Source organism: Nocardia sp. NBC_00881 (assembly GCF_045207455.1).
In the GTDB taxonomy this organism is placed as follows: Bacteria; Actinomycetota; Actinomycetes; order Mycobacteriales; family Mycobacteriaceae; genus Nocardia.
The window spans coordinates 1,384,117-1,441,110 of record NZ_CP108798.1 but is presented as its reverse complement, the minus strand read 5'-3'; the positions used below and the strand labels follow the sequence as shown (position 1 = coordinate 1,441,110).

Sequence of the window (56,994 nt, the reverse complement as noted above, 5' to 3'; positions counted from 1 at the left end):
CATCACCCACCGGCGCCACGCCGTCATCGAGACGGTGTTCGCCGACCTCATCGACGGGCCGCTGGCTCATATCCCGTCCGGGAAATTCGGTGCCAACTCCGCTTGGGTCCTCTGCGCTGGGATCGCCCACAACCTACTGCGCGCCGCCGGTGTCCTCGCCGGCGGCAACCACGGCCGAGCCCGCGCGGCCACCCTGCGCCGCAAAGTCGTCAACGTTGCGGCCCGGCTCGCGCGCCCGCAACGCCGGCCGGTCCTGCACCTGCCCAGCCACTGGCCCTGGGCTGATGCATGGCTCACGTTGTGGCGCAACACGATCGGCTATACGCCGCCACAACCTGTCGCCATCTGACCACCCCGGCCCGACACGGCCCGCACCAGGAAAAACAGTGGAAAAGCTGGGCAGACCAGCGGCTACCCCACACCCGGAACACACTGGTCAGCGCACCTGCGGCGCGCAGACCAGCCTGAAACCCGGGTCGGTGGATCCAGGCTTAGGGTTGTGATCGGCGGGCGGAGCCCCGTCATCGGGTTGTCGGGCATTGAAGATGGCTCGCAGGGCCGTCTCGTCGCCTTCGATGTCGATGAGCCCACGGATTTCGTCGAGGTCGAGCATGCCTGCCGCCAGGCCGAGAACAATCGCGGCGTCCGCGCGCACGAGGGCATCGAGATCTTGACCATCGTGCGGGCCGACCTCTAGACCAGAGCGGGTTGCCCGCAACAGAAACTGCTGCCCGTCGACCGTAACCCCGACCGTGGATGATCGCTCAGTAGCCACCTTGCTGCCGAGCAGGGCCGGGAGGGCCACTGCGAGCCACTCGGGCCGGAAACGGTCCCCGGCGGGGCCCTGCACCATCAGGGGCGTGGACCATCGGATGAGGCCCTCGATCGGCTCCCGCAACTCGGCACCCCACGGCGTGAGTGCGTACGTCACGGCGTTGCCCTCTTCGGCCAACCGCCGCTCGACGACACCGACGTTCTCGAGATCCCGGAGCCGGTCGGCGAGCAGATTGGTGGCCACACCCGGGAGCCCATCGAGCAGCTCCCGGTAGCGGGCGGGCGCCACGAGGAGCTGGCGGACGATGAGCAGATTCCACCGGTCGCCCACGACATCGAGCGCCCGGGCGAGACCGCAGTACTGACCGTAGCTTCGACTCATTTCCACCTACTTGATTTTCTCAAGTGCACTTGACAACATCTAGTCTATCGCTGAAAGGGAGGTGTAGTCATGGCTGACATGGAAAGGCCTGCTTGGGTCGACGACGAGCTATTTCCGTTCGAGAGCCGTTTCGTCGCCATTGACGGGCACACGATCCACTACGTCGACGAAGGGTCGGGGCCGACGCTGTTGTTCCTGCACGGCAATCCGACATGGTCGTTCGTGTATCGCGAGGTGATCGGTGCCCTGCGAGACGAGTTCCGCTGCATCGCACTCGATTACCCCGGCTTCGGGCTGTCCTCGGCCCGCCCGGGCTACCGGTATCTGCCCGAGGAACACATCCAGGTCGTCACCGCCTTCATCGATGCCCTGGCTTTGAACGGCGCCACCCTCGTGGCGCACGACTGGGGCGGCCCCATCGGCCTCGCCACCGTCGAACAGCGGCCCGACGCATTCGAGCGTTTGGTGCTGGCCAACACCTGGGGCTGGCCGATGAACGGTGATCCCAAGGCACACATCGCCTCTCATGTGATGGGCGGCCTCGTTGGGCGCCTGCTGATCAGGCGGCTCAATCTGTTTGTCAATGCGATGATCCCCGCCGGGCACCGACTGCGGAAGCCGACCGCCGAGGAGATGGGCCACTATCGGAAGGCGCTCGCCACCTCCGATCGGCGCCAAGCGACAGCCGTACTGCCGCGAAGCATCACCGCCAGCCGCGCCCTTCTCACCGATGTCGAGGCGAACCTTCCCAACCTGGCATCACTCCCGACGCTCATCATCTGGGGCGACGCCGACGTCGCTTTCGGGGACAAGGACCGACGGCGATGGGAGCAGCTCTTCACCGACCACCAGACTGTGATCGTCGAAGGCGGCGGCCACTTCGTGCAGTCCGACGCACCCCACCGGTTCGCGGCAGCGATCCGAGACTGGCGATGAAGGACTCCTCATGAGTCGCAAGGCAGGAGTCCTGATCGCGGTCTACGTCGCGGTGCTCGCCATCAACCTCGACATCACGATCGTCAATGTCGCGCTGCCCAGCATCGCGACCGAACTCGGCGCAGAGACGCGCGGCCTGCAGTGGGTCGTCGACGGCTACAACCTCGCGTTCGCCACGCTGGTACTGGCCGCCGGGAGCCTGTCCGACCGCTACGGACGACGGCCGGCCCTGTTGATCGGATTGCTCGGATTCGCGTTGATCAGTGCGGCGGGGGCCGTGGCCGAGGGCACCGGCACGCTGATCGCGGCACGCTTCGGCATGGGAGCGTTCGCCGCGCTGATTTTCCCCACGACCCTGTCGATCATCACCAACACCTTCCGCGACCGCCGCCAACGTGCGGCGGCAATCGGCGGGTGGGGCGCGATGGTCGGGGTCGGCGTCGCATCTGGGCCGGGCTGCGGCGGGCTGCTGCTCGAACATTTCTACTGGGGCAGCGTGTTCTGGGCACTGGTGCCGCTCGCGCTGGCGGCCGCGGTTCTCGGGTTCCTTCTGGTGCCCGAGTCACGCGACCTATCCGTGCCCGCGCTCGACATGCGCGGCCTGGCAAGCTCGATCGCGTTCCTCGGAACGCTTGTCTACACGGTGATCGAGGCACCCGAGCGCGGCTGGAACAGCAACGGGACTCTGATCGGATTCGCGATCGCTGTGGGGCTGGCTGTCGCATTCATCGCGGTGGAACGCGCAGCCGAGCACCCGATGCTCGACATCCGGCTGTTCACGGATCGACGGTTCAGCGCCGCCAGTGCAGCGGTCACGGTCACCTTCTTCGCGCTGTCGGGGTTCATCTTCCTGATCACCCAGTACTTCCAGGTCGTGCGCGAGTTCGGTCCGCTGTCGACCGGCGCCCGCATCCTCCCGGTCGCTCTGACGATCGCGATCGGCTCGGTAGTCGGCGGGCTGCTCGCTCCTCGCCTTGGCACGCGTACAGTCGTGGTCACCGGGCTCATCTCGTTCGGCACCGCGATGGCGTGGATCGCCGGCAGCGTCGAGATCGACACCCCCTACTGGACGACGATCGTCCCGCAAATGCTGCTGATGGGCCTGGGGATGGGGCTGATCGCGACCCCGGCAACGGAGTCGATCATGCTGGTACTTGCGCCGTCGCGGGCCGGTGTCGGCTCGGCGGTGAACGACGCCACTCGCGAGTTGGGCTCCACGCTAGGTGTCGCGGTGGTCGGCTCGGTGTTCTCGTCGATTTTCGGTTCTCGTCTCCTCGAGAGTGCCTTCGCCGCGACCGGAAAGGCCACCGAAGCCGCCGACTCCGTGCCGGTCGCGTTCGGGATCGCAGCCGGCCATCGGGGTCTGCTCTCGGCCGCGCAGGACTCGTTCATGTCCGGGCTCACGGTGGCCTGTGTCGTGGTCGCCGCACTGTGCTACGCCACGGCCGGTGCAGGCCTGGTCGCGCTGCCCGGCCGACGGTTCCAGCCGGTCGTTGCCGTCGTGGCGGACGAATCCGACTCGGTGACCGCGGCCTGAGCCGTCGTCGCCCGCAGCGGAGTTGTGCCGAAGTCCATGTCACGCGTTCCTGACCGCGGCGGCCTTGCCCAGGTCGAGGACGTGAACGGACTTCTCCCGCATCTCGACCTTGCGGACCTTGCCGGTGACGGTCATCGGGAACTCGTCGACGACCAGGACGTAGCGCGGGATCTTGTAGTGCGCGAGTTTCCCGGTGGCGAAGGCCCGGAGACTCTCAGTCGTCACCTCGCCGGCTCCGTCGCGCAGCTTGACCCACGCGCAGAGCTCCTCGCCGTACTTGACATCCGGCACCCCGATGACCTGGGCGTCGACGATGTCGGGGTGGGTGTAGAGGAACTCCTCGATCTCGCGGGGATAGATGTTCTCCCCGCCCCGGATGACCATGTCTTTGATCCGGCCGGTGATGTTGACGTACCCGTCGGCGTCCATGACCGCGAGGTCGCCGGTGTGCATCCACCGCGTGGCGTCGATCACCTCGGCGGTCTTCTCGGCGTCGTTCCAGTACCCCAGCATCACCGAGTACCCGCGGGTGCACATTTCGCCCACCTCCCCCCGTGGCACGGTCAGGCCGGTCATCGGGTCGACCAGTTTGATCTCCAAGTGCGGGTGTACCCGCCCGACGGTCGAAACGCGCAGTTCGAGGCAGTCGTCCACGCGTGTCTGGGTCGAAACGGGACTGGTCTCGGTCATGCCGTAGCAGATCGTGACCTGCTCCATACCCATCCGGGTCACGACCTGCCTCATCACCTCGACCGGGCACGGCGACCCGGCCATGATCCCGGTGCGCAGGCTCGACAGGTCGTAGGCCGCGAAGTCCCGGTGGTTGAGCTCGGCGATGAACATCGTCGGCACTCCGTACAGCGAGGTGCACCGCTCCCGCTGCACCGCCTCGAGGGTCGCCGCGGGGTCGAAGCCCTGCGCCGGGATGACCATCGTGCAGCCGTGAGAGGTGCAGGCCAGGTTGCCCATCACCATGCCGAAGCAGTGGTAGAACGGCACCGGTATGCACACCCGGTCCTCCGGGGTGTAGCCGCAGGTGGCACCGACGAAGTAGCCGTTGTTGAGGATGTTGTGGTGCGACAGGGTCGCCCCCTTGGGGAAGCCTGTCGTCCCCGAGGTGTACTGGATGTTGATCGGGTCGTCCGGTGACAGCGCGGCCTGCGCCTTCGCCAGCCGGGCGGCGTCCCCGCGTCGACCAGCTTCCAGCAATCCGTCCCACTCGGCCGTCCCGATCAGCACCACCGAGCGCAGTTGAGAACAGTTCCCGCGGACCTCTTCGATCATCCCGGCATAGTTCGACGTCTTGAACTCCCGCGCCGACACCAGTACCGAGATCCCGGCCTGCTTCAGCACGTATTCGAGCTCATGCGTTCGGTAGCTCGGATTGATGTTGACCAGGATGGCGCCGATCTTCGCCGTCGCGTATTGCAGCAGCGTCCACTCGGCCATGTTCGGAGCCCATATACCGACCCGGTCGCCCTTGGCGACGCCGGTTTCCAACAGTCCCAGAGCGAGGATGTGGACGTCCTCACGCAGCTGTGCGTAGGTCCACCGCCGGCCGGTCGGGACCTCCACCAGGGCCTCCCGGTCCGGGTGCGCGGCGACCGTGCGGTCGAAGTTGTCGCCGATGGTGTCTCCGAGCAACGGCACATCAGAGGTGCCGGAGGTGTAGGACGACCTCACCGGCGCTGCAGGGGTCTGGTGGTTGCCATTCACGCTTGCTAACCCTTCGTGGGAGCCGGGATCACGGGGAGCACGATGCGGGAGGGCTTGGTCGCGTCGTGGCGATTTCCTGCCGGGCCGGGCGCGAGCGCGTTCCTTGCTCGATGGGCTCGCCCGTGTTCAGGTTCCGGTCCCAGCACGGGAAGTTGCTGGATGTGACGTGCACCCGGATGCGGTGACCGGCGCGGAACACGTAACTGGTCGACCACAGGTCGATGACCTGTTCGGTGAACTCGCCCGGCGTCGCCACCGCGCGCACGATGCCGTCGACGATGTTGCGTGAGAGGCCTTCTGTGTCGACGTCGCAGAGGCGGACAACCCAGTCGGTCGTCGGTCGCCGCGGTGAGGTAGGCCTGGATGCGGCCGGTGATCTCGAGGTCCTTGGCGAGTGGGTCGCTGGTGTAGACGAGGACGTCGGGCCGTGCTTCGACCCGGGCTTGGTCCAAGGGGCCGGGCGGGAACTCGTTCGACATCAGCAAGGCGCCGCCGGTGGTCGGCACCGGGTCGGTGGGGTCGTAGGTGAAGGCGCCGGTTCTTTCCCCGGCTCCTGGGGCGTCGAAGGCGAGCCGGTCATCCGCGCGGAGGAACAGGTCGGTGTCGATGGCGCGGGCGAAGAGCCCGTCGTCCGGTTCCGACCAGGTGATCCTCGGCGAGATCGCATTCAGCTCCGGCGGCTTGGCGAGCGCGGCCATCCACTGAGTATTGCCCAAATAGCTGCCCCCGAACATCCCGACCGACCCGTTCGAACCCGGAAGCGCGGCGGCCCAGCGGACCGTGTCGTAGCCGTCCTCCATCTCGAACGTCCACGGCTCCCACTCGCCGTCCGAGGCGAAGCGGCCCCGCGTGTCCTGGACGACGACGAGGAAACCGCGCCGCGCGATCCCGACCGAACCCAGCATGGCGGCGAACATCGGCGTGTTCTTGCCGTAGGGCAGCCTGGTCAGCAGCACGGGCCACGGCCCGCCGGTGGTGGGCCGGTAGACGTCGGCCCGCAGCACGACACCGTCGCGCATGGTGGCCGACACGTCGTGTTCGATCGTCACGTCAAGCACTGGGAGCCTCCTCGTTCCTCGCGCCGATGCGAGTGACCGGATCCTGACAGACCGGCTACACCCCGCAGTACACCCGAACGGGTGTACCGGCGCGAACGCCGGTGCGGTGTCGTGAGCTGGAACGACGAGGAGGTAACGGTGAACGACGTGGATCGCCCCCGCTCGCGTCCGGTCCGGGGCGAGTTCACGTGCGCCTGCGTGGTCCTGGCCGGCACAAGTGCGACCGAGGAGGAGCTCATCTCCTTCGCTGGCCGTTCACTGGCCGCTCACAAGCGACCGCGGCTGGTGCGGTTCGCCGACGACCTCCCGAAGAAGCCCTCCGGCAAGATCATGCGCCATGAGCTGATCAAGCAGTTCCCGTCGTGACAAATGCCGGTGAGGGCGTGTTTGATGAGGGAGTGCGGGCGCACCCCCTCATCGATCTCGGGAAGCAGTACGCGGACCTGCTCGCGGCGCTGGACCGTGGCGAGGCGCTGCGGCGAGCCCTGGTCCTGCTCGCCGTCGGCTCGGAGGTTCATCGCGAACGCCCGCGGGCAAGGCCTGCTCTGACCGGCCGGCGGCGACGTTTCGCTGCGGGCTTTGATCAGCCGAGCTCGAGTTCCTTGGCCCACGACGGCACGAGGTCCCAGATCAGGATGCGCAGCTGCCGCACCGGTTCGGCGTCGGGGTCGCTGCGTTCGAGCACATTTCGGGCTTGCTGGCTCGGGGCGATGTTCCGGGATGGCGGGAGTTCGTCGCGGTCGGTCGCGCCTTCGCCGAACGCCGGGAGCTCACGCTCGACAGCATCGACCTGTCCGGCCCGGTCCGCCTCGACGAGGAAGGCGGGTGACCTGGTGATCTCGCCGTTGACGGCGGAGGACATCCCGTCCGAAGCGACGGCGCTCGAGGCCGAGCTGACCGAGATGCTGCCGTTCGCGCCGAACGTGTCACTGCTGATCGAGCTGAACAAACGCACCGGCAGCGAGAACATCAACTTCTTCGGCGCGATCGAGGTCGACCTTAGCGGACGACACGCCAAGTGATAGATCATTCTCGCTGGTGAGACAGTCGAGAACGTGTCCGCGACATCGGTTCGCTCGGCGTGTCACTGGCAGAAGAGCTGGGTGACGTTGCGTTCGCGTTCGCGTTTGACGTTGGCGCGGGAGGCGTCGAGTGATCGGCGGAGGGTGCGGTTCTCGCTCGTTGTCTTGGTCAGGTTCGCGTTGAGTGTGGTGAGAAGGGTTCGCAGTTTGGCGTTTTCGTCAGTCAGGTGGTTTCCGTCAGGGTCGTAGAGCTGTCCGGTCAGGTCGCTGATGCGGGCGTCGCGGTCCTTGAGCGCGGTGCGCAGTGAGCGGATGATCGCTTCGGCGTTCAGGGCGCGTTCGCGCCAGGATGCGGTCTCGGCATCGACGGCCTGTTCAGCGCGTTTGGCGGTGGCAGCTTGGGAGGCGTCACGGGCTGTCAGGACGGCTTTGGTGAGTTCGGGGCGGCGTTTGTCGTAGATGAATGTCCGGCCGACGCCGGCGAGGTCGCAGACGTTCTCGATGGTGAACGGCGCGCCGGTCTTGGTGAGTTTGGTCAGGGCCCGGCGAACACGCTTCTCACAGTCAGCGCTGGTGCGGGAGCGTTGCGCGATTGCCTCGGCCGGGCGACGACGTTTATTGGCTGTCAACGGGTTTGGCCTCCTGGATGCCGTCGTTGCCGGGTTGGCTGCTCGTATTCAGTTGGTTCACTTGCCATCCGGTGGAGAACAGCGGGTCGAAGTAGTCGTGGACCGGGGTGCGGAGGTCGAGATTTTCGGCGGTTTCGAGTAGGCCGAGTTCGTCCAATGCGTCGCGCAGGCCGGTCAGCACGGGTTCCCAAGGCTCCCATTGGCGGAGGATGTAGTCTCGCGCTTCGTCGGTGGGTGCGCCCTCGGCGAAGTGGATTGCGGCGTCGCGTTTGCGTTCCCAGTAGGCCAGGTCGGCGCCGGTGAGCACGAAATGCTCGCAGGCACCTTTCGGGCCATCGCTGCAGTTCTTGCCGTAGGGGCAGGTCGCGCCGCCGACGACCGGACCGTAACGGCACAGACCATGCTCGACTGGCACCACCGCCAGGTCGATCCGTGCCGCTGCGGCGGCGGGGTTGTCGGCCTTGAGGTCGGTGGGGCGCAGCAGGATGGTGCCGGGCTTGTTCATTCCGGGGCCTGCAGTCCAGACCTGCTGGAGATGCCGGGTCATCGTGTTGTTGCTGTAGTTCGCGTAATGGGCCAGCGCTTCTTCGGAGAAGTGCCCGAGCAGTTGGCGGACAAGGGCGGGTGGTGCGCCGTTGTTCAGGAGCGAGGTGGCCAGCGTCGCCCGGGTCTGGTGTGTGGTGATCGAGCTGAGCCCCAGGCTTTCGAACCAGCTTGTCCAGACCTCGCGGAATCGGGACTGGGAAACTTCCAGTGTCAGGTCGGGATTCAGGGTGACCCGTGGGAACAACGGCATCGCCCGGTCCCAGGATGCTTCCAGCCGGGCTTGGCCGCGGTCGTCGAGCCGATCGAGTTCATCGCGGTAGCGGATCCGAAGCTTGGCTCGGGTGATCTCCTGGCGGCGGAGCAGGCGCTCGTAAACCGGTAGGTAGCATGGCATTCCGTAGTCGACGACGCCGGCTTTGGTGATGTCGCGCCAGATGTAGGGCTGGGCGGCGCCGACGAGTCCGATGCAGCCGAGCCGGAGCTTGAGTGTCTCGCTGATCCTGCCGCCCTGAAACGCCTGTGCGAGCCAGACGTCGGAGAGGCCGAGGTGGTCGTCGTCGATGGCGTCGAGCGCGCGTAGGTTGTCCGGGTCGACCAGTTGCTGGAAGTCGCCGTAACTAAGCGGCCGCGGCCGCGGTTTCTTCGAGGGATTCGGGTATTCCGGCAAGCTGAGGATGAACGGGTCCAGCTCGGCGGCAGTCCGGCCCTGTGCACGGCCGTGCCGCAGGACTTGCCGGATGGCGATCATGAACATCGTCCGAGTCGTTTCCGTCAGCGTGCGGGGCTCGTTGTGGGAGGACACGACCGGGAGCGGGGTCTTCTCCTGATACCACAGATCCCAGGTGTGTTTGAGCGCGTCGGCGTCGGCCTTGCCGATCGCCTCGGGGACGTTCCCGTGGTCGCCGCGGTTCTGATGCAGGATCCGCGACAACAGTGCTATGCCGGCGATCCGCGGGCTAATCGTCGACGACGAGGGACGTTTCCCTTGCGGTTTCAGTGCCTCGTCGTGCAGATGGTCCCAGAGGAGGTCGCGGAGCCATCGTTGCGTCACGGCGGTGAGATCCCAAGGCTTGCGGCGGTGTTCGTGTCCCTGTGTTCCGGGGAAAGGCGCGGCGCCGACGATCATAGGGTCGAACCACCCGGCGTCTTTGGCGGCGTCGGCCGAGACCATGAGGCTGCGAGCGGCGATGGGAAGATGCATCCAAATTCGCCGCTCCCATGGTTGCCTGCTGCGCTGGGCGGCCAAATCGGCGACTGCCGGATCGTTGAGTGACTGCACCCCCGCTTCTGCCAGCCCGTCAACGACGGCTTGAAGCCCGAAGGGGCGCAACTGCGACCGCCGGGCGGTATTCGCGTACCGGTGCAACGCATAACGGATCTCCTGTTGCAGACCTGCCGGCAGGTTGGCCAGCGACAGCCGACCACGGCAGCTCGGCAACAAGACCGACGCGAGGAGCTGCGGGGCTTCGCACAGATCCTTCCAGGAGGTGCTACCCGATTGTGCACCAAATGATTTCAGCCACCGGTTGATGCGCTGTGCGTGCCCGCGGCAAACCTGGCGACACTCCCGGTCGAGAGTTACCGAGAGTCGTCCGTCGTGGACGCAACGATCAACCGAGCACGTTTCGAACGGCGGACGCGGTTCCTGCCGCGGCAGCCAATCCTGCTCGTTGATGCCCTGGGCCTTCGCTCGAGACAGACTTGAGTTGTGTGCGGAGCAGTAACTTCTGCGCTCGATCTCCCGGGGGCAGCGGTCGACTTTGCAGAGCGGTCCGCGGACCAATGCCCAGCCGAACATCGGAGCCTGGATGGGTTTCGTGGTGGCAATGTAGTCCTCGAGCTGTGTGGTCTTCCTGACCTGGAGATAGCCTCGTGCATGTGTGGCGCACAACGGAATCGTGTCGGTTGCGCGCAACGTGCCCTCGCACTCGCTGACCCGGCAGACCCAGCCGAAGGTGGAATGAAAAGGCGGAAATTCGATCGGTTCTGCCAGCAGCCAAGCCGGGAAACATTGACTAGCGAGCTGGTAACGCTCTTCAGGGCCCAGCTTCAGATAGTCGCTCGACGTGACAGGAACCGGCACCGGCCGCACTTCGCTGGCCGTCACAGCCGTCGTCATTCCTCCGCTCCGCTTGTCACGCCCGGTGTCAGGTAATGCTCGGCCGGTGGGCGGGCGGTTGCCTCCCATGCCTGCTGCAGGAACTTCATCGCGTGCCGGTTGGCGGACTTGCCGTAGACGTCAGTCACCATGGCTGGGCTGGACCATCCGAACTCTTGGGCCACCAGCTCGGCGTTGAAATCGGACTCGGCATAGAGACCGGCGGCAGCCTTGTGACGGAATGAATGTGGGAGAACCCGGACGTCCAAGCCAGCGCGGTCGCAGGCTCTGCCCAGCACCTTGCGGACGCCGCCGGTGTGCAGCGCCGCGCCGGCGGTGGCGCCGCCCAGATGGACCAGGATCTGCTCGTGGTCGACCAGGTGCTGGATCGGATGGAACTCGTCCAGGAGATAGGCGTAGAAAGTGCTGATCATGTCGTCGCTGACCGCGCGGATGACGCCGTCGACGGTGTAGCCGTCCCTGGTCGGGCTGGCCGAGACGTAGGACTTGGCCCGCGCCCCGTTGGGGTTGTCGTCGCGGCCGACCACGTGAACGTGCGGGTCGGCGCGCTGCCCACAGGGATGGTGCCGAGTCAGGTGCAGGTCGCAGAACCGCAGACCGCAGAGGCCGCCGACGCGCAGGCCACCGTCGTGCAGCCAGGTGACGATCATGACGTCCCGGGCGGTCGTGAGGACCCCGGGCTCGAACAGTGCCTCCACGATCTCGTCCGGCAGGAACCGCGGCCGTCGCGAACCTTTGCGCGGCGCAAGCGGATTCGACTCGATCGACCGCTTCGACCGCCCGTGCTGGGTGAAGCTGCGACCGGATGTCAGAGCCTCCACCAGATCCGGCCGGACCTCGCCGGTCACCTGCAGCGACAGGTAGAACGCCTTCACCACCGTCGCGACGTTGCCCGCGGCCGACGTGCCGAGCGGCTTCTGGTCCGGCCGTCGCCAGGCCAGGCCATAGACGCCGTCGGCCTGGCCGGTGACGCCGCTCATGTAGCGGCGCAGGTCATCGAAGGTGACCGAGTCAGGGCCGCGGTTGTTCACGTGCAGCCAGTTGAGGTGATCGACCAGGCTGTAGGCGTAGGTCTCCTGCGTCGCAGTCCCGTACCGGGTCAGTACTGCCAGCGCAGGCCGGTGCACCTCCCCGGCCGGGGTGAAGATCCAGTGCGACAGCCGCCCGTCGCGATGGCGAACCTTCCGGACAACGAATCGGTCATCATCCACGCCCGGCCGCCGCCGGTGTGGCCATGTGAGTGGCGAACGTAAACATCAATACCTGTTCGCCACAGGATGATTCACGGATGGGTACGAATATTGCGGACACCGATTACGTGGGCACTAAGGTCGACCTCGACGCCGAACTCGCACACCTCGGGCCGACCGGGTACCGGCCGCTCCGCGTCCGCGACACCCTCTTCTGACCTCGACCTCGACCTCGACCTCGAGTAGGCGTATAAGAGCGTTCGAGACGGCCACAGCAGACGCCGGAAATCAACTGTCCGTGGTCATCTCGACAGGGCGTCCGCTCATCCCCTTTGAGTCGATAGGCGGTTGAGAGTGATGAGCAGCCGGCAGAGGGGAATCAGGCGTCGGGGAGGACAAGCTCGGCGTTCACGCCGTCGCCGAGCAGGAAGTACCCGAGGAAGGTGACGCCGTCCTCCTGTGCATCGAAGCGTGCGATGCGTATGCCCTCGGGTTCGTAGAACACGTCGCGGGGTTTGAGCGCGGTTTCCGGTTGTCCTTCGATCTGATAGATGACCGACCCCGTCTCGATATTGCCGAAGACCGGCCCGTTGTGGATGTGCAGCCCTGCGGCGTATCCGGGTGCGATGGTGATCCGCCGGATCTCGACACGCTGGGTGGCCAGCGGCTGCGGCAGTTGCTGGTCCATCACGATCACACGGCTCAGCGGCGGGGCTGGGCCAGCCCGGTCTCCGTCCACAGCGTGGTATTCGGCGTCCGTCACAGCCTGCGCGAACTCCGCCGTACTCCTGTCCACCGGAAGTTCCTCGATGGCCAGATGCGTCATCGAGTTGCCGGGAGTCGCTCCGTGCCAATGCCATTCGTCGGCCTCGATCCGCACGGTGTCGCCGGTGCGGATGGTCTCGACCGATCCCCCGCGGCGTTGCACGAGCCCCGCGCTGTCGGTCACCACGAGCACCTGCCCGACCGGGTGACGGTGCCAGCGCGTGCGGGCACCAGGGGCGAACCGGACGCTGTCGACCTGCGTCCGTGACGGGCCGTCGGGGACGGCGAGTTCTGCGACGCACGCGTCACCGGTGATGAACGCGGATGAAGCGGATACGGCAGTGTGAGGAGGGTGGGATATGCGCATGCTTGTCGTATTTCCTTGATGTCGTGCGGTTCTCGAAACTCAGTGGATGGTGTGGGCGGTGAGCAACGCGAGGATTCCCTCGACCGCCTGCTCGAAAGGCGTTGCGCTGTCGGCGGCCCGGGCCAGGACGTACCCGCCCTGTAACGCGGCGACGATCGCCGCCGCCGTGGCCGCCCGCTCGTGCCTGGTGAAGCCCAAGAGCGCGCGCCCGCGCACCCGCCGCCGGTCACGCCGAACATGTTCTGGAAACCGTGTACTGGGACGCCGGTAGATTGCACTGCCAGTGAAGAACCATCGACGCAGCCGCGGCCAAATCGGCCGCGGCGAGGCTACTCCCGTGGAGTGGCCTGGCGCGGAGGAGCGGTGAAACCCCTGCCCGCGCCGAGTCCGCGACGGATCTAGCGCGGAGCATCACCACAAATCTCCTACGTGCCGTAGTAGCAAGGTGTCTACGTGGGTACGGTGAAATCTGTTGTACCGCAATACTGAGAGACGACTGTTACGGGAAGGTAGAGATGTTTGCCGGTCGCCGCGATTTCCTGATGGGTGCTACCGCGGCTTTGGCCGGGGTGCCGTGGCTGCGTGGGCAGACCGAACCGCCGGGCGATACCTCAGCACACATCCAGTCGGTCGACGAACCTCTGCTCGACGGAAATGAGCAGATTGCGATGCTGCTTTACCCTCAATGCACGGCACTGGACTTCATCGGTCCCCAGTATGCGTTCGCATGCCTGTCAGGCGCCACCCTGCACCAGGTCGCGGTCACCATGGACCCGATAGTCACCGACACAGGAGTGACCCTGACGCCGACTGCAACCCTCGATCAATGCCCTCGTGATGTCGATGTGCTGTTCGTGCCCGGTGGAACGAACGGAACGCTGGCCGCCATGCGCGACGACAGCGTGGTTCAGTTCGTTGCGGATCGCGGCGGAACAGCGAGATGGGTCACCAGTGTCTGCACCGGTTCGCTGCTGCTGAGCGCGGCGGGACTGTTGCACGGTTACCGGGCCACATCACACTGGGCCGCACGCGATCTACTCGCCGAAGCAGGCGCGATACCGACCGATTCGCGGGTCGTCGTTGACCGCAATCGGGTCACGGGCGCCGGCGTGAGCGCTGGATTGGACCTCGGTTACGTCATCCTCTCGCTGCTGCGCAACCAGCGCTACGCGGAAACGGTGCAACTGATGGCCGAATACGCACCGCAGCCACCGTTCGACGCAGGCTCTCCCAACACTGCCCGGCAAGCGACGAAAACCATGGTGGAGGAAATGTTCACAGACTTCCGCACCGGGGTGAAGGACACATTGCGCGCCACGCGTTGAGGAATCCACTTCTTCCGGTTCGAGGGCGCCGCGAGCTGTATTACACCGCCGCTGCGCTGTCGAGCGCATCGTTCGACTTGGGCAACTTCGCGGCGGCTGAAACCCACGCCGCACTGTCTTCATGGCTGCGGAACTGGCTGGTCACAACGGGATACGGCGGGAGGATCCGCGGCACACAGGCCCTGATCGCCTACTGGGATGACCGGCCCGCGCCCGCCTGCGCCCAAGGCGCCGACGATGCTCTGCTACGCGCCGCACAAACCCGTCTGGCAATCATCGCCCCGACGATCCGGGTGGCATGATGGCCTTCCCGATGGCCAAACAACAGCTCTACGGTGGCTCCGCCCGTTTGTGGCTCGGTGGGCAACCCAACCTTGCCGCGGCCGAACGACTCTCTGCCGACGAGCACTGATGCGCGGGCGGCGGGCAGGCAGGTCCTGGGCGCGATCTGCGCACCGCTGCGAGGGGTGCCGAGCAGTCGGATTCGTTCCTCGGTGGGTGATCCCGGTTCGGCGGTGAGCCCGTACAGTGCCCAGCAGCAGGCATCCGGGAATTCCAGTACCTGGTAGACGAATTCGAGGTTACCGACGTCGGGGTGGTGTATGCGTTTGGTGCCGATGCGGTGGAAGCGCACGAGGGTCGCAACGGCACATGGCTCGGCGGCCAGCTGCTCAGCGCCCGAGCCGGGTCTTTCCACAAACACGTCAAGGTGGTGCCCTACCTGGAGGACGACATCGTGGGACGCGTCGAGCGGCTTGGCGCCACGGATTCGCCGGAAATGGGATCGGACTGGCTGAACGCCGAAGGGCGGGAGGGGAAGCGATCTTCTTCGGCGGCCGGCTCGCGGGGCCACCACATCTGGCGTCGCCCGCGGTGCTCGACTCTTGCTCCCGGTGGTCCGCGATAAGCGCTACGGTGAAAGTTGTTCGTACACCACGGGCACGAATCCCGAACGGACGCTTGCGCGGTCAATGACTGACGCTATGAAATCGAGTGAGGAAGTACCCATGATCCTGAATATGCACCATGACCACGGACGAACCCGCCGTGTTCTGATACGCGGCGCCGTTTCGGCCGCGCTCGCACTAACGCCGACTACAGTCCTGGTAGCGCCCGCGCTCGCTGCTCCGGTGGTGCTCGAGCCCGCCGACCAAATTGAGACATCTACCGATCAGACCGAAACAGTCGACAGCTACGGCGATCCCATTCACCGCGGCGGCCGGGGCAACGGTTGGGGCCGTGGGTGGCGCAGCGGATCCGCCGGAGGTTCGTTCTGAGCCGGCGCGGTGCGACTACGGCCACCAATTAGACAGAGGTGGCCGTAAGGTCCCGCCGCAATGCTTATTGCGGCGGGGCCAGAACGCGCACGGGCACGCTGACGCTCCTGTCGCTCCAGATTCCGAACGGAAAGCGCGCTCGGATCGAGGACGTAGTCGTAGACCGGCACCGACAGCGCCGGCCAACAGCCCGCCGAGCAGTACCGCGCGAGTCGCGGCCGGTCGACAACAGGCCGCGTCTCTACGGCCGCCGCAACCACTGCCGTGCACATGCAGCTCACCCCCCGGGCTTGGCCTTCAGCTCACTGATGGCCGCCGCGAGGTCACCGCGGAGCACTGTCGTGTTCTCCCAACGCGGCGCGGTGAGCGTGGTCGAGGCAATGTACTTGGGGGCCTTCAAGGAACAGTGCTCCGGAGGTATAGCCGATTCGGGCACGTCGACCTCGGGGAGACCCCTACCGCCAGCGCGGTCCGGGAGATCGCCGAGGAGCTGGGCGTCCGGCTCGACCCGGCCGCGCTGGGGCCAGGCCGTCGCTGACTCGCAAACTGCCCGACCGGCCCGCCGCAGTGCCGATCTACCAGCGCGGCCGAACCCGCCTGCTGGCCCTGGACTTCGACAGCGCCGGCCACGGCCACGCCACCGTCGAGCGGGCCCTACAACGCTGTCTGGGCAGGCTGCGGGACGCCGGAGGATGCGCGATCACTGACCGATCGACAAACGGCGGCCGCCACATCTTGGTCCCGCTCCCGATCGGCATCACCCTCGACCTCGCACAGGCCGACCTTCTCATGCGGCTACTTGCCGCCCGCGGAAAGGGCGGCACCGCGTTCACGTTGTTGCACGGTCGCGGAGCGGGATCTCCAAGTGGACCGTCTGAAATCCGGGCCCGCTGTGCCGCGCGTCGTGGACGATATGGCCGTGGGTAAGCCAGAATTCGAGGGCTCCTGGCGTCCTGGCGTCGGTGTGCAGGTAAAGGCGGTCGAAATCCGGGGATTCGGTGACGAATTCGATCGCCGCGAGGACAAGTCGGCTGGCGAGTCCACGCCGGTGGTGCTCGGGCCGTACATAGACGCGGAACAACTGAGCTGTGCGTGGGTCGGGGTATCGCTCGGCGAGCCACCGCGGGTGCGGCGGGTGGCGCGGGCCCTGGGCGCGGATCGCTGTGGTGGCGACGATCCGGCCCTCGTGTTCGACGACCCAGAGCCGGTTGCGGGGGTGGCGCAGGTACGTGGACTCCGGGTCGATCACATCGGCGTGGTGTTCGGGCCGGTAGCCTATGCCGAACACCTGGTAGAAGGTGTCGAGCATGACGCTGCGGGCGCCGTCGACATCGCTCGCGTCGGCCAGGCGAAGTCTGTAATCGGTGGTGGTGGGTACGGTCATCGCAGTGCTCCCAGTTCATGGTCGAGGACTTCGACCCCCTCCACGGCGACCGGTCCCGGGCCGGTGTACCCGAACGGAAGGCCGATCATGCGGTTGTCTCGGATGGCTCGCAGCACCGCCAGTTGGGGCCGGTCACGTAACGCCTGCCGGACGGATTCGGGCGTCTGCTCACCCTGGGTGAGCAGGATGAGGATGTTCGGATCCCGGTCGATGAGGGCCTCGGTATTGATTTCCGAGTAGCGGAGGTCACTGTCGCCGAAAACGTTGTCCAGGCCGAGTATTCGCATCTGGGCCGCCACGGTGCTGGTGCGGCCATAGGCACTGATCTTGGCTCCGTCGCGGGAGATGATCAGCGCGGCGGCGCGCACAGGGGCGCGAGCCTTGTTGCGGTCGCCCACCGCGGCGACGCGCTGACGCAGTGATGTGACCTCGGCGTTCGCCGCCGCGCTGGTCCCGAAGAGCTGGCCGTAGAGTTCGATATCGGAGAATATGTCGTCGAAACCGCCTGCTGCGTCGCGGCAGTAACCCCGGGTGACCAGCAGGGGGATGTTTACCTGGGCGAGGTCGTCGGCGGTAACCGCCGCACCTTCGAAGCTGACGACGAGGTCAGGGGCGCGGTTGATGATCTCCTCGCGCGCGAGTTCCCCGGTGCGCGAGGTGGTCTCGATGCCTGCGAGTTCGTCGGCGTATTCGCCGGGTAATGGGGCGGATTCGAAGGTTCGGGTGACGATGCGGTCCGCGGCGCCGGCGGCGGCGACCAGCGGGGCGGCGACCGAGCCGACGGTGACCACTCGCTGCGGCGGTACGTCGAAGGTAACGTCGCGGCCGCAACTGGAGATGGTCATCAGTAATCCTTCTGCGGTCGAGCTTGCGACCTTGCGCGGACTGCCGCAGCCGGCGAGCAGGGCGGCGGTGAGTAACGCGACGGCTGGCACAATATGCCGCGCGCCGCGGGTCAGACGGGTGGCCATGTTGTCAGGTTTCCTTTCGAGCGAAGCTTTCAGGGCGCTGCGCGCTCCGCCGCGGGAGGGGGAAATTCGCTTTTTCGTGTCAAAGATCAGTGCGGTGACTGTTGGGACCGGCGAACCAGCATGAGCAGCAGGGGCGCGCCGGCCACTGCGGTGACGATGCCCAGCGGCAGCTCACGCGGAGCGAAGGCAAGGCGAGCTACCACATCGGCCAGGACCAGGAACAGTGCGCCCAGCAGGGCCGAAATAGGAAGCAGACGGCGATGCCGGGCGCCGACGCACAGCCTCGCGACGTGCGGCACGATGAGGCCCACGAATCCGATCGCTCCCGCCATGGCGACGACCCCACCTACCGCCAACGCGACGATGCCCAGGACGATCATCCGCAGCCGGGCCGGGGAAAGGCCGAGCGCACGCGCCGTGTCGTCGCCGGCGGCGAGCATGTCCAGCCGGGTGGCCAGCAGGACCAGGGCGGTGATCGCCGCGGCGGTGACCGCGGTCGTCGTCACCACCGAGGACCAAGCTGCCGATCCGAGAGAACCGAGCAGCCAGAAGAGCACAGTTCGCGCCCCCTCTTGGTCGTCGGAGGCGAAGATGAGGAAGCTGGTCGCGGCGGAGAATAGATAGCCGATGGTGACGCCGCCCAGGAGTAGCCGCAGCGAGGTCATCTGCCCGTTGAGGCGGGCGATGGCGAACAGGAGCGCGGTCGCGACCACGGCACCTGCGAACGCGCTGGCGGCGAGCGCTCCAGAGGCGATGGATACGCCGAACAGCAGAGATACCGCTGCTCCAGTGGAGGCTCCGGAGGTGACTCCGAGGATATGGGGATCGGCGAGGACATTGCGGACCAGCGTCTGCAGGACCGCTCCCGCCACCGCTAGGGCGGCGCCGGCCAACGCACCGAGCAGTACGCGAGGCACCCGTATCAGCCAGACGATCGAATCCTGAGCAGCAGTCCACTCCGCGGTCGCTGGCATACCGATGGTGTGGTGGCCGATGATCCGGGCGACAGTGAGCGGTGGCACTGATACGGGACCGAGGCCGGTGGCCACGAGGAGCACAAGCGCCAGTCCGGCGCCGAGGCCGCTGAGCCACATCAGCAGTCGGGCGCGCTCCCGCGCGTAGTCGAGGTCGTCGACGGATTCCTCCACCGGCAGTGTTGCGCTCATCGGGTGGCCGCCTCTCCGTGGGCCGAATTTCGCTCGAGTGGTTCCACCCGGCCGGATTGCGATTCGCGGGGCCCGAACAGGAGTTGGGTTTCGCCGAATGCGATGCAGCGCTGCACGCGAACGCCGTAGACCGGTTCGATGATTTCCGGAGTCAGTACCTCGTCGACCGGGCCCGCGGCTACCACCCGACCGCGGTGCAGGAGGACCAGTGCGTCGCAGTAGCGCGCCGCGAGATTCAGATCGTGCAACACGACGAGGGTCGTGGTGTCCTTCAACTGACGGATGAGCCCGAGTAGTTCGTGCTGATATCCGATGTCCAGGTGGTTGGTGGGCTCGTCCAGTAGCAGGTGGTCGGCATGCTGTGCGAGCGCGCGGGCGATGAGTACCCGCTGGCGTTCACCACCGGACAGATGAGTCATAGGCCGGTCGGCGAGGTGCCTGGCACCGACTCGCTCGAGTGCTGTCGCCGCGATGATGCGGTCGCGACGCGAATAGCCCTGCATCGGACGAGCCCACGGTGCGCGGCCGAGGAGGACAGTGTCGGTGACAGTGGCCGGAGTTTCCGAAGGTGTCTCCTGGGCGACCACCGCGAGCCGCGCGGCGAGGGACCGGCCACGTATTGACTCGACCGGAACATCGTCGATGGCGACCACGCCCGAATGCGGGCGCAGCGCCCGGTAGATCATGCGGAGCAGGGTCGATTTGCCTGAGCCGTTCGGGCCGATGAGCCCCACGGTGCTGCCCTGTTCCGCGACCAGATCGACGTCGTCGAGCACGAGGTTGCCCCCGTAGGAGAAGAGGATGCCTGCGGCGCTGATCATCGGGCGACCGCCGCGGCTACGGGGAGATTCATCGCTGGGTATCGCCTTTCGTCGTGAACTGTTCCGGAGGCGGTGAGGTTTCGACGGCCGACAGGAAACCACGCCGACGGAGGGCGAGGATCCCGCATGCCGAGACGACGCCTATTCCCGTGCAGCAGAGGGCAGGTGGCCACGCGGAGGGTCCGCCGGACCGGTCGATCAGTGCGCCCAGCCCCGAGGTGGTGGCCACCGTGAAGATTCCGGAGGCCAGATAGAAAGCACCGAAGTACGTACCAGTGAGGGCGGTGCCGGTGAATCGCGGGATGGCCTCGCTGACGAAGGGCTGCACCATCGCCACCCCGACCGCGAGCACGACGGCTGCCGCCAGTACTGGTAGGAGACACACCGTGAGCGCAAGTGGCCTGGAGTCTGTGAGCATCGCGCCCAGTGGGGGCACCAGGAATGCCCCACCCAACAGCGCCATTCCGGCCGCCATCGCCGGACCACGGTCCCGGCGCCTACTCAGTGCCCGGGTGACAGGCACCTGACAGGCCACCACGGCCGCCGTTTCCACGAGGAACAGCGCGGCCACGGCCGCCTGACCGGCCAGTTGCTGTATCTGCAGGGTGAAGAGGAAATATATCTGGCTCTGTAGCGCGAACATCCCCATCAGGGCGGAAGCGAAACCCCAGAAACGGACGTCGGTGAACACACGGACGAGATCAGCGCTCAGCGCGGTGTCGCGGGCGGTTACGGGCGGCGCGGGCAGCAGCAACAGTTGGGCGAGGGTCAGCGTCGCGAACACGGCGGCCGCGGCGACCGCGGTGAGCCGGAAACCGGCGCCTATCAGTAGCGCGCCGACCAGCGGACCCACCGCGGAGCCGATGTTCCCCATCACGTTGAACACGGCGAACGCGTGCGCGGACCGGTTCCCGCTGTCCCGGGCGATATACGCGCGGACAGCCGGGTTGAACAGCGCACCGGCGAACCCGGTAAGCACGGAGCCGAGCAGTACCACCGGCAGCGAACCGCCGACGGCGAACGACACGAACCCGACCGACCGTATCCCGGCTCCGATGATGATCACACCGCGTGCGCCGAGCCGGTCGGAGGCCGATCCACCCACTAGGAACAAACCCTGCTGACTGAGGCTACGGACGCCGAGTACCACCCCAACCACGGTCGCCGAAAGGGCCAGATCGGTGAGCAGGTAATCGGCCAGGAACGGAACCAGCATGTAGAAACCGATATTGCCGAGCAGATGGTTCATCAGCAGGAGCCGCACGGACAGTGGAAAGCTCCCGAAGAAACCGACACGGTTCATCAACCGGCCTCGCGCGGAGTCGAACTGGCCGAGGCAGGCCGAGAACCCGATCGAACGGTGGAGGCAGCGGCCGCGGCCGCGCACCGATTGCACATCCGGAACAACGGCCCGAAGTCAATGATCACGGTGTCCGGCACAACTCCGGTGAAACGGACTTCCCACAGCAAACCTCCCACTCCAAACAGATAACGATAACCGTTTGCTGTTAGCTTTGGACAAGCACATCCACGACGCTGACTCGACGGCATCAAGACGTGCATATCCCGGCAGCTGGAGACGCGATCCGGTCGCCGTTCTCGACAGCCGTGGCGGTATCGAGGCCGCCGGTGACCACCACGCTCGCCCGGCCCGGCACGAGATCGGCCAACCCCGGCTGAAGCGACGGCAGGGACGGCTCATCGGCACCCGCTGGATGTCCTTGTATAACACTGGCAAGCCAACTGCTTAGTGGAATCTCAGCCCGTTCCGTAGTAGACCCGGCGACTCACGCCGCGGTGAGCACCCGGGCGATGACCGGCGGGATGTTGCGCAACACCGGTGTGCGCTCGAAGACCGGCAGCAGCACCGCGAGCGGACCGCGCGGCGGCCCGAAGTTACCCACCTCGACGTACTTGATGCGCGGACTCCAGCCACACAGGAGCGCCGAGAGGCCGTCGCGTTTGACCCCCCACGGCATCGGCGGGGCCGTATAGTTCCTGGTCTTGGCGAACCCTTTCATCGTCTTGCGGGAGAACCACGGCGGAATCGCGTCGAACATCAGCTGCACACCGGGAAGCCGGCCCACGATCGCGGTGACAAGTGTGCGCACATCAGGCTCGTCGAAGTACATGAACAGACCCTGCGCGGTGATGAAGACCGGTCCGGGCGAGATGTGGTCGAGCCACGCCAGATCTAATGCGCTGCAGGCGATATGGCGGCATCGCGGTCCAGCGGGCAGGAAACGTTCCCGCACCGCAATCGACTCTTCGACATCGACGCACACCCACTTGACGGCCCCGTTGTCGCAGCGCTGGAACTGGGTCTCCAGGCCCGCCCCGAGTTCCACGACCGTCCCAGAGGGATTCTCGGCGAGCCAGCCACACACAGCGTCGTCGAAGATTCGGGCGCGTTGGGCATGGGTTCCGTCCGGCTTACCGAAGTTGTACTGGTAGTCGTAGGCGATCGAGTCGTAGATCCGGACGCAATCGGGATCGTGCAGTATCCCGCCGCTTCGCGTGGCTTCGGCGGCGCGGTTGTGCAGCGTCCACAGCATCGTCTCGGGAATGCCGGTCAGCTCGACCTCATTCGACATAGGAACACTCCATGCTCGGTTCGGGCTCGGATCTTCGCGGCTCGGTTGCACTCACACCGCTACCTCACTCCAGTAGATTAGATCAATGTTCTAATTTCCGAGGCTACAGTTAGGGTTGCCTTATGTCCAGAGTTAGGCGTGAGTATCGGACTGGTATGACGCGCGACGCAATCGTCACCGCGGCAGTCGATTTGACCCGCACCAACGGGCTCGACGGCTGGAGCCTGCGCGACCTCGCCGCCCACCTCGATACCTCACTGTCGGTGATCTACCACCACCTCGGCGATCGCGACCGAGTGACCGCGGCGGTGGCCGAGCGGGTCTGGACGATGATCGAGGTGCCACTGGACGAACCCGATTGGCGGCGTTGGCTCTACGGTGTGCTGGCACCCATGAACGATCACCTCCGGCAGTACCCCGGCGTGGCGGCGTGGTTCCTGCGCAACGGCCCTCAGCTCGAAGTACTGATGCCTGTCGTCGACGCCGGCGTATCCCGCCTGCTCGAGGCCGGCTTCGGCGATGAGGCCGCCCTTGCCTACGCCATGGCCTTCAACACCTGCATCGGACTGATCGCCACCGGCGAACGGTACGTCCGAGGCGACACCGACTCCAGCATGGCGAGCCTGGCCCGAATGCTCGACAGCACTCCCTCCGCCGGACCGGGCACCGCACACCTGCGACAGATGGTCGCGCAATATGCCGACGACGGCGAGTCGCGCGACCAGGCCCGCCGCATCCTCTACACCTACGCCCTCGAACGAACCCTCGACGGACTCGAAACCCGCCTACGGCAAGTCGCTGCCACGGAGCACTGAACGAGCATTCCGCAACGTCGAGCAGGGCGATCACGAGTGGATCGCGCCTCGCGCTTCATTTCATTGAAACCGCCGATCCATTGAAACCGCCGATCTGACTGGCAACAGCGTCAGAGCGGCCGGGGTGGTCGCGCAACGACGTCGCCGGCGTCAACGACTCGCTGACCGAGCGGTCACCGAGCTGCGACGTGTGCTCCACCGGCGCACTCATCGTCATCCATATCACGCCCGATCCACCAGCGTCGGCGGCTGCGCCGCGTCCACCGACGGACGCATGCGCCTCAACTCCGACGGCAAACCGTCACCCCTTCGTCGGAGCGGCCGGCTTCACCCATAGATCACCGCTGGCGCCACCGATCATGAAGACCGGGATACCAGCCTGCCGGAGCGGCACGTTCGGGATATCCGAGTGAGGGGCATGCGCTCGATCCTGTACACGGAATCGATGCCATCGGCGTAATCATCCGGCGGTCCGTGTGGTCGGCTGCAAATTTCACTACGCCCTTGATGAAACTCGTTTTCATCTGTAGTAGTGGAGAAGTGACTGCCTCGGAGTTCTACGCGCGCACCGCCGAACTCGTGGCTGTGTTGCTGCCGGAGACATGGCGTGAGTTGGGCCCGGCGCTCGGTGCGGCACTGGATCGCCTGGATACCGATTCGGGCCCGGTGGTCGATGTTGGGGCTGGTACCGGGGAGGGGGTGCGGGTGGTGGCGGCGACGCTGCCAGAGGCCGAGGTCCTGGCCATAGAGCCGGACCCGGCGCTACGTACTGCGCTACTCGCGGTCGTGGGGGCCGATCCGGATTTGCGGCAGCGGGTGAGCGTGCTGGACAACGATCTGGCCGGAGCGTCGCTGCCTGAGCAGCTCAGCGCGATACTACTGATGAACGTACTCGGGCACTTCTCTGCCGCGGAACGTCTCGCGGTGTGGGACTTGCTCGCTGCGCGGCTCGCCCCGACAGGGCGAGCGATGCTGACTTTGTACCCGCCCACGGTCCCACAGCATGTTCCGAGTACGCCGATGGCGGAGGCCAGGATCGGGCGCCGTCGCTATACCGGCAGCGCCACGGCAGAGCCGAGTGGACCGGACGCGGTGGACTGGGAGATGAGCTACCGGGTCATGGAGGCTGGTGCCACCGTTGCGGAGTTCACGGCACGGGACCGGTGGGTCGTGGTGACCGCCGAGCAGATCAGCGAGGAGCTACGTCCGCGCGGGTTGACGATCACCGAAACCGCCCCCGATCAGTTCCTTTACATGGTGACCCGATCGCCCACAACCAGCTGAGCAGGCGCGACCAAGCAGCCGACTCGGATTGCAGGAGTGGATCGGCGGAAAAGTCCCAGGCGCCTACGGGCCGCCCAACCTACGTTCGGGGTGTCCACCCGAGGCGATGAGTCCGGCCAGCGGGCCATGTCGATCGATGATGACCTCATCGGCACGCGCATGATTGCGGCACAACGAATGTGGGTCATCTGCGTAACGCGCTCCCGATGATCGAGGTAGCGCTGCGGCCCCGCACGAGCCCCTGCCGCTCAACCTGTAATCGTCTGGCGGTTCACCGCTCCGGGGAGCACAAACAGCACAGACGGCCTTCGCAACCCGCGAGCTGCCCGATCCGCCGGTAGCTCGGTGGCGAGCCTGACCACTGCGGCTTCTGTGCCGGCTGTTCCAGACGCATCCGCCGTGGATGCGTGGCTGCACCAGGGATCCGCGCTGCGACTGGACTGGTCTGCTTCGGTCCACCGAGTTCGGCGTTCCGACGGACCTCTGGTGTGAACCGAGGACAATGTGACAGTATGCCTTCAAATGAAGGTCGACTGTCAGATTGGAGGACGTGATGCGCACTATCGCGCTCGAGGAGCATTTCGCGACCCCGGCGTTCCTGTCCGGCCCAGGGCATGCGATGGCCGAGCAAGCGCGGGCGGCCGGGGGCGGCAGGATCATCGACATGTTGGGCGATCTCGGTGAGGGCCGGATCGCGGCGATGGATCAGGCCGGGATAGACGTGCAGGTGTTGTCGTTGACCGCACCCGGTGTCGAGCAGATGCCACCGCACGATGCCGTTCTGTTGGCCAGGGACACCAACGACCATCTGGCCGCGGCTGTTGATCGGCATCCCGATCGATTCGCCGCGTTCGCCACCGTGGCGACCGCCGCACCGGACAAGGCCGCCGAGGAGTTGGAACGTGTGGTGCGCGAACACGGGTTCAAGGGCGTGTTGATCAACGGTCACACTCAGGGCCGATATCTGGACGACGAGTTCTTCTGGCCGATCCTGGAACGGGCCGAAGCGTTGGGTGTGCCGATCTATCTGCACCCGACACCACCGCCACGGCAGGTGATCAAGGCATCCTATGTCGGAAACTACCCGGGCGAGGTCGCCGATATCCTCGCGACCAGTGCGTGGGGTTGGCATATCGAGACCGCGACCCATGTGCTTCGCATCGTGCTCAGTGGGGCCTTCGACCGCTATCCCGGATTGCAGTTCGTGGTCGGTCACATGGGCGAAGGGCTCTCCTTCATGATGCCGAGATTCGAGCAGATCATGTCCCACGTCGTGAAGCTGGAACGTCCTCTCGGCGCCTACTTCTCGGACAATCTGCACTACACCTTCGCAGCGTTCAACTGGACACCCACGTTCCTCAACCTGCTCCTGCAGGTCGGTGCCGACCGTATCCTGTTTGCGACTGATCATCCGTATGGCTCGATGGAGAACGCGCGGTCTTTCCTGGATCGGCTGCCCGTCAGCCGCTCCGACAGCGAGCGCATCGCGCACGGCAACGCCGAACGCCTGCTGGGGTTTTAACCGGTGAGCGGACTGAGGGAGCGAAAGAAAGCGCAGACCCGCCTCACGATTCAGCAGCACGCGTTGCGACTGTTTCGGGAGCAGGGGTACGAGAACACGACGGTCAAGCAGATCGCCGATGCCGCAGACGTCTCCGAAAGCACCTTCTTCCGCTACTTCCCCACCAAGGAAGAACTTGTGCTCTGGGACGACCTCGATCTGTCGTTCGCCGAGCGGTTTCGGGCTCAGCCGACCACGCTGGAGGCGTTCGAGGCGATGCGAACGGCCATGCGCGACACCTTCGCCGAGCTATCCACGGCGCAACGGCAACATCTACAGGAGCGAGTCGAGCTGATGATGTCCGTACCGCCGCTGCGCGCATCACTGCTGGACCAGCTCATCGGCGCAACCCGCGTGATGTCGGATCTGCTGGCCACGCGATCCGGCACCGACGCTGCGGATCCGGCAGTGCGCGCGGTTGTCGGCGCCATCGTCGGTGCGGGATTCTCGGCTGTCATCGCGGTCCAGGACAATTCCGGTGCCGACTTCACCGAACTACTCGATGAAACACTGAGCAACCTCGCTGCTGTCGTCCCAACCCGCGACTGATCAGTCTTCAGGATTTCAGGGCCAACCAGCAGCAACACAACCGGCCAGCCGATACGGCCCAACAAGACCACTCACCCGCCCGCCTGAATCGGTGACCCAACGGGGCGATAACCTGCGCGACTTCGTCCCATAACGCGACAGCGTGTGCTTCGGCCCCGACCATCATGATCACGGAAACATCCGCGTAGCGGACGATTCCTCACTCGGACTACTACGGCCCCTCCGCCCCACCGCGTGGCCATCGACAGACGACGCGTCGATCCGAACTACAGACCTCGGGAAGAGGGCGATACTCGGGAGCCTCGCGGTGGTTCCCACGTTCACTGCCAACCGCTCGAGGAGTGAGGTGCCCAGCTATACCCCTGCGATATCGCCACGGCTACGCCGCAGGCTTTCACCATGGCCTCCGGGGCCGACGACCTGAACCGACCCCCGAGTTCGCACAACACCGAAAGGTGTTGGTGCGCATCGCAGACCAGCCCGAATCCACCGGGTTTGGAGCTGGCGGGAGACCTGAGAGGCGGTAGAACCCTGTTCCTCGCGCACACCTTCTCCTCATGCTTGTCGGACCCGAACCATCGGGTGGTGCTGGTCCGCCCCGTCGTTGTCGGGGCTGCTTGCCACCCTCCCCGGCGTCTCCCGGTTCGAGTCGCCCCCAGCTTCGTTATGCTGCTGCGACTGCACAACGGTGCAGGTCTTTCACTTCCACTCGGTTACACAGCCCCTCGTGGCGCCCGCCTTACCAGTGGCCGGAGACGGCCCGATCAGCCGCTTCGGCGGATCGGCAGTGGCCAGAGGATGTATTCTTCCATTCAAATATTTGAATGGAGTGAGAATGCGGGTTCTGGTAGTTGGTGACGGCGCGCTTGGTCAGGTTTTCGGAATGCGGCTCGGGTTTGGTGGCGCGTCCGTGAGTTATCTGGTAAAGCCCGGACGGACTGGATGGGCCGACACGGGTCGCACGCTGTATCAGCTGCGCTGGCTCGGAAAACCGGTCACCCAGCAGCTGCGGCCCGAGGAGGTGCACGCTGAGATTCCGGACGGGACTTGGGATATGGTCTGGCTGTGCGTGTCCTCGACGGCGCTGCGCGGGTCGTGGTTGTCCGATCTGCGGAATGCGATCGGCGGCGCAACCGTGGTGAGCATCGGTCAGGATCTTCACGACCGCCGCGTACTGGAGGAATTCTGGCCTGCTGAGCAGATCGTGCAGGTCGTGCCGTCCCTGTTCGCCTATAGCGCGCCGTTGGCCGGTGAGGTTCCGGCACCGGGGATCGCGTATTGGGTGCCACTCGGCTCGACTCTGGAGGTACTCGGTGCCGGGGCCGACCGGACTCGATCCGAGGCGGTGACGACGGTTCTGAGGGCCGGTGGCCTGCGTGCCCGGCTTACCACTCGGGCCGGTGCCGGCGAGGGCATCGCTGCACTGACCGTGCCCTACATCGCGGCCCTGGAGGTGGCGAGCTGGTCGTTGCCTACTCTTCGCTCCGAGGTCGGTCCGGCGGCCGAAGCCAGCGCTGAAGCGTCGGCGATCGTGGCCGCGCAGACCGGAGTACGCCAGCGTCGCGCGTCGAAGTTGGTGGTGAAGATGGCGCTGCGGTTGTTGCCTGTCCTGGCCCCGTTCGACATGGCCCGGTACCTGGAAGCCCATTTCATCAAGGTGGCCGATCAGACCAGGCTGATGCTCGATGACTGGATCGCCGAGGGGGAGGCCCGTGCGTTGCCGGTGACCCGGCTGCGCGAGCTCCGGAGCAGCCTCCCGGCTCGGGCGACGATGTGACCGCCGCCGAGGACATCCTGGCCACATTCACCGAATGCCAGCCGCTGTTCACCGCACTCGGAGACGACCGACGCCAGGCGATCATCGCCCTGCTGCTGAAAGCTGGAGGGAAGTCCAGCGTGGGAGAGATCGCCGCGCAGCTTGCCCTCTCCCAACCAGCGGTCTCGCATCACCTGAAGATTCTGAGAGCAGCGCGACTGCTCACCGTCGAACGCCAAGGCACGCTTCGGCTGTACGCCCTGAATGGCGACCAACTCGTTGGCATCTTGGCCCCGCTGCGCGAGCTCGTAGACCAGATCACCTCCTGCTCAAACACGTGAGTGACTTTTTACGCTCGGCCGCTGCCGAACGCGCGATATGCGGCCTACGAGCGGGTATTCGCCTGGTGTTTGTCGCGTGTCAGCGCCGTCCCCGGAAGGTGCGGCGTAGGTCACCGGTCCATCGGTCGGGGATTTCCCAGGGAATGAAGTGGCCTCCGTGGTCGTGGACGGTGAGGTTGACGTGGTTGTACCACTGGGCGCGGTCGCCGTCGCGGAAGTGTTCGACGCGTTGGGCGGTGCTGATGCCGGGTGGGTTCTCGTAGCCGACGAACGTGATGCCGGTGGGGGCCTGCACGACCGGAAGGCGGTCGTGGGAAGGCGTCCAGGGATAGCGGTTGTGGTTCGCGTAGAGGCGTATCGAGGTGCCGATGGTGTTGGTGGCCCAGTAGATCGTGGCGTGCGTGAGGAGATCATCTCTGCTGAACACGGTTTCGATGTCGCCGCCGTTGTCGCTCCATTTGTACCAACGTTCCAGGATCCATGCCAGCATGCCCGCCGGGGAATCGGTCAGGGCGTGGGCGAGGGTGCTGGGGGCGAGGAGGTGTGCGGCCAAGTGGACGGCGAAACGCTTGTCCAGCTCCACGATTCGTGCGCGTACTTCGACGGGCAGGCCGTCGGGAATGGGCATTCCGCCGCTGAAGTCCCAGGCACGATCGCCGTTGAACAGGGTGAGTTTCAGTCCGGATCCGATGTGGATGGCATACAACTCATCGGCGTATTTGTGGCCGAGCTGGGCGGTGACCAGCGCGCCCACGTCGCAGCCTGCGGCACCGTATTTCTCGTAGCCCAGCACATCGGTCATGAGCGTGTGCCAGAGGTCGGCGACCTTCCAGAAGTTCACATCCGGGCGGTTCGCCAGCGGGCTGGAGAACCCGAAGCCGGGAAACGAGGGCATGATCACGTCGAACGCCTCGGCCGGATCACTACCGTGCGCCCCCGGGTCCGCCAGCAAGTCGGCGACCTTGGACCAGTGCCAGAACGTCCAGGGCCAGCCATGTGTCAGAATCAGCGGCGTCGGATCCGGCCCGACGCCGGGCCTGCGCATGAAATGTACTGGCACACGGTCGATTTCGACCTTGAAATGCTGGTAGGTGTTGATCTCGGCTTCGGCTGCGCGCCAGTCGTATCCGCTGCGCCAGTAGTCCACGAGTTCCTGGAGATAGCCGCGAGGCACGCCGTAATACCAGTCTTCATTGCCGACATCGTCGGGCAGGCGGGTCAGATCCAGGCGCTGCCGGAGATCGGTGAGCACGCTGTCGGGGACGTGAATCTTCGTCGGCGTCAAGGGGAACGGTCGGGCATCGTGGGTTCCGTCGCTCATCTGGCCTCCTGAGCTGTTTTGAGTTCAATTTACATAAGTAGCTTATTTAAGCAATTTTTATAAGTCCAAGATATAGTTGCTCGAGTGGACGACATCGACGATTTCGACGTGGACGCCTTCGCCGCGGTGATCGAGGACTTCATCCGCGTCTACATCCGTATCCCGGTACAGGAGAAGCTGCCGTTCACCACACTGTCGGTGCTCGACACCCTCGCTCACCGGGGCCCCGCGCGGCTGACCGATCTGACCGAGACCGAGCAGCTGACCCAGCCGGGCATCACTCAACTCATCTCGCGCTTGGAGCGCGACGGGCTGGTGCTGCGCCGCGGTGACCCTGGCGATGGACGGGCCGTGATCGTGCACCTCACCGAGGCGGGCCGGCAGGTGCGGCAAACCCGCCACGACGACCGGGTCCGGTACCTGGTTCCGATGGTCTCCGAGTTGAGCCCCGCACACCGTCGGGCACTCGCCGCCGCGCTGCCCGCCGTCGCCCGGCTCACCCAGCTGGAGCGAGAGCGCTGACACGCAGGATCTACCCGGCGACCTACTGCTCCCCATCGCTCGAAGACAAGGTTCCGGCGCCGAACACCGCAGTCAGCGGCAGCTGCTGGTGGTAGTCGATCAGTGCCAGGTTCGCCCGGCCGCAGCGTCTCCTCCCGCACGTACCATTCTGACGTCCAGCCCAGGATGTCGTAGGAGATCCCGCAGGCCTCGGCCATCCGGGTCAACGCCAGATTCGTCGAGTACGCCAGCAGCACGGTGATCAGGTCGTGTTTGAGTTCCAGTGTGCGGGTTTGCTTTCCGGTGGGTAGATGGGTGGGTTCGTATGCTTCCGGCGCCGGCGCGGACATCACCGGCCGTTCTCACGGAACGGCCCCGGCCGCAGCGGCCCTTCTCTTCAACCCAAGTGACGCAGCAACCGCAGTGACCGGCCGCTCACGACGCCGCACTGCCGGGGGTGCCCGGTCCTGGGTGATTTCCCGCCGCTTTTACCGCTGCCGGACTTCGCCGCGCTCGACTGAGTACGGGAGGCGAATCCGGACTCGCCATGTCGCTTTCAGGCAGTGGCACTTCGTGTCAGTTGTGTCAGTTGCGGTGGGGTTGCAGGGCTGTGGCGAGGTCCGGATGGGGATTGGTCAGCCACCGCGCCTGCGCTGGCCGGCCTGTCCATGGCCGTGACAAAGTCCCCGCTGGTGGCTGGTTGTAGGTCGCCGCTGGCGGCCAGGTAGAAGTCCCCATTCCTCTTGCTCGTCGTGTCATGCCCGGAGCTCATGGCCTGGGCGGTGACGGTGATAGCGCCAACTGTCATTCCGTCACTGCCCAGGGAGTTCCATTGAAGTCTGCGAGGGAGCGAATGGACATCATTTCCGCCTATCGAGAGGTCGGAACCTATCGGGGGGCCGCCGAGCTGTGCGGCACCACGCACAAGACGGTGAAACGGGTCGTCGAGCGTGTCGAGGCCGGCGGCCGGCCGCCGGAGCGGGCACCGCGGTCCCGAAATTACGACTCGGTGCAGGATCTGGTCGCCGAACGGGTCGCCAAGTCGAAGGGCCGGATCTCGGCCAAGCGGCTGTTACCGGCCGCTCGCGCTGCCGGTTACGAGGGGTCGCCACGGAATTTCCGGCGCCTGGTGTCGGAGCAGAAAGCGTTGTGGCGCAAGGATAATCATCGGGGTCGTCGTCCGGCGGTGTGGTCGGCGGGTGAGTATCTGGTGATCGATTGGGCCGAGGCCGCGCCTGGGTTGCAGCTGTTTTGTGCGGTGCTGGCGTTCTCGCGGTGGCGGTTCACCGCGTTCGCCACCGACCAGAAACAGTCGACCACCCTGGCCATGCTCGCCGAAGCGTTCACCGCGATCGGCGGCGTCCCCGCCCGGGTGCTCGCCGACCGGATGGGCTGCCTGAAGGGCGGGGTGGTCGCGAACGTGGTCGTCCCGACACCCGAATACGTTCGGTTCGCAACACATTACGGTTTTCGTCCCGACTGGTGTCACGGCAGCGATCCGCAGTCCAAGGGCATCGTGGAGAACCTGTGTGGCTATGCCCAGCGGGATCTGGCGGTCCCGCTGCTGACCGAGGCCGCGATGACCGGGACGGCCGTGAGCCTGCGCGAGGCCAACGCGGCGGCGAGGACCTGGTGCGCGGAGGTGAACTCGCTGGTGCATTCGGAGATCTGTGCCGTCCCCGACGAACGCCTGGTCGTCGAGCGGGAGTTGTTGCGGGGATTGCCGTCGCTGCGGCTCGAGGTCGGTGCACCGGCGGTGACGCGCACGGTCGACCGGCTCTCGTGTGTGCGTTACGGGTCGGCCCGCTACTCGGTGCCGACCCGCCTGATCGGTGAGAAAGTGCAGATCGTCCTCGACTGCGGCGCGCTGCTGGTGCTCGAACCGGCGACCGGGGTGATCGTGGCCGAGCACGAACTCGTCGCTCCCGGTGACGCGTCGATCCTCGATGACCACTACGACGGGCCCCGGCCCGCGCCCAACCGCGGGCCGCGTCCGAAAACCACTGCAGAACAGCAGTTCTGCGCCCTCGGGCCGGACGCGGAAGCGTTCCTGGTCGGCGCGGCCGCGATCGGCAACACCCGCCTCGGCGCCGAGTTGGAGATCCTGCTCGCGCTCGGCGCCGCCCACGGCGAAGCCGCGCTGGTCGCGGCGTTGCGGCGGGCGGTCGCGTTCGGGCGGTTCCGCGCCGCCGACGTCCGCTCCATCCTCGCCGCTGGCACCGGCACCCCGCAGCCGCGGGGGGCCGGTGACGCGCTGGTGCTGGACCTGCCCACCGCACCGATCCGGTCCCTGGATGCCTACAAGATCACTCGTGACGGGAGCGCCTCGTGACCACAGCTCGATCGAAAATCGTCGCTCCCAAGCCGATTCCGGAACTCGCCGCCGATCTCGACGCTGGGCTGCGGCGGTTGAAGCTGGCCACGGTCCGGCGCACCGCGCCGGAGGTGCTGGCGGTCGCGAAAACCCAGCGCTGGACACCGGAAGAGGTGCTGCGGACTCTGATCGAGGCCGAGTTGGCTGCCCGCGACGCCTCCAACGCGGCCAACCGGCTCAAGGCCGCCGCGTTCCCGGTGACCAAGACTCTCGACAGCTTCGACGTGTCGGCGTCGTCGATCCCGCAAGCCACCTTCGACTACCTGTCGAGTCTGGAATGGGTTCGCGCGCAACACAATCTCGCGATTATCGGTCCACCGGGGACAGGCAAGAGCCACACCCTGATCGGGCTCGGCCACGCTGCGGTCACCGCCGGCCACAAGGTCCGCTACTTCACCGCCGCCGATGTAGTCGACACCCTCTACCGCGGCCTGGCAGACAACACCGTCGGCCGAATCATCGACACCCTGCTGCGCGCGGACCTCGTGATCCTCGACGAGATCGGGTTCGCGCCACTGGACGACACCGGCACCCAGCTGCTGTTCCGGCTGGTCGCAGCCGCCTACGAACGCCGCTCGCTGGCCGTCGCGTCGCACTGGCCGTTCGAGCAATGGGGCCGGTTCCTGCCCGAACACACCACCGCCGCCAGCATCCTCGACCGGCTCCTGCACCACGCCACCGTCGTCATCACCGACGGCGACTCCTACCGCATGAAACACCGCAACAAACGAGGTGACCGCCCCTGAACTAACCACCCCACCCCCAGCAAAGGGGTGGGGACTTCAACCCCGGCCACCAGCGGCGACCTGAAAGTGGCCATTGACACGGCCAGTCACAATACTGGCCAGTCTGGTTCCAATTCAGGCCGTCCGGACACCTGTGAACGGTCGGGACGTTGTTCGAGCACTGAACGTACTTTGTCACGTCCCCGGGGAAAGGGAAGAGTCCGTCGGGCTGGGGACAGCTGAAGGTCGCGACGTCGAGTTCGGGGCCTTCCGCGAGGGCGGAGGACGAGCCGGCGAGCGTGAGGCCGGAACCGAGCAGCGCGACGGCGGGTAAAGCCAGAATGCGGGTGAGTCGCACTGTTGTCTCCTTCGGGTGAGCGTCAGGGCCGCTCGCATCATGGCATGGGCTGGGAGGACGCACGCGTGGACGCGCCGACCTCGTCACAACCCCGCACGCATCGCCGAAAGCACGCCAGAACGCACAACGAATGCTGGGCCCGAGGTACACACCCACCATCCCTACAACCCGCACATGAAGGACGCCATCATCCCGACAACTCGCCACTTCACAATGAGAAACGTTGACCACCAAGAACTCCGCGAGGTGGGCGATCAACGCTCGTAGTGTGCGGGAGCAGATAGCTGATCCGGCGCCACCACGCAGTCAGCGCTCGTTCGTCGCACCCTTTGCGACCTGCGCCACCAGCTCCCTCCGCCACGCAGTACGCGGGCATCCTCGGATTAGCAACGGTAGGGAATGTGGCGGGGATTTCAGGAGGGTCAACACGGCGACTTCTAAGGTCGGCGAAATCGCGTAGAATGCGAGCAGGTCGGGACAGTATCTGGAGCCCCATCATGACCGAAAGAAAGAATTCACGCACGAAGTTCGCCCGGTTGGCGGCTGCCACCGGTATAGCCGCGGTTGCTGCGATTCCGGTCGTCGCGGCCGCGGCGCAAGCGCCTACCGCGCACGCAACGACACCCACGTCTGCAACCCAACTCGTCGACAACCCTGGTTGGGGTGGCGGCGGCCCTGGTTGGGGTAGCGGCCCCGGCTGGGGATGGAATTCCGGCTGGTGGAATTGGTGGAACCCACCCGGCTGGGGTGGCTGGGGTAGCTTCTAGCGCTGGTGACCGAGCCCGGACACGCACAGCGTGCCGGGCTCGGTTGCATCGAGTGCAAATCATGTGAAGCCAGGTTCGACCAACCGGGGTGGAGCTGGTGACGAGATGAAGATTGTGTGTATCGGTGGCGGGCCGGCGGGCTTGTACTTCGCTATTTCGATGAAGCGGCGCGACCCGGCCCATGACATTACGGTGATCGACCGCGATCCCCCAGGGTCCACCTATGGCTGGGGCGTCGTGTACTGGGACGACCTGCTCGACATTCTGTATCGGAATGACCCCGACAGTGCCCAGGCGGTGCGTGCCGGGTCGGTTCTATGGCGCGAACAGGCAATCCATGTGCGCGACGACCAGACCGCGCATTTCGGGGGCTACGGGTTCAGCATGGGGCGCGCGGCATTGCTCGACGTACTTTCCCGACGGGCGAGCGACCTGGGCGTCGATGTCCAGCACGGGCGAGAGGTCCACGATCTGTCCGGCTTCGACGACACCGATCTCATCGTCGCCTCCGACGGCGCCAACAGCCGGCTACGGCAGCTGGGTAATCATCGTTTCGGCACGTCCGTCACATTGGGCGAGAATCGATATATCTGGCTCGGTACGGACAAGGTTTTCACCCGATTTACCTTCGCCTTCGAACACACCTCGGCCGGTTGGATCTGGTTCCATTCCTACCCGTCGGTTGCCGAAAAAATCAGCACCTGCATCGTTGAGTGCCAACCGCAGACTTGGCATGGACTGGGATTCGATTCCCTGGACAACCTGGAGAACTTGCGGGTTCTGGAAAACATATTCACACGCCTTCTCGACGGTCACTCGTTGATCAGCAAGACACGAGGCGAGTTCGCAAGGTGGAGCCGCTTTCCCGAGGTAACAAACAAGACCTGGTATCACGACAACGTGGTGCTGCTCGGCGATGCAGCGCACACGACGCACTTCACCATCGGTTCGGGCACCCGGTTGGCAATCGTCGACGCCGTCGTGCTCGCACAGAACCTGTACGAGCATGCCGAGGTCGCCGACGCGCTGGAGAACTACGATGCGCAGCGGCGCGCTGCGCTGCGCCCGGTACAGGCCGCCGCCCGTACCAGCATGATCTGGTTCGAACACGCCGACCGGTATCTCGACCGCAGCGCCGTGCAGTTCGCCTATGCGATGGCGGCCCGGCACGGGCTACAAATGCCGTGGCAATATCAGCTACACCTGCTCACACAGGTACCCACTGTGCGCAAGATCCGGGGTGCCATCGACTCCGGACAGCGGTGGTGGCGGGCTGCCCGACGGGGGGAACTCGCGATGGCGCTGCCGCCGGTGCGCCGGTAAAGAAATTCGGCCGACTTCATCCCGCTGCCGGGCCGGTGCAGCATCCCCTCCAGGGCGACGAAGACATACCCGTACTCGTCGAGGTATCCCGAGTCGCCCTGCTGGCGCCTCGACTCCCCCGCCATCGACGATCTGCACCTGGAAGCCTGGTACCGGCACGGTAGGCGCGCCGGCCTTGACGGGCATCGGGTCCAGGCCACGCAGATTCGCCGCAATGGCCCAGCCGGTTTCGGGCTGCCACCAGTGATCGATGACGGGAACGCCCAGGGGCGCGGTCGCCCATTCATAGGTATCGGGATCCAATCGCTCACCGGCGGCGAACAGCGACCGCAGCGACGAGGCGTTGTACTCCGCGAGCAGCTCAGCGTTCGGATCGGCCTTGCGAATCGCTCGAATGGCGGTCGGTGCGGTGAACATCGACCGCACGCCGTAGTCGCTGATCAAGCGCCAGAACGCCCTGGAATCGGGAGTGCCGACGGGCTTGCCCTCGTACAGGATGCTCGTCGCTCCGGCGAGCAGTGGGCCGTAGACGATGTATGAATGCTCGACGAACCAGCCGACGTCGCTGGCTGTCCACCAGACGTCACCCGCACCGATGTCGTAGATGTTAGTAGACCGAGCCGTCGATGTGGACTCACTCGAACCGGCAGCCGGCCCTTCTCGATGGTCCGCCGCCTCGTGGTCCGCTGGCGGCGTGCCCCACGCCGCACCACAGGGCTCCTCGCTGGCTGGAAGGCTCACTTGCCATCCTGCGGCACTGCGTTTATATTATAGTCATAATCCAATCTGCTCGGGAGTCCTGGATGGCAACAGCTCGGCAGGTGACGCTTCTGATGGATGCGTCCTCAGGCATCAGGAAAGGAGTGCCCTAGCGCTGGCCGACGTAGGTTTCGAAGTGGTCGGAACCCGCTGGCACGCAGCGGGGGGTCGTGTGATGTTTCTTGATCTCGACGCCGTCGTCGCCGAGCAGATCGTCGCGACAGCCATCGACCGGAAACCGAAGCCTCAGTACACCGCGGGCTCAATCGCCCGACGTGTTAGAGCGCTGCGCCGCATCGCCCGGACCTTCGACCAGTAGATCCGCAAGCTCAACCGGCTGACCAGCTGACGACCGCCGGGAGGTTTACGTCGTCCAGGACCGAACGCCTACATCATCCGTCGCACTCGGATCGATCAGCATGCTTTCCCAACTCACCAGGAGCCTTCCATGGACCTCGCCACCAGCACTGTCCTTGTCACCGGAGCCAACCGGGGCTTCGGCCGAGCGCTCGCCGTCGAGCTGCTCAGTCGCGGCGCCACGGTCTACGCCGGGGCCCGCAATCCCGACCAGGTCGACCTGCCGGGCGCCGAGCCGATCACGCTCGATATTACCGACCCCGCCTCCGTCGCGGCCGCAGTCAAGGCCACTGGCGACGTGACGATCCTGATCAACAACGCCGGCTCACCGCCTGGCGCCGACCTGCTCACGGGCGACCTGAATGACATCCGCCTGGAGATGGACACTCACTTCTTCGGCACCCTCTCGGTGATCCGCGGCTTCGCCCCCCAGATTGCGGCCAACGGCGGCGGTGCGATCCTGAACATCCTGTCTGGCCTATCCTGGGTCAGCTTCCCGGAGGTCGGCGCCTACTGCGCCGCCAAGTCCGCGGAGTGGTCACTCACCAACGCCGTGCGTCTGCAGCTCGCCGACCAGGGCATCCGGGCGGCCGGCCTGCACGTCGGCTACATGGACACCGACATGGTCCGGACCGTTACCGAGGCCAAGTCGGACCCTGCGGACATCGCCCGGATCGCCGTCGACGGCATCGCGACCGGCGCCTACGAGATCCTCGCGGACAACGCCTCCCGCCAAGTGCAGACCGCACTGGCCGCAGGCGTCACGGCGCTCTACCCACAGCTGCCCTGAATGGCAGTCGCTCAAGGGGTCCGCACCAAAGCTCATGGATGCCGGTGCTCGACTGCCCAACACACACCATCAACGCCGGATACTTCTCGGTTTACATGGTGTATTGGGTGACGTACCGTCACGCGACGATGTACACCGATCGGTATACATCGGGGTCAATGGTGCACCGATCATCGGGCCCGAGCAGCCTCACCAATAGACGTTCGACGACGAGAGAAGAGAACACATGCCTTCCGTATTGATTACCGGCGCCAGTAGGGGGATCGGTCTGGCGATCACCGAGCACATGAGCGGACGAGGGTGGGAGGTGTATGCCACTGCTCGATCCGATGCCGCCCTGGAAAGTCTCGATCGCTTACCCAATGTGCACGCGATTTTTCTCGACATCACCGACAGGTCCGCCATCGCTGCGCTTCCCGATCGACTCCCCGCTGAACTGAACGGCGTTGTCAACAACGCCGGCATCATCGTGAACGGACCGGTGGAGGGATTGGCCCTCGATGAGTTGTCACGGCAACTCGACGTCAACGTGACGGCCCAGGTCGGAGTGACGCAGGCGGTGCTGCCGAAAATACGTGAAGCACGTGGACGGGTGGTTTTCATGTCATCGGTCAGTGGGTTGATCACAACGCCGGGGACCGGCGCCTACAGCGCATCGAAGTATGCAGTCGAGTCCTTGGCCGATGCACTCCGGATGGAGCTGCGCCCATGGCGGATCCCCGTCTCGCTCATCGAGCCCGGGCCCACCCGTACCGACATGTGGGGGAGCATGCTCGACGACCACGACCGCATGACCGCGCAACTGACCGACGAGCATCGCGAACTGTACGCATCACACCTTGCCGGGACCAGGAAGCTGTTGGGCCGCATGCAAAAGCTCGCGGGCGATCCCCAGAAGGTCGTGAAGGCCGTCGACCACGCACTGACATCGAAGCGCCCGAAGCGTCGATACCTGTGCGACAACACCAGTCGGGCGCAGAAGTACCTTGTCGCGATCACTCCTACGGCCGTCAACGACGCGGTCCTATCAGCGGCCACCACGTCGAAGTGAGTCCTCGATCAAGCCCACGGCGGTCGGGGCCGGGGCGAGCCGGTGTGCGGGTAGCGCGACGAGTTCGGCACAGGTGCCGCGGCCGGGGCGATCTGCGCCGACATCGCGATCACCCGGTCACCTGGCCGCCACCGTGAATCATTGCTGGTCACCACGGTGCCAGCCAGATCTCCGCCGAGCGTGGCGGGCAGTGTCCCGACATCCCAGACGCGGGTCTTCCAGTCCGGGTTGAGACTCCTCGCGGCGGTTCGCACGAGCACCCGCCCCACGCCTGGCCACGACCGCGCCACCGACCACCGATCTCGTCGCCGCGCCCAGGTTGAAGGCACCGACGTTGACCGATACGGCCAACGTCGGTGCCTTCAGCCTGGGCATGCTTAAGGATCAGACCCTGCAACGGCGATCGTCGCCGTCGCCAACAACCCCAGCGCCAGCACCGCCAGGGGCTGCCACACGAGCATGAACGGCAACAACGCCAGCACCACCGGCCAATCCGCGCACCGTAGCGCTCAACGACCGATCCGTCAGCCGGTCCGCGGCAAGGTTTCCGGCGAAGCTGCCTGCCCGTAGGCCAGCAACAGCACCGACACCGCTGGGGCCGCGAATCCGGTGACCCGCGTCAGCGGCGCAACGTAGGTGAAAACGGTTGCCACACCAGCGAAACCGACCGCAGTCGTGGCTATCGACACCAGCACTGTGGCTGTGTCACCACCCGCAATTCCTCCCGGATGTTCGTCCGCGCGCGTTCTCGCTGGCACATGTCCTGTTCAAATGACAGATGTCCTGCCTCGTCACCATTGAACGCCCCACGCGTCGTCGTTCCTCATCAGTGTCGGTGGGTATCGGTAGCGTCTGGTGCTGTGGAAACTGGGGAACATATCCAAGAGCTCGCCGACCGCATCGTGGCGCTGCGCGACGCCTACTACCGGGGTTCGCCGCTGGTCGCGGACGCCGAGTACGACGCGATCGAGGACGAGCTACGTGGCCTGGTCGAGGCGCACCCCGGCCTTACGCCTGACCCGAATCCGCTGGCGCAGGTCGGCGCGCCCGCAGTGCTGCACGCCCCGATCCGGCATTCGCGTCCAATGCTGTCACTCGAGAAGGCGACCAATCCCGAGCAGGTGGCGGCGTTCTTCAACCGCTTTCCCGGCCAGTCGGTGGTGGTGATGCCGAAGCTCGACGGCTTGTCCCTGGCCCTGGTTTTCGAGGATGGGCGGCTGGTGCGCGCCGTGACCCGGGGTGACGGCACCACCGGTGATGACGTGACCATGCTGGTCCGCGCGTTGGTCGATGGTGTTCCGGAGCGGATTGACGTCCCGGGGCGGGTGGAGGTGCGTGGCGAGGCGGTGATGCTGCGTTCGACGTTCCTCGCCCACAACACGGCGCATCCGGACAAGCCGCTGATCAACCCACGCAACGCCGCGGCGGGCACGCTTCGGGCGAAGGACCCGGCCACAGTCTCCGAGCGCCGCCTGCAGTTCTTCGGCTTCGACTTGGATACCTCTGCTGGCGGCGCTGCGGTCGACCTCGGGGAGGGGCTGCGGGCACTGGGAGTCGCGGGCGCGGAGATGCGGCTATGCGCCAGCGCCCAGCAGGCGCAAGCGGCGATCACCGCGATCGAGCAAGGTCGCAATGAGCTGGACTATGACCTCGACGGCGCGGTGCTGCGGCTGGCCGACCGCGATGCCTACGCGGCGGCCGGAACTCGGTCGAACTCCCCACGTGGTGCGCTGGCGTTCAAGTTCGCCGCCGAGGAGAAGACCACGTTGCTGGCCGACGTGGTCTGGGACGTCGGCAAGACGGGCAAGATCGTCCCGGTCGCGTGGCTGGAGCCGGTGTTCGTGGGCGGCACGACGGTCACGAAGGCCACGCTGGCCAACCAAGAGGTGATCCGCGCCCGCGACATCAAGGTCGGTGACACCGTGCTGGTGCGCCGCGCGGGCGATGTGATCCCGTTCGTGGCGGGCGTGCTCGATTCCTCCAAACGCACGGGCGAGGAGCGGGAGATCGTGCCACCCACCGCCTGCCCCTCATGCGAGCAGCCGGTGACCGAGCAGGGCAATAGTCGGGAGCTGTTCTGCACCAACGTCTCATGCCCCGCACAGACGGTGCGCAGGCTGATCCACTGGGCGTCGCGGGCGGCGGCGGACATCGACGCCATCGGGCAGGTGTGGATCGAACGCCTGGCCGAGGCGGGCATCCTGGAGCGCCCGTCGGACTTCTACACGCTGACCAAGGAGCGCCTGCTCGAGTTCGACCGCCTCGGCGAGGTCTCGGCCGCGCGCATGATCGACTCGATCGATGCCAGCCGCCAGGTCGGCCTGCGCCGCGCGCTGATCGGCCTGGCGATCCCGATGGCCTCCGAAGGCACCGCCGCGCGCCTGGCCCGGGCGGGATTCGGCTCCCTGGAGGAGGTTGCCGATGCGGGCGAGGAACGGCTCGTGGCGGTGGACGATATCGGACCGAAGGTCGCTGCCTCACTGGTGGCGCACCTGGATCGTCTGCGTCCGGAACTGCAGCGGCTGCGAGAGGCAGGCGTCTGTCTGGACGTGCGCGAGGAGGACCTTCCCCCGGTCATCGCGGCCGGCGCGCCTCTGGAAGGCAAGACAGTGGTGATTACCGGCGCTATCAGCGACCCGCGCTCCGGCGAGAAGGTCGCCCGCCCGACGTTCCAACGCCTGTGTGAGAAGGCGGGCGCGGCAGCGGCGTCCTCGGTCTCGGCGAACACCGACCTGCTCATCACCGGTGCGGGGGTCGGGGAGAGCAAGCTGACCAAGGCGGCGAAGCTCGGCGTCGAGGTCGTCGACCAAGGCGAGATCTGGAACCTGCTGATCGCCGCCAAGGTCATCTAGACCTCGGCTCGCCCGGACTCATCGACCGAAACATGCCGAAATGACCCATGGCCACGTGTTCTCGACCGCGGACCGTTTCGGCCACAGGCCCCCACCGATCTCCGTACAGCCGATTATTGCGCGCCGAACGGGGCAAAGAACTCGAGTTTCACGTACTCATCGGCTTTTTCGGACGTCCGCGAGACATCGACTGTCAACCGGTCGACAGCACAAGATCGGCTTCAACTGCCCCGGATCGGCCGCCGCCAGGTCGTAGGTGATCACACTCGGTTCGGTCGATCGATGCTGAACTCGATCGTCGCCTACAGCGGAAGCGCAATCGGCACATCGATGTGTTCGACCGGCCCCCCGCACCATCACCCGTCGGCCGATAGTGACCGCGATCGCGCCTGAGACTGCCTGCCGCTCGCACAGGGTGGGGAAGGTATACCGCGGCGTAGACGCCGACGGCCTGGTCGAGCTGTACCGACGATTCTCCTGATTCCCATACGAAGTCTCTGCCGAAGAAAGGATCCGAGAGCCAGACACGTACTCAGCGTGCGAGCCTGATCAACGACGTGGAAGCCAACGGCGGTTTACGAGAATTGGCGTCAGCCGGGTAGTTTGCCGAGCAGCCAGCTGCCGACACCTGCCGGATTCTCGTCGAAGTAATAGTCGTGGATGGCTTGTAGCAGATCGTCAGTGGTGACGAGGCCGTCGCCGTCGGTGTCGAGCCTGCGGTGGATTTTGCGGGCATCGTCGGCGGGCAGGTGCATCAGTGCCCCCGTCCAGCGGAGGTACTCCTCGGCGTTCAGTTTGCCGTCGCCGTCGACGTCGGCGATCGCCATGATCGCCGACAGGAACGGCCGATAGCCCTGTTCGAATGATTTCTCGGTCACCAGCAGACCCTCCGCGAAAGCCTGCTTGTACTCGGATAGATCGACCGATCCGTCGATGTTGACATCGCCCGCCGATGCCAGGCGCCCCCACAGCTGCAAACTCAGTTGCAGCAACTGTTGCGCGGCAGGCGAATCCGGCTCGTGGCCGAACTCCGCGGCCACCGCGCGCGCCGAGCTGTCGAAATCGCTGCGCTCGATCCGGCCGTCGCCGTCGAAGTCGAACGTCTCGAACCGCCGCTCCAGCTTGCGCGTCAAGAACTCGCTGATCTCCATGGCCTGCCCCATCCACTCGAATCCGATCATGACATCGTCGCCACCGTGACTGGTAGGCCACCAGCGGAATTCTCCGCTGATCCCGACCACGCCACACCACAAATCCCGATTCCCAACCACAACGCCGTATTCCACAAACTCGCCGCTGTCGACAGTGATGACCCGCCGGCCGGCATTCGCATCGGGTAGCATCATTTGTTCGCATAGGGAGTGGGTGTGCAATTCGGCCGACCGGTGATCACACCGCGAATGGCCGCCCGGCCGCAACAGCCGCTCACTGGACGCCTGCGCAGCGGCATTTCCGGACGTTTCGGTTGAGGGCTCGTAGGTCATCGGCAGGGACGTAGTCCGGCTTCGGCGATGGAGTTCGGAGATACGTATGCAGGACACCGGTCAGCTCTGCTCTGCTCTGCTCTGCGCGCAGCCGCGGACCTGTGCTGCATCTAGGATGTTCATGTAGGTCGGGCGGGCAAATTTATTGTGCTTCAGGCTGATTGAGAGTTGTGCGCCGAGGACGCACCCGCACCGTGGGGGCTGCGCGTCGTGCGGCGCGCGAGGTTCGATCGCCCGGGACGAGCGATGCGGCTGTCTCATATGGAAAGGGGTGCCGTGAAACCCTACGAAGATGAGACGTTGCGCGGGTTGACCGAGGTGGTGCTGGGCGAACTGGCTGCGGGCGAGGTGCGGCGTGGCGGACCGTTGCCTGCTGGTAGTCCGGCGGCGGTGAAGGTTTGTGTGACCGGTCGGGTCGGTTCGGTGCTGCCGCAGGTTGGGATTGGCGCGGAGGTCGCGCTGCGGGAGCTGACGCGTGCGTTGGTGCTCGGGTCGGCAGACCCGGCCGAGGCGTGGTGTGTCGGGCACTTTGCTGCATTCACAAAAGCGGCGACGATCTCCCGCCGCTGTTGGACCTCGTCGCCGACCTCGCCGGTTGAGGGGCGGATGTGCTGACCCCCGGCAACGACCGCACGGCACTGTGGACCTCCGCAGAGCGTTACCTCGGTGCTGGCACCCGCAACTACAGCCGCTACAGCGCCGAGATGCCGGTGTCGGCCGACTACCACCCCCACGGTAGCGCCCCCGGCTTTCAACTCCCGACATTCTGGGTCGACTCCGAACACAGTGAATATCGCCGCACATCGGCCTCGTCACCGCTGCATGATATCTACTCCCACAACGACCGCTTGCTGCTCCCGGTCCATCCCGACACGTTGGCGCTACCGCACCTGCCGGGCCGTGACCTACTTCTCACCATGGCTGCCGGACCGGTGCTCGACGTGACGCCGCTGGCGAACGGCCGCACTGTCCTCGTACTCGGCGCCGACGGCGTCGGCACCGCACCGCACTTTTTGAAACTACACTTCCCGCAACGGATCTCCCGCTTCAAACGGACCATGAACGCACCCAACCTTGGCCACGAGCTGTGGAACACGACGCAGCTGCACACTGCCGGCCTGCCCGTTCTCCGCGATCTCGGCGGCGGCTTGTTCGGCAGAGACCCCGACACCGCCTGGGGGTACCTCGTCCGAGATTCACTCGTACGCGACGGGCACGATTTCGACTACACAGTGCCGTTGTTCGCCTTGTACGGCAAGGACATTCGGTCATCCGACCGCCAGCCGTTGCTGCATAATTTGGTGATTCGGTCCGGTGTCGAACCCGGGATATTCCTGGCCGAGCACATTATCAAGCCAATGATCCAGTTCTGGGTACGGGCCGTGTTCTCCACCGGCTGCCTGCCCGAATTGCACGGCCAGAACACGCTACTCAGCTTCACCCGCGACGGTCGCCACAGCCGAATCGCCTACCGCGATGGAGGGATCTACACCCTCGCCCCGCTACGCCACAGGTTCGGGCATTCCGCCGACCTGCCCCCGATGGACGTCGTGCCACGCGATGTCGCGGTCGATTGCGCTCACCTGATGAGCCTGGTCTACGACAGTTTTATGGGCCACCACGCCCTCACACGCTTGAACACATTGGGCACGGAGCTGTTTGGCTTCGATCCCGACCTGCTGCCATCGGTCGCACGCAAAACATTCGCAGACAACGACGGAACCCAACTCGTCCTTCCCCACACCGTGTACTACTACGACGATACCTGCCCACCCGACCAAGGCTGGCGCCTCGCCGATACCGGGCAAACACCGACTTGGCGATAACGCTCGGCACACACCCGCTCTCCGGCGCGGCCTATCCGCTATTGGGCATTTCAGTGCGTTGCGGGAGGCTGAACCGTTGGCGGGCGTTGTTCGCGGGCCGCAGCCGCGGGACTCGATATCGTGGTTCGCGCGAGCCACCGCTCGAGGTCGGCGGTCCCCGGAGCCGTGCTGGACCCTGGGCCGGTGGTGGCTGCCGTTCCGCACGCCACGGCGGCGGCGAGGCATTTCGCCGGCGGCCAGCCGGCGAGCAGGCCATGAACGAAACCGACGTTGAAGCAGTCACCGGCTCCGGTGGTATCCACAGCCGAAATCTGTGGTGCGGCAATGTCGTAACGTTCGCCGCCATGTGTTGCGGTGGCTCCGGCTCCGCCGAGTTTGATCACCACGTTGGGCACAAGTTCGTTCAGCCGCGATATCGCATCCTCCATGGTCGGCGCCCTGGTCAGCCGCAGTGCTTCCTCGGCGTTGGGCGCGAAGATATCGGTGGAAGCCAGAGCGGCTCGCACTCCGGGCGTGTCGACATCGACGGCTACGTCTTGGCAGTCCATCACTACGGTGATGCCGAGGTGGCGGGCGAGCTTCAGCGCGCGCACGGTGTCGGCGTCGTAGCGTAGTTGCGGCACCATCAGGACACGTGGTCGGTATTGCCGTAGCAGCGACGAGAGCGGTTGCGGGGAGCTCGGGTCCTGGAAACTGACCATCGCACGATCCTCGGGCGTGGACAGGGCGACGGTCAGGTTGCGCAGCGGCGTCGGCTGATGCCGGAAGGCGCTCTCGTCCAATTCTTCTGCGCGTGCCGCGTGAAGGACATGGGTGCTGAAAGGATCGCTGCCGAAGTCGGTCGCCCACACGACATCGTGCCCGAGTCTATGCGCGGCCATGGCCAGGGTGTAGGCGCCACCGGGCATCATTGCGAACCCGTCAGCGAAGACCTCACGGCCAGGTCGGACGGGCTCGGGTAGCCCGTGGAAGATCAGATCCACAAAATAGGCGCCCACCACGAGAATTTCCCGCCCACCCGGCTCGTCTGTGCCCATCCGATGACCGTACCTGGGGTGGGTGCGGAATATGGGCGGTCGAGATGGTCACGGCGGCGGAGTATTCATGCAGCGGGTGTTAGCTTTGGATCGGTGATGAGAATCTTGGTCACCGACTTGGACGGTACGTTGCTGGGCGGGGAGATCGCCGACCAGCGTCGGCTGTGTGCGGCGTTGGCCCGCCATCCCGAGGTGACGGTGGTTTTCGCCACCGGCCGCGGCGTGGCGTCGGTCGCCGATGCGCTGCGTGACCCGCTGGTGCCCACACCACGCTGGATCATCGCCGATGTCGGTGCCACCGTGGTCGACGGCACCGGCCTGCGGCCCGTCGGGGATATTCAGGCCCACCTTCGTACCGGATGGCCTGGAACACAACAAGTTCGGCACGCCCTGAACCGCTTCGGGCAACTGACGTACCAGCGGGTGCCGCAGGACGGGCGCTGCTCGTATCACCTGGCACCGGACCAGCTGACCGACGAACTCACCGCCGCTGTCCACGCGCTCGGATGCCGGTGGCTGTACTCCGCGGACCGCTACTTCGACGTCGTGCCGCCGAACGCATCAAAGGGCAACGCCGTGGCGGCGTTGGCCGAAAAGTTCGGTTGGCCAATGGATTCCGTCCTGGTGGCCGGTGATTCGCTCAACGATGCATCGCTGTTCGAACTGGGCACGCACGGCGTGATAGTGGGCGCCGCCGAGCCCGCCCTACACCGGGCGGTTCCCCTCGACGCGCGTATCCATCGCCCCGAGCGTCCTGGCGCGGGCGGGATTCTCACAGCACTGCACGCGCTGGGGTGGGTTGCACCGGACAACTGCGCCGAGGACCGGCACTACCTGATAGTCGGCTATCATCGACCACCGGTCCCCCGGGGTGAGCCACGATCACCGTCCAGTCCAAACGGGATTCTACCCAGCCTGACCGCCCTGTTCGCGCAGGGGTTGCCGGGCATCTGGGTCGCCGCGCAGGTCGGCGAGGACGGTGTCGACGCACGTGAGCACGAGGCCCCGTTGTCACTGCTGCCGGTGACCCCCGACGAATGGAGCGGCTACTTTCATCGCGCATGCAAGGACACACTGTGGCCGATCCTCATGTCCGAGCCGCACCGCATGCGCTTCGATACCGCGGCCTGGGCCCACTATCGTCTAATCAACCAGCGATACGCCAAGCGTATCGGCGAGCGAGCAGCACACGGCGCGACCATCTGGCTACACGACTACAACCTATGGCTCGTCCCCGGCCTGCTTCGCCAGGTCCGACCGGATCTGTGCATCGGACTGTTCCACCACACTCCATTTCCACCGCGGGAGGTGTTCGACGCCCTGCCCACAGCAGACGAAATTCGTTCCTCGCTCATACAGTTGGACTGGGCTGGATTTCACACCAATGCCTTCGCCGACAATTTTCGACAAACCCTGGTTGGCCAGCTCACACTGCCAGCCTTGGGTGTCCATCCGCTGGGTATCGACCGTCCAGCCATCGAAACACTCGCCCGCAGCCGCGCCTCACGCATACGGCCCAGCCGACACGCGTTGGTGCTCTCCGTCGAACGTCTCGATTACACCAAAGCCCCCGTACACAAGGTCGACGCCATAGCGGCGTTGCTGGAGCACCGCCCGGACCTGCACGGCCGATTGGTGTTCCGGCTCGTGTGCCCACCACCGGAACCAGGCATCTCCGCCTACGACACCACTCGGCGCGCCCTCGAGCGACGCACCACCGAGATCAACGACGCCTGGCGTGTCGGCAGTTGGCAACCGATCGACTACATCCCGCACAACCTGCCGCTCTCCGAGGTGATGGACCACTACCTGGCCGCGGACGTGTTCTGGGTGACATCCCTGCAGGACGGCATGAACCTGACCGCAAAGGAATTCGTCGCCGCCCAGTCGGCAGTGACCGGACCCGACTCCCGGCCCGGGGTACTGGTGCTGTCCCGCTACGCCGGTGCCGCAACAGAACTCGGCGACGCCGCCCTACTCACCGACCCGCATTCCCCCGAAGACCTCACCGCCACACTCGCCCGCGCACTGTCCCTCGACCACACCGAGCGCCGCACCCGCGCGAAACGTCTGGCCCACCTCTTAGGCCACGACCGCCCCATCGACTGGGCAACCCGCATCATCGACGCCATCCGCGTCCGCGCCCCCGACCCGGCCGCAGTGCCGGTCACGTACCAGCCGTCCTGATCAGCAACTCGGCAGATTCGGACACCGCGAAACACGCGAAAATCGGCAATACAGGTTGTTCCGAACCGGGGGTCCCGTGGTTGGGGTTCGTTCCCGACGAGGTCACTGCGACGCCGTCGGCCGCGGTGACCCGGGTAGCAGAACAGTTGGGGCTGGACCCGCAGGTGTTGCAGGGGTACGGGAGGCGGGCGCATACCCGTACGGATCACCTGGCGCTGGCGGCGAAGTATCTGGGGTGGAAAACGCGGTCGGCGTGCCGGGGACCCCGAAGCCGGCCGCGGCCTGCGGCGACCGGAAGGCGTAGGCGCCCGTGAAGATGATGCCCGCGTCGATCAGTCCGGCGAGCACAGTGGCGACGTTGCTGAGCATGAGTTGTCTTTTCAATCCCGGATCGGCCCTCGGCCGGGCGGGATGTTGTGGTTGAGACGGAAGATGTTCTGCGGGTCGTAGACGGCTTTGAGGCCGGCCAGCCGCCGGTAGTCCGTGGCGTTGTAGGCCGAGCGCACCTGAGTGGCGGCGTTCTCGCCGTTCATGAAGTTGAGGAACCGGCCGCCGGTGCTCCACGGCGCGATCGCCTCGAACATGCGCGCGTGCGCCGGCCGGATCTGGGTGATGTCGGCGCGTTCCAGCCGGGACACCACGTTGAACAGGTATCGCGCATCGCGGTTGCCGACGGCATTGTCCACGGCAGGCGGGTGGGCGAGCCTGCCGCCGAGGTGGCGCAGTTCGACGATGTGCGGCACCGGCGCATGGGGGCCTGCCAGATCGAGGATGGCTTGCACGGCAGTGGCGTCGAGTTCGCCGAGCATGACTGTGCCCGACTCGACCGCGCCCGGTGCGACGGGGTCGTTATAGATCGACCCGGCGTCGGCGTAGGCGAGCTCACCGAGGGTGTCGCTCATCGGGCCGATGGCCCGCAGCGGCGCCACCAGGTGCTCGCCGGCTCCGGGATCGCCGGCCGCGCAGGCGATGCGGACGTGGACGGTGTGACGGCCGCGCATCGGCTCCGGGATCGCCGGAACGTCCGGCAGGGAGATCAGCGCGATCGAGGAGTTCATCGCCTCCGGCACTGTGGCGGCCCATTGCAGGTAGGTTTCGAACACATCGGCGGCCTTCTCGACGGGGAAGACCAGTGCTCCGCCATACAGCGTGATGACCGGCATCAGCTCGATTTCCATTCCGGTCACGACGCCGAAGTTGTCCCGGCCGCCGCGCAGAGCCCAGAACAGGTCCGGCTCGCAGTCTCGGGTGACGTGCCGCAGGCGGCCGTCCGCCGTGACGACGTCGAGGCTGCGCACGTGGTCGGCGGCGTAACCGAAGCTCCGGGACAGCAGGGCAAGGCCACCGCCGAGGGTGTAGGAGACCGCGCCCACGTGCGGGGCCGAGCCGGACAGAGGAGCCAGCCCGGCCGGTGCCACCCTGTCGATCACCTGGTCCCAGCGTGTTCCCGCCGCCACCCATGCGGTGCGGGCATCGGCGTCCACCCGGACGGCGTTCATCCGCGCGGTGGTGATCAGCATTCCGCCCTCGGCGGCGACTGCGGCCGAGGCGTGCCCGGTGCCCTGCACCGCCACCGGGAGCCCACGGTCGCTCGCGTATGCCACCGCCGCCTGCACATCGGCGGGTCCGGCGGCGCCCACCACCAGGTCGGGACGGTGCCGGCGGGCGACCTGCCAACCGGCCCGTTCCTCGTCGTACTGCTCGTCACGGGGCGCGAGTACCGGCCCCAGCATCCGATCGGCCAGCCGGTTCATGATTCCTTCTTCTCGCCGCCGAGCCGGGTGGCCAGGAACCGGCCGGCACGCTCCAGTGCCGCTGCCGCCGCGGCCGATTCGTCGTCGAGCTGGAACACGTGCGGTTGGCGCGGAGCCACCTCCAACGTCACCGCGACCTCGTCGGCCGCGGCGCGTCCGGCCAGCCGTACGGCGTCGTCCAGCAGGAGCTCGCTCGAGCCGGCCTGGATCAGCAGGGGCGGCAGCCCGGTGAGATCGGCGAAGACCGGGCTCGCCTCGGGCGCCGCACTGTCACCGCCGGCGAGGTACCGATCGAAGAGCCACTCGAGATCGGCCGGTGCGAAGAACGGGTCCACTCCGTCCTTGGACCGCATGCTCGCACCGCTGAGGGTCAGATCGACCGCCGGCGAGAACAGGACCGCCGCTGCCGGCATCGGCAGGCCCGCGTCCCGGGCGCGAATCATGGTGACGACGGCCAGAGCGGCACCGGCCGAGTCGCCCGCGATCACCAGCCGCCGCGGATCGACACCAGAGTCCAGTAGCTCGCGGTAGGCCGCCAGGCAGTCATCAGGCGCGGCCGGAAACGCGTGCTCGGGCGCAAGCCGGTAGTCGAGCGAGACCGCCCGGCCGTCCAGGTGGCGCAGCAGCGCGGCGGGGAGGTGGGCGGTGGCACGCGCCGACCCGACCACGAACCCACCGCCGTGGAGATACAGCAGCACGTCCTCCCCCGCGGTGCCGGGCGTCGCCGGCCGCAGCTCCAGTGCCGGCCGCCCGCCGAGTGTCGTCGCCGACGAGCCGATGTTCGCGGGCAGGGACCGGGTGAACAGCGCCGCGTACTGCGTGCGCTGTTCGGCAATGTTGGGCATTTCGTCCTCCAGAAAATTAGTCAAGCTCCCTGATAGTCAGGCTACCTTACCATTGTGCCTGGTATTGTCAAGCTGCCTGACGAACTCGCCCGGAAGGAGGACCGCACGACGATGACGACGCGTTCCGGAACACGCGAGCGGCAACGCCAGCCCAAGCTGCCACTCCCCACCTTGCTCACGCAGGTCAGGGACATCGCGCTCGGAGGACTTCACCAGCAGCTGGCCGACGAGGGATTTGAAGGGATCCGGTACGTCCACGGCTCGGTCTTCCGGTTCATCGACGCCGAAGGCTCGCGGCTGACGACGCTCGCCGAACGCTCCGGACTCACCAAGCAGGCGATCGGCGAACTGGTCGGCGAACTGGAGGATCACGGTTACCTCGAGCGGGTGGTCGACAAGGCCGATCGCCGCGCGAAGATCATCCGACTCACCGACCAAGGCAGGATGGCCCAGGCCGCGGCCGCCCGGATCCTCGCCGACGTCGAGCAGCGATGGTCGCGGCTTCTCGGCAGGGACCAGGTCACTGTGCTGCGGCGCGCCCTGGAACAGGTCATCGCCCTCGAAGCGGTCGGCACTCCCCCCGCGTCCCCCCGGCAGTAGGCGTGCTGGCACGGCGCCGGCATGGACACGACCCCCAGACCGCAGCCCGCCGCACCCACGGTGCGAAAGGGTCCCACAAACGACCGACCAGAATCCCGATCACCAGATCGACGCTCTGCAGCGCGCTGGCGTGGCGGCCGGGAACATCTTCGGTGGCACCGCCAGCGGCGCCAAGGCATCCGGCCCGAGCTGGACCGCGTGCTGTCGCTTCTGAACTCCGGTGACACGTTGAAGTCACCCGGCTGGATCGACTGTCACGCTCGGTCCAGCACCCGATCGACCTCGGCACCGACCTGCGCGCCGCCGGGATCGGACTGCACGTGGTCGATCAGGGCATCGACGCCTCCACCATGGAGGGCCGCGCTATGTTCGGCATGCTGAGCGTGCTGGCCGAACTGCGACGCGAACTCATCGTCGCCAACACCAACGATGGCCTGGCCGCGGCCCCGCCCAGCAACTCCCCAGCCTGCAACTACGCCCCGCGACTCGCGCCGCCACACTCCCCGGCAAACTCCGCGAATTCCTCCTCCTGTAGCCCGCCCGGCAGCGCAATGAGGCCCACGCTGCGGCATCACCACAGGTCACAGCTATATTCGACCGAAACTTCGTGAGTGCTACCGGAACCCCGAACCGCAACGGTCCTGGCCCGCCGGCGGCACGGCCTATGGGTCGTGTCGGAACGGGGCCTATTGCCGGTCAGGTCGGATCGGCAATGAGGTGGTGGTACGCGGTGTCGAGAGGGATGTCGACCGCGAACCAGGCTGCGGGTCGATCGTCGTCGCGGGGGCACCAGGCGGTCGCGATACACAGTCGGGCCACTTCCTCGGTGGCCAGGCTGGGCAGATGCCACGCCATTCGGGTCGGATCTGTGTATCGCACACCGTATTCGGTGGTCGTTTTGTCCTCACCGGTCGGCAGCAGGTGCGCCCAACTGGCGGGCATCAGCCGACCGTCCGCGGCATGCATGGCGAGCAGCTCGGAATCCGGGCCGCCGATCGACACCATGAAGTGTTCGTTCTCGACACTCACGGCCGCGAGACATTCGCCGGAGTCCGGGCCGCCGTAAGCATCGGCGGGTACGTTGGTCAGTTCGGCCGAGACGACCATTCCGGACAACCCGTCGCGGGCCTGCACCTGCCAGATTCCGGCCCACATCGGGACCGGTACGCCGCCGTCCCAGGGCTGTACCTCGATGCTTCCGATCAGCAAATCAACCGTTGCGGTTCGATGCCGCCACCGGTGCAGGCACGAGCCGTTCGCCAAGCGCCACGCAGTATTCGGCTCGGCCGGTAGCGCATCCGATCCAAGCGTGACGGAGAACTCGACGGTGCCGAGGGGCGTGTCGATCACAGCTGGATGACGGTCTGCCTGTGCCAGGTGGTCGGTGGGGAGCATGCGCCCTATCATGCAGGTTTGCGTTCACGAGGAACCGGTGGGTCGCCGCACCGGTCCCCCGCTCCGCAATCCGCGTTTCGGCATTGCAGATTGCCGAATAGCGCTGCGCCTGAGCCAGGCTTGCTTCATCGCCGTGACCTCTTGGTGGGTTCGGTCTAGCGCGATATGCGGCATGAGAGATGTTGTGGAAGGTGTGGCCGTTCCTGACTGCCGTGGTCCGTCTGCCGGGTCAGTTCCGCTTCAGGGTGCCGACGCTCAGCGATCCACTCGCAGCGGTCCGCAGCCTCTTCTCTGCCGCGCGGACGTAGCTGACCGGATCCTTGTCGACGGGCTGGACGCCGGCGTAGTTCCGCGCCTCGTAAGCGGCGAAGGCGACGGCCAGCTGATGGCGGCGCGGCAGCCCGGCCATGTGGCGGAAGTCGGTCAGGCCCTCGCGATCTTCCTCGGCCATGTGACCGCTGTTGGCCGAGTTCGCTGCCGCGACAGCCGCATACCAGTCATCGGTGCCGACCCGGTGACGCGCCACTTCGGCGATCGCGTTCCTGATCTCGTTGTGGTCGTGGATAGCGTCGAGTGTCTCCTCCTCCACCCCGCCCGCACGCCGGGCCGCGAGACCCGCCTGCAGCAGCGCCGGGTAGAAGATCTCCTCCTCCGCCTGCGCGTGCAGCTCGAGGAAGGCCGCCAGCCTGTCCCAGATCACCGAAAGCACACCGGTCTCCGCGCGATCAATCTGCTCCAGGATCGCGAACAGCCGCCGCTGCTCATGGTGGTCATCGAGGATCAACTCGGTAATGTCCACAATTCCTCCCTGGTACCGCATAGGTCAGCACCGAACGCCAGGGCAGAGTGCACCTTGGGGCAGCTGGCATGTCCCTCAGGGAGCCGACGATAACCCACCGCCGAACCGCCTTGCTGCTAATACACCGGCGAGCCGCCCCGCTGCTCGCGTCCGCTTCATCGTTCATGGGACGGCCATCAACTTGCGGCCACCCGAACCTGCCAAGACTTGACTCGAGACAGACATCCTCCACATCGGACTCTTGGCATGGTGCGCACCGGGATCCGCATCCGGCGCTAACCGATCGGCAGCGCGCTCAGGATCGGGTCGTAGGCCCAGTTCAGCATGCGCTCGGCGTCGTCTTTCGCGGCGATGTCACTGTCGGGTGAGCTGTGCAGGACCACACCGATCAGCGGTATGCCAGCCCTGACCGTCTCGAACAACAGGCAGGTTCCCGCAGCGTCGGTGTATCCGGTTTTGATGCCGATGGTGCCGGGATAGTCGTGCAGCAGCGAGTTCGTGGTCTGCCAGAGATGATCGCGGTTGCCCGGGCCGGCAGGCAGGTGATAGGTCTGCGATCGGGCGATCTCGCGGAACGCAGGTAGGCTCATCGCGCGCAGGCCGAGGGCCACCAGGTCCGCCGGTGTGGAGTATGTGGAGTGGTCGGTGGGAGTGGGCAGTCCACTGGGGTCGGTGAAATGCGTTCCCGCCAGCCCCATTTGATGCGCGGTGTCGTTCATTTTGGCGATGAAGCCGTCTTGGCCGGGCCCGTAGGCCTCCGCAAGAGTATAGGCGGCGTCGCAGCCCGACGGGAGCATCATCGCGTAGAGGAGCTGTCGCGCGGTGAGCACCTCGCCGGGGGCCAGGCCTGCGGTGCTTCCGTCGTACTTGGTGCCGTAGGCGATGATTTCTTGCGGCACGGTAATGATCTGGTCGAGGTCGCCTGCGTTGATCACGACCAACGCCGTCATTACCTTCGTGATGCTGGCTATCGGGACCGGGGTATTCGGCTGTCGTGACCACAGCACCGTGCCGGTGATTCCGTCTGCCAGCGCTGCTCCCGATGCCTGCACTGCGTCCAGCTCAGGAGTTAGCCAGGGTAACTGAATATGGGCGTCGCTCGCGGCAGGGGCGGCCGAGACGCCATGACCGGCCGCCGCGACCAGCGCCCCGGCGATGGCAGTCTGCAACAATCGGGCAAATATTCGCATGGCCACATTCTGTCGTGCGACCCCGTCAACCACTGGGATTTCACCGACCCAATTGCCGCGCCGTTCCGGCGACAGCTTGCAATCGGCTGATCCAGGATGCTCTTAGCCCAACGCTTCTCGCGCGCGACCGATTGCCCACCGGCAGAAGAGCGCCGGCGGTGCTGTGACGCCGGAATTCCCGTGGTGTAGCCGAGGCCCTCGCCATAGAGTTGGCGGGCGAAGGCGGCGGCCAGGCCCTCGCTCACCACCTGTTCGCCGACGGTGACCGTCGTCGGATTCCACACCACACCGCCAGGGCTGTAGCGCAGATTGTGGTGGAGTTCGTGCACCGCGGTACGGCCTCGTCGCGCTCGTGCGCGGGCCGAGACTGGACACCAACCGTCTGCGGGTTCTTGTCCAGGCCAGCGATCGCGACGGGCTGGCTACTCCCCCGCGATCAGCACTGTACGTTCCCTGAAAGCAGGCCTTGGCGCATAGATTCGAGCTCGAGGTATTTGACCCCGTGGCGGCGACCGCTACTCGCCTGCTGAGCCAACATCTCGCGCACAAAGCACCGCGGTAATCCGTCCAACCCTGATCGTCTGGTGAGTCAGCCCGCGGTGCCCCAGGTACGGATGGTTGGGCCCGGGATGCGTCGGAAGTGCTCGATGTGCGCGGCAGACAGCTCGGCGTCCAGAGCATGCTCCATCAAATGGGCGGTAAGCTCGACGGGCGCGATCCAGCCTTGCACGAGTTCTATTGCGCACTGGTCGAGTTCGGCACATCGTTCAGGGGCGACCTCGTGCAGTACGGCACTGTGGGATCCCGGCGATCTTGCGGGCGCGTTGAAGCGGACCGTCGGGCCAGCCCCAGCACCCGGCACGTGACATGGGCGGCGTCGGGAGCGGTAGCGCGGAACCGCCACCTCATAGCGTCCCTCGAGACGGGTGATCTTTGAGTCGTCTCCTTCAAGGATATTCGCCCTGAGTTGCCGGTTGGTCGAGGTCGGCGACGGCCGCGATGATGATGCTCGAACGCCGGATGTACTCCATACGCGGCAGCCCAGATGAGGCACGGCATTGCTGGACCGCCCGTAGCTTCTGCCTACGATATGAGCTGGTAGTCCGCGATCTCGACTCGGCGGGTGCGTCGGTCGTATTCACTGACCAGTCCTGGCCAGTTCGTCGTGATCCGGCCGGTTTCGGAGCGATACCAGCTCGCACAGGAAGCCCATACCGTCGAGTCGAGCCTGCGCTGCACCTCGGTGTCGTAGCGTCGCTCGACGTCGGCGCGAACGTCGAGCGCGGTTCCTGGATGAGTGTCGAGATGCTCGATGAGTTGGCGGATGTAGCGCGCTTGGCGTTCGAGCATGTAGATGATCGACCCCGAGCCGAGATTGGTGTTCGGGCCATACATGATGAACAGATTCGGAAAACCGGGTACCGCTATGCCTAGGTAGGCCCGCGCGCCTTCGGCCCACACAGCCTGCAGTTCGCGACCGTCGTGACCTCGGATCTTCATCGGCGCCAACAGTTCCTGCGGCCGGAAACCGGTTCCGTAGATAATGGCGTCGACGTCGTGCTCTACACCGTCAGCAGTCCGGATTCCGCAGGGGGTGACCTCGGTGATGGCCTCGGTCACCACGTGCACATTGGTTTCGTTGAGCGCGGCATAGAAGTTGTTGCCGAACAGCACACACTTGCACCCGATCGGATAGTCCGGCGTCAGCACCGCCCGCAGTTTCTCGTCCGGAACTTGTATGCGTAGATTCCATTTCGCGATCCAGCCGACCAAGCGTGCGATGCTTCGAGTCCGTACAAGGCCCAAGGCGGCGA

The 56,994-nt window shown here is 65.9% G+C and carries 57 protein-coding genes and 3 pseudogenes (2 of these 60 cut by a window edge); 28 read left to right on the top strand and 32 right to left on the bottom strand.

Annotated elements, in window-relative coordinates; all coding sequences use genetic code 11:
• Positions 1-349, top strand: partial view of an IS1380 family transposase gene (locus tag OH799_RS05910; RefSeq protein ID WP_406276517.1) — the 3' end only. The gene continues 1,055 nt to the left of window position 1, outside the view; the window shows 349 of its 1,404 coding nt (coding positions 1,056-1,404); its start codon lies off the left edge, out of view; its stop codon occupies positions 347-349.
• A gap of 87 nt (positions 350-436) precedes the next feature.
• Here the strand turns inward: OH799_RS05910 and OH799_RS05905 are convergent, their stop codons facing one another.
• Positions 437-1,156, bottom strand: coding sequence for a winged helix-turn-helix transcriptional regulator (locus tag OH799_RS05905; RefSeq protein ID WP_406276515.1), 720 nt, complete (start codon positions 1,154-1,156; stop codon positions 437-439).
• A gap of 69 nt (positions 1,157-1,225) precedes the next feature.
• Between OH799_RS05905 and OH799_RS05900 the strand changes: the two genes are divergently transcribed.
• Entirely contained in the window at positions 1,226-2,092 is an 867-nt protein-coding gene (locus OH799_RS05900) for an alpha/beta fold hydrolase (protein WP_406276513.1), read from the top strand.
• Positions 2,093-2,102: 10 nt separating this feature from the next.
• Positions 2,103-3,629 (top strand): MFS transporter, encoded by a 1,527-nt coding sequence (locus OH799_RS05895; RefSeq protein WP_406276511.1) that lies wholly within the window; start codon positions 2,103-2,105, stop codon positions 3,627-3,629.
• A gap of 39 nt (positions 3,630-3,668) precedes the next feature.
• On the opposite strand, the gene OH799_RS05890 is transcribed toward OH799_RS05895, so the two are convergent.
• Together OH799_RS05890 and OH799_RS05885 are read right to left on the bottom strand one after the other, a co-directional pair.
• On the bottom strand, positions 3,669-5,345 hold the full coding sequence (locus OH799_RS05890; protein ID WP_406276509.1) for an AMP-binding protein: 1,677 nt from the start codon (positions 5,343-5,345) through the stop codon (positions 3,669-3,671).
• 28 nt (positions 5,346-5,373) lie between these two features.
• Positions 5,374-6,364, bottom strand: a pseudogene (locus tag OH799_RS05885) (CocE/NonD family hydrolase).
• A gap of 177 nt (positions 6,365-6,541) precedes the next feature.
• Between OH799_RS05885 and OH799_RS05880 the strand changes: the two are divergent.
• Complete coding sequence (locus OH799_RS05880; protein ID WP_406276507.1) at positions 6,542-6,769, top strand: AMP-binding enzyme; 228 nt, start codon at positions 6,542-6,544, stop codon at positions 6,767-6,769.
• 217 nt (positions 6,770-6,986) lie between these two features.
• Here OH799_RS05880 and OH799_RS05875 read toward each other — a convergent pair whose 3' ends face one another.
• Positions 6,987-7,265: an SOS response-associated peptidase family protein gene (locus OH799_RS05875; protein ID WP_406282960.1), complete on the bottom strand. Its 279-nt coding sequence runs from the start codon at positions 7,263-7,265 to the stop codon at positions 6,987-6,989.
• Here OH799_RS05875 and OH799_RS05870 point away from each other — a divergent pair.
• Positions 7,249-7,425: a hypothetical protein gene (locus OH799_RS05870; RefSeq protein ID WP_406282957.1), complete on the top strand. Its 177-nt coding sequence runs from the start codon at positions 7,249-7,251 to the stop codon at positions 7,423-7,425. The two genes, OH799_RS05875 and OH799_RS05870, sit on opposite strands and share 17 nt — an antisense overlap.
• A gap of 62 nt (positions 7,426-7,487) precedes the next feature.
• Here OH799_RS05870 and OH799_RS05865 read toward each other — a convergent pair whose 3' ends face one another.
• From OH799_RS05865 to OH799_RS05845, 5 genes are all read right to left on the bottom strand, one after another.
• Positions 7,488-8,054 carry a hypothetical protein gene (locus tag OH799_RS05865; RefSeq protein ID WP_406276506.1) on the bottom strand — a complete coding sequence of 189 codons (567 nt, stop codon included), beginning with the start codon at positions 8,052-8,054 and terminating at the stop codon, positions 7,488-7,490.
• Positions 8,041-10,719: a tyrosine-type recombinase/integrase gene (locus OH799_RS05860; protein WP_406276504.1), complete on the bottom strand. Its 2,679-nt coding sequence runs from the start codon at positions 10,717-10,719 to the stop codon at positions 8,041-8,043. Before OH799_RS05860 ends, OH799_RS05865 begins: the two co-directional genes overlap by 14 nt.
• Positions 10,716-11,930 (bottom strand): tyrosine-type recombinase/integrase, encoded by a 1,215-nt coding sequence (locus OH799_RS05855; RefSeq protein ID WP_406276502.1) that lies wholly within the window; start codon positions 11,928-11,930, stop codon positions 10,716-10,718. The genes OH799_RS05860 and OH799_RS05855 overlap by 4 nt, the downstream gene beginning before the upstream one ends.
• Before the next feature lie 358 nt (positions 11,931-12,288).
• A complete protein-coding gene (locus OH799_RS05850; protein ID WP_406276500.1) occupies positions 12,289-13,041 on the bottom strand; it encodes a cupin domain-containing protein in 753 nt (250 codons plus the stop codon).
• A 39-nt stretch (positions 13,042-13,080) separates the two neighbouring features.
• Positions 13,081-13,257 carry a hypothetical protein gene (locus OH799_RS05845; protein ID WP_406276498.1) on the bottom strand — a complete coding sequence of 59 codons (177 nt, stop codon included), beginning with the start codon at positions 13,255-13,257 and terminating at the stop codon, positions 13,081-13,083.
• Positions 13,258-13,556: 299 nt separating this feature from the next.
• Between OH799_RS05845 and OH799_RS05840 the strand changes: the two genes are divergently transcribed.
• The gene (locus OH799_RS05840) at positions 13,557-14,366 is read left to right on the top strand and encodes a DJ-1/PfpI family protein (protein WP_406276497.1); all 810 of its coding nucleotides are present in this window, start codon (positions 13,557-13,559) and stop codon (positions 14,364-14,366) included.
• 190 nt (positions 14,367-14,556) lie between these two features.
• Here OH799_RS05840 and OH799_RS05835 read toward each other — a convergent pair whose 3' ends face one another.
• Positions 14,557-15,069, bottom strand: a complete 513-nt coding sequence (locus OH799_RS05835) for a hypothetical protein (RefSeq protein WP_406276495.1) — start codon at positions 15,067-15,069, stop codon at positions 14,557-14,559.
• 851 nt (positions 15,070-15,920) lie between these two features.
• Positions 15,921-16,043 (bottom strand): hypothetical protein, encoded by a 123-nt coding sequence (locus OH799_RS05830; protein WP_406276493.1) that lies wholly within the window; start codon positions 16,041-16,043, stop codon positions 15,921-15,923.
• Between the two features lie 6 nt (positions 16,044-16,049).
• On the opposite strand from OH799_RS05830, the gene OH799_RS05825 reads away from it, so the two are divergent.
• Positions 16,050-16,181, top strand: a complete 132-nt coding sequence (locus OH799_RS05825) for an NUDIX domain-containing protein (protein ID WP_406276491.1) — start codon at positions 16,050-16,052, stop codon at positions 16,179-16,181.
• A gap of 291 nt (positions 16,182-16,472) precedes the next feature.
• Here the strand turns inward: OH799_RS05825 and OH799_RS05820 are convergent, their stop codons facing one another.
• The 6 genes from OH799_RS05820 to OH799_RS05795 all read right to left on the bottom strand — a co-directional run bounded on the left by OH799_RS05820 (position 16,473) and on the right by OH799_RS05795 (position 22,579).
• Complete coding sequence (locus OH799_RS05820) at positions 16,473-17,027, bottom strand: GNAT family N-acetyltransferase (RefSeq protein ID WP_406276489.1); 555 nt, start codon at positions 17,025-17,027, stop codon at positions 16,473-16,475.
• Complete coding sequence (locus OH799_RS05815; RefSeq protein WP_406276487.1) at positions 17,024-17,998, bottom strand: ABC transporter substrate-binding protein; 975 nt, start codon at positions 17,996-17,998, stop codon at positions 17,024-17,026. The genes OH799_RS05820 and OH799_RS05815 overlap by 4 nt, the downstream gene beginning before the upstream one ends.
• Before the next feature lie 86 nt (positions 17,999-18,084).
• Complete coding sequence (locus tag OH799_RS05810; RefSeq protein WP_406276485.1) at positions 18,085-19,164, bottom strand: FecCD family ABC transporter permease; 1,080 nt, start codon at positions 19,162-19,164, stop codon at positions 18,085-18,087.
• Positions 19,161-19,985 (bottom strand): ABC transporter ATP-binding protein, encoded by an 825-nt coding sequence (locus tag OH799_RS05805; protein ID WP_406276483.1) that lies wholly within the window; start codon positions 19,983-19,985, stop codon positions 19,161-19,163. The genes OH799_RS05810 and OH799_RS05805 overlap by 4 nt, the downstream gene beginning before the upstream one ends.
• A 28-nt stretch (positions 19,986-20,013) precedes the next feature.
• Positions 20,014-21,288 (bottom strand): MFS transporter, encoded by a 1,275-nt coding sequence (locus OH799_RS05800; protein WP_406276481.1) that lies wholly within the window; start codon positions 21,286-21,288, stop codon positions 20,014-20,016.
• A gap of 484 nt (positions 21,289-21,772) precedes the next feature.
• Positions 21,773-22,579: a class I SAM-dependent methyltransferase gene (locus OH799_RS05795; protein WP_406276479.1), complete on the bottom strand. Its 807-nt coding sequence runs from the start codon at positions 22,577-22,579 to the stop codon at positions 21,773-21,775.
• 155 nt (positions 22,580-22,734) lie between these two features.
• Between OH799_RS05795 and OH799_RS05790 the strand changes: the two genes are divergently transcribed.
• From OH799_RS05790 to OH799_RS05765, 6 genes are all read left to right on the top strand, one after another.
• The gene (locus OH799_RS05790; protein WP_406276477.1) at positions 22,735-23,394 is read left to right on the top strand and encodes a TetR/AcrR family transcriptional regulator; all 660 of its coding nucleotides are present in this window, start codon (positions 22,735-22,737) and stop codon (positions 23,392-23,394) included.
• Positions 23,395-23,934: 540 nt separating this feature from the next.
• Positions 23,935-24,678 carry a class I SAM-dependent methyltransferase gene (locus OH799_RS05785; RefSeq protein WP_406276475.1) on the top strand — a complete coding sequence of 248 codons (744 nt, stop codon included), beginning with the start codon at positions 23,935-23,937 and terminating at the stop codon, positions 24,676-24,678.
• A 553-nt stretch (positions 24,679-25,231) separates the two neighbouring features.
• Entirely contained in the window at positions 25,232-26,200 is a 969-nt protein-coding gene (locus OH799_RS05780) for an amidohydrolase family protein (RefSeq protein WP_406276473.1), read from the top strand.
• 3 nt (positions 26,201-26,203) lie between these two features.
• Positions 26,204-26,788 carry a TetR family transcriptional regulator gene (locus OH799_RS05775; RefSeq protein ID WP_406276471.1) on the top strand — a complete coding sequence of 195 codons (585 nt, stop codon included), beginning with the start codon at positions 26,204-26,206 and terminating at the stop codon, positions 26,786-26,788.
• Between the two features lie 910 nt (positions 26,789-27,698).
• The gene (locus tag OH799_RS05770; protein ID WP_406276469.1) at positions 27,699-28,565 is read left to right on the top strand and encodes a hypothetical protein; all 867 of its coding nucleotides are present in this window, start codon (positions 27,699-27,701) and stop codon (positions 28,563-28,565) included.
• Positions 28,562-28,885 (top strand): ArsR/SmtB family transcription factor, encoded by a 324-nt coding sequence (locus OH799_RS05765; protein WP_406276467.1) that lies wholly within the window; start codon positions 28,562-28,564, stop codon positions 28,883-28,885. The genes OH799_RS05770 and OH799_RS05765 overlap by 4 nt, the downstream gene beginning before the upstream one ends.
• Before the next feature lie 79 nt (positions 28,886-28,964).
• Here OH799_RS05765 and OH799_RS05760 read toward each other — a convergent pair whose 3' ends face one another.
• Complete coding sequence (locus tag OH799_RS05760) at positions 28,965-30,206, bottom strand: epoxide hydrolase family protein (protein ID WP_406276465.1); 1,242 nt, start codon at positions 30,204-30,206, stop codon at positions 28,965-28,967.
• Positions 30,207-30,290: 84 nt separating this feature from the next.
• Here OH799_RS05760 and OH799_RS05755 point away from each other — a divergent pair, with 84 nt between their 5' ends.
• Positions 30,291-30,728: a MarR family winged helix-turn-helix transcriptional regulator gene (locus OH799_RS05755; protein WP_406276463.1), complete on the top strand. Its 438-nt coding sequence runs from the start codon at positions 30,291-30,293 to the stop codon at positions 30,726-30,728.
• 25 nt (positions 30,729-30,753) lie between these two features.
• Here OH799_RS05755 and OH799_RS05750 read toward each other — a convergent pair.
• Positions 30,754-31,009 (bottom strand): annotated as a pseudogene (locus OH799_RS05750) (Tn3 family transposase); the annotation flags it as partial.
• A 530-nt stretch (positions 31,010-31,539) separates the two neighbouring features.
• Between OH799_RS05750 and istA the strand changes: the two are divergent.
• Together istA and istB are read left to right on the top strand one after the other, a co-directional pair.
• Positions 31,540-33,039 (top strand): IS21 family transposase, encoded by a 1,500-nt coding sequence (gene istA / locus OH799_RS05745; RefSeq protein ID WP_406265554.1) that lies wholly within the window; start codon positions 31,540-31,542, stop codon positions 33,037-33,039.
• Complete coding sequence (gene istB / locus OH799_RS05740) at positions 33,036-33,827, top strand: IS21-like element helper ATPase IstB (protein ID WP_406265551.1); 792 nt, start codon at positions 33,036-33,038, stop codon at positions 33,825-33,827. Before istA ends, istB begins: the two co-directional genes overlap by 4 nt.
• Before the next feature lies 1 nt (position 33,828).
• Here istB and OH799_RS05735 read toward each other — a convergent pair whose 3' ends face one another.
• On the bottom strand, positions 33,829-34,323 hold the full coding sequence (locus OH799_RS05735) for a carbohydrate-binding module family 14 protein (protein WP_406281847.1): 495 nt from the start codon (positions 34,321-34,323) through the stop codon (positions 33,829-33,831).
• Positions 34,324-34,661: 338 nt separating this feature from the next.
• Here OH799_RS05735 and OH799_RS05730 point away from each other — a divergent pair, with 338 nt between their 5' ends.
• Together OH799_RS05730 and OH799_RS05725 are read left to right on the top strand one after the other, a co-directional pair.
• The gene (locus tag OH799_RS05730) at positions 34,662-34,931 is read left to right on the top strand and encodes a hypothetical protein (RefSeq protein ID WP_406276461.1); all 270 of its coding nucleotides are present in this window, start codon (positions 34,662-34,664) and stop codon (positions 34,929-34,931) included.
• 105 nt (positions 34,932-35,036) lie between these two features.
• Positions 35,037-36,254 carry an FAD-dependent monooxygenase gene (locus OH799_RS05725; RefSeq protein WP_406276459.1) on the top strand — a complete coding sequence of 406 codons (1,218 nt, stop codon included), beginning with the start codon at positions 35,037-35,039 and terminating at the stop codon, positions 36,252-36,254.
• 87 nt (positions 36,255-36,341) lie between these two features.
• On the opposite strand, the pseudogene OH799_RS05720 reads toward OH799_RS05725, so the two are convergent.
• A pseudogene (locus OH799_RS05720) lies at positions 36,342-36,863 on the bottom strand (AMP-binding protein); the annotation flags it as partial.
• Between the two features lie 325 nt (positions 36,864-37,188).
• On the opposite strand from OH799_RS05720, the gene OH799_RS05715 reads away from it, so the two are divergent.
• The 3 genes from OH799_RS05715 (at position 37,189) to OH799_RS05705 (ending at position 39,211) form a co-directional block, all read left to right on the top strand.
• Positions 37,189-37,332: a hypothetical protein gene (locus OH799_RS05715; protein ID WP_406276457.1), complete on the top strand. Its 144-nt coding sequence runs from the start codon at positions 37,189-37,191 to the stop codon at positions 37,330-37,332.
• A gap of 129 nt (positions 37,333-37,461) precedes the next feature.
• Complete coding sequence (locus OH799_RS05710; RefSeq protein WP_406276455.1) at positions 37,462-38,160, top strand: SDR family oxidoreductase; 699 nt, start codon at positions 37,462-37,464, stop codon at positions 38,158-38,160.
• Between the two features lie 226 nt (positions 38,161-38,386).
• Positions 38,387-39,211 (top strand): SDR family oxidoreductase, encoded by an 825-nt coding sequence (locus OH799_RS05705; RefSeq protein ID WP_406276453.1) that lies wholly within the window; start codon positions 38,387-38,389, stop codon positions 39,209-39,211.
• 8 nt (positions 39,212-39,219) lie between these two features.
• Here the strand turns inward: OH799_RS05705 and OH799_RS05700 are convergent, their stop codons facing one another.
• Both OH799_RS05700 and OH799_RS05695 read right to left on the bottom strand, forming a co-directional pair.
• Positions 39,220-39,471 (bottom strand): alcohol dehydrogenase catalytic domain-containing protein, encoded by a 252-nt coding sequence (locus OH799_RS05700; RefSeq protein WP_406276451.1) that lies wholly within the window; start codon positions 39,469-39,471, stop codon positions 39,220-39,222.
• A 264-nt stretch (positions 39,472-39,735) separates the two neighbouring features.
• The gene (locus tag OH799_RS05695) at positions 39,736-39,864 is read right to left on the bottom strand and encodes a hypothetical protein (protein WP_406276449.1); all 129 of its coding nucleotides are present in this window, start codon (positions 39,862-39,864) and stop codon (positions 39,736-39,738) included.
• 207 nt (positions 39,865-40,071) lie between these two features.
• On the opposite strand from OH799_RS05695, the gene ligA reads away from it, so the two are divergent.
• A complete protein-coding gene (gene ligA, locus OH799_RS05690) occupies positions 40,072-42,063 on the top strand; it encodes an NAD-dependent DNA ligase LigA (RefSeq protein WP_406276447.1) in 1,992 nt (663 codons plus the stop codon).
• A 590-nt stretch (positions 42,064-42,653) separates the two neighbouring features.
• Here ligA and OH799_RS05685 read toward each other — a convergent pair.
• Positions 42,654-43,244: an EF-hand domain-containing protein gene (locus OH799_RS05685; protein ID WP_406276445.1), complete on the bottom strand. Its 591-nt coding sequence runs from the start codon at positions 43,242-43,244 to the stop codon at positions 42,654-42,656.
• A gap of 579 nt (positions 43,245-43,823) precedes the next feature.
• On the opposite strand from OH799_RS05685, the gene OH799_RS05680 reads away from it, so the two are divergent.
• Both OH799_RS05680 and OH799_RS05675 read left to right on the top strand, forming a co-directional pair.
• Positions 43,824-44,162: a hypothetical protein gene (locus OH799_RS05680; protein WP_406276443.1), complete on the top strand. Its 339-nt coding sequence runs from the start codon at positions 43,824-43,826 to the stop codon at positions 44,160-44,162.
• Positions 44,156-45,373 (top strand): hypothetical protein, encoded by a 1,218-nt coding sequence (locus tag OH799_RS05675; RefSeq protein WP_406276441.1) that lies wholly within the window; start codon positions 44,156-44,158, stop codon positions 45,371-45,373. Before OH799_RS05680 ends, OH799_RS05675 begins: the two co-directional genes overlap by 7 nt.
• Before the next feature lie 50 nt (positions 45,374-45,423).
• On the opposite strand, the gene OH799_RS05670 is transcribed toward OH799_RS05675, so the two are convergent.
• Complete coding sequence (locus OH799_RS05670; protein WP_406276439.1) at positions 45,424-46,410, bottom strand: carbohydrate kinase family protein; 987 nt, start codon at positions 46,408-46,410, stop codon at positions 45,424-45,426.
• Between the two features lie 96 nt (positions 46,411-46,506).
• Between OH799_RS05670 and OH799_RS05665 the strand changes: the two genes are divergently transcribed.
• Both OH799_RS05665 and OH799_RS05660 read left to right on the top strand, forming a co-directional pair.
• Positions 46,507-48,597: a trehalose-6-phosphate synthase gene (locus OH799_RS05665; RefSeq protein WP_406276437.1), complete on the top strand. Its 2,091-nt coding sequence runs from the start codon at positions 46,507-46,509 to the stop codon at positions 48,595-48,597.
• A 125-nt stretch (positions 48,598-48,722) separates the two neighbouring features.
• The gene (locus tag OH799_RS05660) at positions 48,723-48,911 is read left to right on the top strand and encodes a DUF4158 domain-containing protein (RefSeq protein ID WP_406281844.1); all 189 of its coding nucleotides are present in this window, start codon (positions 48,723-48,725) and stop codon (positions 48,909-48,911) included.
• A gap of 66 nt (positions 48,912-48,977) precedes the next feature.
• Here the strand turns inward: OH799_RS05660 and OH799_RS05655 are convergent, their stop codons facing one another.
• A complete protein-coding gene (locus OH799_RS05655) occupies positions 48,978-50,351 on the bottom strand; it encodes an FAD-binding oxidoreductase (RefSeq protein WP_406276435.1) in 1,374 nt (457 codons plus the stop codon).
• Positions 50,348-51,196: an alpha/beta hydrolase gene (locus OH799_RS05650; RefSeq protein WP_406276433.1), complete on the bottom strand. Its 849-nt coding sequence runs from the start codon at positions 51,194-51,196 to the stop codon at positions 50,348-50,350. Before OH799_RS05650 ends, OH799_RS05655 begins: the two co-directional genes overlap by 4 nt.
• Before the next feature lie 111 nt (positions 51,197-51,307).
• Here OH799_RS05650 and OH799_RS05645 point away from each other — a divergent pair, with 111 nt between their 5' ends.
• Together OH799_RS05645 and OH799_RS05640 are read left to right on the top strand one after the other, a co-directional pair.
• Positions 51,308-51,796, top strand: a complete 489-nt coding sequence (locus tag OH799_RS05645) for a MarR family winged helix-turn-helix transcriptional regulator (protein WP_406276431.1) — start codon at positions 51,308-51,310, stop codon at positions 51,794-51,796.
• Between the two features lie 242 nt (positions 51,797-52,038).
• Positions 52,039-52,407 carry a recombinase family protein gene (locus tag OH799_RS05640; RefSeq protein ID WP_406281841.1) on the top strand — a complete coding sequence of 123 codons (369 nt, stop codon included), beginning with the start codon at positions 52,039-52,041 and terminating at the stop codon, positions 52,405-52,407.
• Between the two features lie 85 nt (positions 52,408-52,492).
• Here OH799_RS05640 and OH799_RS05635 read toward each other — a convergent pair whose 3' ends face one another.
• The 5 genes from OH799_RS05635 to OH799_RS05615 all read right to left on the bottom strand — a co-directional run.
• Positions 52,493-53,191 (bottom strand): hypothetical protein, encoded by a 699-nt coding sequence (locus OH799_RS05635; protein WP_406276429.1) that lies wholly within the window; start codon positions 53,189-53,191, stop codon positions 52,493-52,495.
• A 229-nt stretch (positions 53,192-53,420) separates the two neighbouring features.
• Entirely contained in the window at positions 53,421-53,990 is a 570-nt protein-coding gene (locus tag OH799_RS05630) for a hemerythrin domain-containing protein (protein WP_406276427.1), read from the bottom strand.
• 275 nt (positions 53,991-54,265) lie between these two features.
• Positions 54,266-55,174 carry a D-alanyl-D-alanine carboxypeptidase family protein gene (locus OH799_RS05625; protein ID WP_406281838.1) on the bottom strand — a complete coding sequence of 303 codons (909 nt, stop codon included), beginning with the start codon at positions 55,172-55,174 and terminating at the stop codon, positions 54,266-54,268.
• A complete protein-coding gene (locus tag OH799_RS05620; protein WP_406276425.1) occupies positions 55,060-55,509 on the bottom strand; it encodes a DUF2268 domain-containing putative Zn-dependent protease in 450 nt (149 codons plus the stop codon). The genes OH799_RS05625 and OH799_RS05620 overlap by 115 nt, the downstream gene beginning before the upstream one ends.
• Positions 55,510-56,263: 754 nt before the next feature.
• Positions 56,264-56,994: the 3' portion of a flavin-containing monooxygenase gene (locus tag OH799_RS05615; protein ID WP_406276423.1), read on the bottom strand. 712 nt of this gene lie beyond the right edge of the window; the window shows 731 of its 1,443 coding nt (coding positions 713-1,443); its start codon lies off the right edge, out of view; its stop codon occupies positions 56,264-56,266.

Coding starts and splice junctions, on each gene's coding strand:
- OH799_RS05905 (WP_406276515.1), bottom strand. CDS start 1,156: ATGAGTCGAAGCTACGGTCAGTACTGCGGTCTCGCCCGGGCGCTCGAT.
- OH799_RS05900 (WP_406276513.1), top strand. CDS start 1,226: ATGGCTGACATGGAAAGGCCTGCTTGGGTCGACGACGAGCTATTTCCG.
- OH799_RS05895 (WP_406276511.1), top strand. CDS start 2,103: ATGAGTCGCAAGGCAGGAGTCCTGATCGCGGTCTACGTCGCGGTGCTC.
- OH799_RS05875 (WP_406282960.1), bottom strand. CDS start 7,265: ATGTCCTCCGCCGTCAACGGCGAGATCACCAGGTCACCCGCCTTCCTC.
- OH799_RS05860 (WP_406276504.1), bottom strand. CDS start 10,719: ATGACGACGGCTGTGACGGCCAGCGAAGTGCGGCCGGTGCCGGTTCCT.
- OH799_RS05850 (WP_406276500.1), bottom strand. CDS start 13,041: ATGCGCATATCCCACCCTCCTCACACTGCCGTATCCGCTTCATCCGCG.
- OH799_RS05840 (WP_406276497.1), top strand. CDS start 13,557: ATGTTTGCCGGTCGCCGCGATTTCCTGATGGGTGCTACCGCGGCTTTG.
- OH799_RS05820 (WP_406276489.1), bottom strand. CDS start 17,027: ATGACCGTACCCACCACCACCGATTACAGACTTCGCCTGGCCGACGCG.
- OH799_RS05815 (WP_406276487.1), bottom strand. CDS start 17,998: ATGGCCACCCGTCTGACCCGCGGCGCGCGGCATATTGTGCCAGCCGTC.
- OH799_RS05810 (WP_406276485.1), bottom strand. CDS start 19,164: ATGAGCGCAACACTGCCGGTGGAGGAATCCGTCGACGACCTCGACTAC.
- OH799_RS05805 (WP_406276483.1), bottom strand. CDS start 19,985: ATGATCAGCGCCGCAGGCATCCTCTTCTCCTACGGGGGCAACCTCGTG.
- OH799_RS05800 (WP_406276481.1), bottom strand. CDS start 21,288: ATGAACCGTGTCGGTTTCTTCGGGAGCTTTCCACTGTCCGTGCGGCTC.
- OH799_RS05795 (WP_406276479.1), bottom strand. CDS start 22,579: ATGTCGAATGAGGTCGAGCTGACCGGCATTCCCGAGACGATGCTGTGG.
- OH799_RS05790 (WP_406276477.1), top strand. CDS start 22,735: ATGACGCGCGACGCAATCGTCACCGCGGCAGTCGATTTGACCCGCACC.
- OH799_RS05780 (WP_406276473.1), top strand. CDS start 25,232: ATGCGCACTATCGCGCTCGAGGAGCATTTCGCGACCCCGGCGTTCCTG.
- OH799_RS05760 (WP_406276465.1), bottom strand. CDS start 30,206: ATGAGCGACGGAACCCACGATGCCCGACCGTTCCCCTTGACGCCGACG.
- OH799_RS05735 (WP_406281847.1), bottom strand. CDS start 34,323: ATGGTGGGTGTGTACCTCGGGCCCAGCATTCGTTGTGCGTTCTGGCGT.
- OH799_RS05730 (WP_406276461.1), top strand. CDS start 34,662: ATGACCGAAAGAAAGAATTCACGCACGAAGTTCGCCCGGTTGGCGGCT.
- OH799_RS05725 (WP_406276459.1), top strand. CDS start 35,037: ATGAAGATTGTGTGTATCGGTGGCGGGCCGGCGGGCTTGTACTTCGCT.
- OH799_RS05715 (WP_406276457.1), top strand. CDS start 37,189: ATGTTTCTTGATCTCGACGCCGTCGTCGCCGAGCAGATCGTCGCGACA.
- OH799_RS05710 (WP_406276455.1), top strand. CDS start 37,462: ATGGACCTCGCCACCAGCACTGTCCTTGTCACCGGAGCCAACCGGGGC.
- OH799_RS05705 (WP_406276453.1), top strand. CDS start 38,387: ATGCCTTCCGTATTGATTACCGGCGCCAGTAGGGGGATCGGTCTGGCG.
- OH799_RS05685 (WP_406276445.1), bottom strand. CDS start 43,244: ATGATCGGATTCGAGTGGATGGGGCAGGCCATGGAGATCAGCGAGTTC.
- OH799_RS05670 (WP_406276439.1), bottom strand. CDS start 46,410: ATGGGCACAGACGAGCCGGGTGGGCGGGAAATTCTCGTGGTGGGCGCC.
- OH799_RS05665 (WP_406276437.1), top strand. CDS start 46,507: ATGAGAATCTTGGTCACCGACTTGGACGGTACGTTGCTGGGCGGGGAG.
- OH799_RS05655 (WP_406276435.1), bottom strand. CDS start 50,351: ATGAACCGGCTGGCCGATCGGATGCTGGGGCCGGTACTCGCGCCCCGT.
- OH799_RS05650 (WP_406276433.1), bottom strand. CDS start 51,196: ATGCCCAACATTGCCGAACAGCGCACGCAGTACGCGGCGCTGTTCACC.
- OH799_RS05645 (WP_406276431.1), top strand. CDS start 51,308: ATGACGACGCGTTCCGGAACACGCGAGCGGCAACGCCAGCCCAAGCTG.
- OH799_RS05635 (WP_406276429.1), bottom strand. CDS start 53,191: ATGCTCCCCACCGACCACCTGGCACAGGCAGACCGTCATCCAGCTGTG.